44 protein-coding genes, 3 tRNA genes and 2 pseudogenes (1 of these 49 only partly in view) are annotated in these 54,676 nt (G+C 65.8%); 19 read left to right on the top strand and 30 right to left on the bottom strand.

Features of this window, described 5'->3' with window-relative positions; all coding sequences use genetic code 11:
- Positions 1-574, top strand: partial view of an NAD(P)H-hydrate dehydratase gene (locus BFD71_RS30810; protein ID WP_069268128.1) — the 3' end only. 1,019 nt of this gene lie to the left of the window's left edge; only the last 574 of its 1,593 coding nucleotides appear in the window; the start codon falls outside the window, past its left edge; the stop codon is at positions 572-574.
- Between the two features lie 254 nt (positions 575-828).
- Entirely contained in the window at positions 829-2,448 is a 1,620-nt protein-coding gene (gene pgi / locus BFD71_RS30815; protein WP_069268092.1) for a glucose-6-phosphate isomerase, read from the top strand.
- 54 nt (positions 2,449-2,502) lie between these two features.
- On the opposite strand, the gene BFD71_RS30820 is transcribed toward pgi, so the two are convergent.
- Positions 2,503-3,243 carry an ABC transporter ATP-binding protein gene (locus tag BFD71_RS30820; protein WP_069268093.1) on the bottom strand — a complete coding sequence of 247 codons (741 nt, stop codon included), beginning with the start codon at positions 3,241-3,243 and terminating at the stop codon, positions 2,503-2,505.
- 99 nt (positions 3,244-3,342) lie between these two features.
- On the opposite strand from BFD71_RS30820, the gene BFD71_RS30825 reads away from it, so the two are divergent.
- Positions 3,343-4,023 carry an arylesterase gene (locus BFD71_RS30825; protein WP_370684328.1) on the top strand — a complete coding sequence of 227 codons (681 nt, stop codon included), beginning with the start codon at positions 3,343-3,345 and terminating at the stop codon, positions 4,021-4,023.
- 206 nt (positions 4,024-4,229) lie between these two features.
- Positions 4,230-4,577, top strand: coding sequence for a hypothetical protein (locus BFD71_RS30830; protein ID WP_028206982.1), 348 nt, complete (start codon positions 4,230-4,232; stop codon positions 4,575-4,577).
- Between the two features lie 96 nt (positions 4,578-4,673).
- Here the strand turns inward: BFD71_RS30830 and BFD71_RS30835 are convergent, their stop codons facing one another.
- The 8 genes and pseudogenes from BFD71_RS30835 to tig form a co-directional block, all read right to left on the bottom strand.
- Positions 4,674-6,620, bottom strand: a complete 1,947-nt coding sequence (locus BFD71_RS30835; protein WP_069268094.1) for a SurA N-terminal domain-containing protein — start codon at positions 6,618-6,620, stop codon at positions 4,674-4,676.
- A 103-nt stretch (positions 6,621-6,723) separates the two neighbouring features.
- Positions 6,724-6,800 (bottom strand) — tRNA-Asp (locus BFD71_RS30840).
- Between the two features lie 33 nt (positions 6,801-6,833).
- Positions 6,834-6,909: transfer RNA gene (locus tag BFD71_RS30845), tRNA-Val, on the bottom strand.
- A gap of 71 nt (positions 6,910-6,980) precedes the next feature.
- Positions 6,981-7,259 (bottom strand): annotated as a pseudogene (locus tag BFD71_RS30850) (HU family DNA-binding protein); the annotation flags it as partial.
- A gap of 328 nt (positions 7,260-7,587) precedes the next feature.
- Positions 7,588-10,014, bottom strand: a complete 2,427-nt coding sequence (gene lon / locus BFD71_RS30855) for an endopeptidase La (RefSeq protein ID WP_069268095.1) — start codon at positions 10,012-10,014, stop codon at positions 7,588-7,590.
- Positions 10,015-10,205: 191 nt separating this feature from the next.
- The gene (gene clpX, locus BFD71_RS30860) at positions 10,206-11,477 is read right to left on the bottom strand and encodes an ATP-dependent Clp protease ATP-binding subunit ClpX (RefSeq protein ID WP_028216418.1); all 1,272 of its coding nucleotides are present in this window, start codon (positions 11,475-11,477) and stop codon (positions 10,206-10,208) included.
- A 250-nt stretch (positions 11,478-11,727) separates the two neighbouring features.
- On the bottom strand, positions 11,728-12,381 hold the full coding sequence (gene clpP, locus BFD71_RS30865; protein WP_069268096.1) for an ATP-dependent Clp endopeptidase proteolytic subunit ClpP: 654 nt from the start codon (positions 12,379-12,381) through the stop codon (positions 11,728-11,730).
- Positions 12,382-12,540: 159 nt separating this feature from the next.
- The gene (tig, locus tag BFD71_RS30870; protein ID WP_069268097.1) at positions 12,541-13,887 is read right to left on the bottom strand and encodes a trigger factor; all 1,347 of its coding nucleotides are present in this window, start codon (positions 13,885-13,887) and stop codon (positions 12,541-12,543) included.
- A 417-nt stretch (positions 13,888-14,304) separates the two neighbouring features.
- On the opposite strand from tig, the gene BFD71_RS30875 reads away from it, so the two are divergent.
- Both BFD71_RS30875 and BFD71_RS30880 read left to right on the top strand, forming a co-directional pair.
- The gene (locus BFD71_RS30875; protein WP_069268098.1) at positions 14,305-15,462 is read left to right on the top strand and encodes a glycerate kinase; all 1,158 of its coding nucleotides are present in this window, start codon (positions 14,305-14,307) and stop codon (positions 15,460-15,462) included.
- A 248-nt stretch (positions 15,463-15,710) separates the two neighbouring features.
- Complete coding sequence (locus BFD71_RS30880) at positions 15,711-16,157, top strand: MarR family winged helix-turn-helix transcriptional regulator (protein WP_069268099.1); 447 nt, start codon at positions 15,711-15,713, stop codon at positions 16,155-16,157.
- Between the two features lie 143 nt (positions 16,158-16,300).
- On the opposite strand, the gene BFD71_RS30885 is transcribed toward BFD71_RS30880, so the two are convergent.
- A tRNA-Leu gene (locus BFD71_RS30885) sits at positions 16,301-16,387 on the bottom strand.
- Between the two features lie 423 nt (positions 16,388-16,810).
- Between BFD71_RS30885 and BFD71_RS30890 the strand changes: the two genes are divergently transcribed.
- Entirely contained in the window at positions 16,811-17,653 is an 843-nt protein-coding gene (locus BFD71_RS30890; protein ID WP_069268130.1) for a squalene/phytoene synthase family protein, read from the top strand.
- A gap of 8 nt (positions 17,654-17,661) precedes the next feature.
- Here the strand turns inward: BFD71_RS30890 and BFD71_RS30895 are convergent, their stop codons facing one another.
- The 3 genes from BFD71_RS30895 to BFD71_RS30905 all read right to left on the bottom strand — a co-directional run bounded on the left by BFD71_RS30895 (position 17,662) and on the right by BFD71_RS30905 (position 21,049).
- Positions 17,662-18,894, bottom strand: a complete 1,233-nt coding sequence (locus tag BFD71_RS30895) for a DUF1501 domain-containing protein (protein WP_069268100.1) — start codon at positions 18,892-18,894, stop codon at positions 17,662-17,664.
- 69 nt (positions 18,895-18,963) lie between these two features.
- Positions 18,964-20,472 (bottom strand): DUF1800 domain-containing protein, encoded by a 1,509-nt coding sequence (locus tag BFD71_RS30900; RefSeq protein WP_083245561.1) that lies wholly within the window; start codon positions 20,470-20,472, stop codon positions 18,964-18,966.
- A gap of 262 nt (positions 20,473-20,734) precedes the next feature.
- Positions 20,735-21,049 (bottom strand): hypothetical protein, encoded by a 315-nt coding sequence (locus BFD71_RS30905; RefSeq protein ID WP_069268101.1) that lies wholly within the window; start codon positions 21,047-21,049, stop codon positions 20,735-20,737.
- 251 nt (positions 21,050-21,300) lie between these two features.
- Here BFD71_RS30905 and ompR point away from each other — a divergent pair, with 251 nt between their 5' ends.
- From ompR to BFD71_RS30920, 3 genes are all read left to right on the top strand, one after another.
- The gene (gene ompR, locus BFD71_RS30910; RefSeq protein ID WP_027814652.1) at positions 21,301-22,035 is read left to right on the top strand and encodes an osmolarity response regulator transcription factor OmpR; all 735 of its coding nucleotides are present in this window, start codon (positions 21,301-21,303) and stop codon (positions 22,033-22,035) included.
- A 53-nt stretch (positions 22,036-22,088) separates the two neighbouring features.
- Positions 22,089-23,438 carry an ATP-binding protein gene (locus BFD71_RS30915; protein ID WP_069268102.1) on the top strand — a complete coding sequence of 450 codons (1,350 nt, stop codon included), beginning with the start codon at positions 22,089-22,091 and terminating at the stop codon, positions 23,436-23,438.
- A 151-nt stretch (positions 23,439-23,589) separates the two neighbouring features.
- Entirely contained in the window at positions 23,590-24,138 is a 549-nt protein-coding gene (locus BFD71_RS30920) for a peroxiredoxin (RefSeq protein ID WP_069268103.1), read from the top strand.
- Between the two features lie 18 nt (positions 24,139-24,156).
- Here the strand turns inward: BFD71_RS30920 and BFD71_RS30925 are convergent, their stop codons facing one another.
- From BFD71_RS30925 to ispD, 3 genes are all read right to left on the bottom strand, one after another.
- Positions 24,157-25,302, bottom strand: a complete 1,146-nt coding sequence (locus tag BFD71_RS30925) for an acyltransferase family protein (RefSeq protein ID WP_069268104.1) — start codon at positions 25,300-25,302, stop codon at positions 24,157-24,159.
- Positions 25,303-25,473: 171 nt separating this feature from the next.
- Complete coding sequence (gene ispF / locus BFD71_RS30930) at positions 25,474-25,953, bottom strand: 2-C-methyl-D-erythritol 2,4-cyclodiphosphate synthase (protein ID WP_069268105.1); 480 nt, start codon at positions 25,951-25,953, stop codon at positions 25,474-25,476.
- A 34-nt stretch (positions 25,954-25,987) separates the two neighbouring features.
- Positions 25,988-26,707: a 2-C-methyl-D-erythritol 4-phosphate cytidylyltransferase gene (gene ispD, locus BFD71_RS30935; protein ID WP_069268106.1), complete on the bottom strand. Its 720-nt coding sequence runs from the start codon at positions 26,705-26,707 to the stop codon at positions 25,988-25,990.
- A 237-nt stretch (positions 26,708-26,944) separates the two neighbouring features.
- Here ispD and mfd point away from each other — a divergent pair, with 237 nt between their 5' ends.
- The 4 genes from mfd (at position 26,945) to mscL (ending at position 33,488) form a co-directional block, all read left to right on the top strand.
- Positions 26,945-30,424, top strand: coding sequence for a transcription-repair coupling factor (mfd, locus tag BFD71_RS30940; protein WP_069268107.1), 3,480 nt, complete (start codon positions 26,945-26,947; stop codon positions 30,422-30,424).
- A 184-nt stretch (positions 30,425-30,608) separates the two neighbouring features.
- Positions 30,609-31,832, top strand: coding sequence for an acetylornithine deacetylase (gene argE, locus BFD71_RS30945; RefSeq protein ID WP_069268132.1), 1,224 nt, complete (start codon positions 30,609-30,611; stop codon positions 31,830-31,832).
- Between the two features lie 21 nt (positions 31,833-31,853).
- The gene (locus tag BFD71_RS30950; RefSeq protein WP_069268108.1) at positions 31,854-32,864 is read left to right on the top strand and encodes a threonine/serine dehydratase; all 1,011 of its coding nucleotides are present in this window, start codon (positions 31,854-31,856) and stop codon (positions 32,862-32,864) included.
- A 177-nt stretch (positions 32,865-33,041) separates the two neighbouring features.
- Complete coding sequence (mscL, locus tag BFD71_RS30955) at positions 33,042-33,488, top strand: large conductance mechanosensitive channel protein MscL (RefSeq protein WP_069268109.1); 447 nt, start codon at positions 33,042-33,044, stop codon at positions 33,486-33,488.
- Positions 33,489-33,566: 78 nt separating this feature from the next.
- On the opposite strand, the gene BFD71_RS30960 is transcribed toward mscL, so the two are convergent.
- The 3 genes from BFD71_RS30960 to BFD71_RS30970 all read right to left on the bottom strand — a co-directional run bounded on the left by BFD71_RS30960 (position 33,567) and on the right by BFD71_RS30970 (position 37,903).
- Positions 33,567-35,564 carry a hybrid sensor histidine kinase/response regulator gene (locus tag BFD71_RS30960; RefSeq protein ID WP_069268110.1) on the bottom strand — a complete coding sequence of 666 codons (1,998 nt, stop codon included), beginning with the start codon at positions 35,562-35,564 and terminating at the stop codon, positions 33,567-33,569.
- 110 nt (positions 35,565-35,674) lie between these two features.
- Entirely contained in the window at positions 35,675-36,175 is a 501-nt protein-coding gene (locus tag BFD71_RS30965) for a response regulator (RefSeq protein ID WP_069268111.1), read from the bottom strand.
- A gap of 75 nt (positions 36,176-36,250) precedes the next feature.
- Complete coding sequence (locus BFD71_RS30970) at positions 36,251-37,903, bottom strand: sensor histidine kinase (protein ID WP_069268133.1); 1,653 nt, start codon at positions 37,901-37,903, stop codon at positions 36,251-36,253.
- Positions 37,904-38,418: 515 nt separating this feature from the next.
- On the opposite strand from BFD71_RS30970, the gene BFD71_RS30975 reads away from it, so the two are divergent.
- Positions 38,419-38,919, top strand: coding sequence for a hypothetical protein (locus tag BFD71_RS30975; protein WP_028206958.1), 501 nt, complete (start codon positions 38,419-38,421; stop codon positions 38,917-38,919).
- 82 nt (positions 38,920-39,001) lie between these two features.
- Here the strand turns inward: BFD71_RS30975 and BFD71_RS30980 are convergent, their stop codons facing one another.
- A complete protein-coding gene (locus tag BFD71_RS30980) occupies positions 39,002-41,542 on the bottom strand; it encodes an AsmA family protein (protein WP_069268112.1) in 2,541 nt (846 codons plus the stop codon).
- Between the two features lie 130 nt (positions 41,543-41,672).
- On the opposite strand from BFD71_RS30980, the gene BFD71_RS30985 reads away from it, so the two are divergent.
- Positions 41,673-42,419 carry an ABC transporter ATP-binding protein gene (locus BFD71_RS30985; RefSeq protein ID WP_069268134.1) on the top strand — a complete coding sequence of 249 codons (747 nt, stop codon included), beginning with the start codon at positions 41,673-41,675 and terminating at the stop codon, positions 42,417-42,419.
- Complete coding sequence (locus tag BFD71_RS30990; RefSeq protein ID WP_069268113.1) at positions 42,416-43,228, top strand: ABC transporter permease; 813 nt, start codon at positions 42,416-42,418, stop codon at positions 43,226-43,228. The genes BFD71_RS30985 and BFD71_RS30990 overlap by 4 nt, the downstream gene beginning before the upstream one ends.
- A 69-nt stretch (positions 43,229-43,297) precedes the next feature.
- Here BFD71_RS30990 and BFD71_RS30995 read toward each other — a convergent pair whose 3' ends face one another.
- Both BFD71_RS30995 and ligD read right to left on the bottom strand, forming a co-directional pair.
- Positions 43,298-43,867 (bottom strand): DUF6013 family protein, encoded by a 570-nt coding sequence (locus BFD71_RS30995; protein WP_069268114.1) that lies wholly within the window; start codon positions 43,865-43,867, stop codon positions 43,298-43,300.
- A 304-nt stretch (positions 43,868-44,171) separates the two neighbouring features.
- Positions 44,172-45,119 (bottom strand): non-homologous end-joining DNA ligase, encoded by a 948-nt coding sequence (ligD, locus tag BFD71_RS31000; protein WP_256094987.1) that lies wholly within the window; start codon positions 45,117-45,119, stop codon positions 44,172-44,174.
- Positions 45,120-45,589: 470 nt separating this feature from the next.
- Between ligD and serB the strand changes: the two genes are divergently transcribed.
- Positions 45,590-46,429 carry a phosphoserine phosphatase SerB gene (gene serB / locus BFD71_RS31005; protein ID WP_069268116.1) on the top strand — a complete coding sequence of 280 codons (840 nt, stop codon included), beginning with the start codon at positions 45,590-45,592 and terminating at the stop codon, positions 46,427-46,429.
- 81 nt (positions 46,430-46,510) lie between these two features.
- On the opposite strand, the gene BFD71_RS31010 is transcribed toward serB, so the two are convergent.
- The 5 genes from BFD71_RS31010 to rimO form a co-directional block, all read right to left on the bottom strand.
- Positions 46,511-47,716: a cystathionine beta-lyase gene (locus BFD71_RS31010; RefSeq protein ID WP_069268117.1), complete on the bottom strand. Its 1,206-nt coding sequence runs from the start codon at positions 47,714-47,716 to the stop codon at positions 46,511-46,513.
- Between the two features lie 101 nt (positions 47,717-47,817).
- On the bottom strand, positions 47,818-48,423 hold the full coding sequence (locus BFD71_RS31015) for a hypothetical protein (RefSeq protein ID WP_069268118.1): 606 nt from the start codon (positions 48,421-48,423) through the stop codon (positions 47,818-47,820).
- Positions 48,424-48,489: 66 nt separating this feature from the next.
- On the bottom strand, positions 48,490-49,674 hold the full coding sequence (bktB, locus tag BFD71_RS31020) for a beta-ketothiolase BktB (RefSeq protein WP_069268119.1): 1,185 nt from the start codon (positions 49,672-49,674) through the stop codon (positions 48,490-48,492).
- 37 nt (positions 49,675-49,711) lie between these two features.
- On the bottom strand, positions 49,712-50,662 hold the full coding sequence (locus BFD71_RS31025; protein ID WP_069268120.1) for a sugar kinase: 951 nt from the start codon (positions 50,660-50,662) through the stop codon (positions 49,712-49,714).
- 5 nt (positions 50,663-50,667) lie between these two features.
- A complete protein-coding gene (rimO, locus tag BFD71_RS31030; protein ID WP_069268121.1) occupies positions 50,668-52,038 on the bottom strand; it encodes a 30S ribosomal protein S12 methylthiotransferase RimO in 1,371 nt (456 codons plus the stop codon).
- Between the two features lie 283 nt (positions 52,039-52,321).
- Between rimO and BFD71_RS31035 the strand changes: the two genes are divergently transcribed.
- Positions 52,322-52,621: a helix-turn-helix domain-containing protein gene (locus tag BFD71_RS31035; RefSeq protein ID WP_069268122.1), complete on the top strand. Its 300-nt coding sequence runs from the start codon at positions 52,322-52,324 to the stop codon at positions 52,619-52,621.
- Between the two features lie 154 nt (positions 52,622-52,775).
- Here the strand turns inward: BFD71_RS31035 and phaR are convergent, their stop codons facing one another.
- The 3 genes and pseudogenes from phaR to BFD71_RS31050 all read right to left on the bottom strand — a co-directional run.
- The gene (gene phaR / locus BFD71_RS31040; RefSeq protein WP_069268123.1) at positions 52,776-53,381 is read right to left on the bottom strand and encodes a polyhydroxyalkanoate synthesis repressor PhaR; all 606 of its coding nucleotides are present in this window, start codon (positions 53,379-53,381) and stop codon (positions 52,776-52,778) included.
- 149 nt (positions 53,382-53,530) lie between these two features.
- A complete protein-coding gene (locus tag BFD71_RS31045; protein WP_069268124.1) occupies positions 53,531-54,271 on the bottom strand; it encodes a 3-ketoacyl-ACP reductase in 741 nt (246 codons plus the stop codon).
- 108 nt (positions 54,272-54,379) lie between these two features.
- Positions 54,380-54,676, bottom strand: a pseudogene (locus tag BFD71_RS31050) (acetyl-CoA C-acetyltransferase); the annotation flags it as partial.

Genomic DNA, 54,676 nt, shown 5'->3' on the forward strand with positions numbered 1-54,676 from the left:
CGGCAGCGCGTCGGCGCGCCAGCTCGTGGACGCCATCCTGCGCCTTCACGCCCCCGTGCTCCTCGATGCCGATGCGCTCAATCTCGTCGCGCGCGACGAGGCGCTCGCGGCGCACGTCGCGCAGTCGGCGACCGCGCGCGGCGCGCCTTGCGTGCTCACGCCGCATCCGCTGGAAGCGGCGCGCCTGCTCGGCTGCGACACCGCCGCGGTGCAGCGCGACCGCCTCGTCGCTGCGCGAACACTTGCGGCCCGCTACGCGGCGGTTGCCGTGCTCAAGGGCAGCGGCACCGTGGTCGCCGCGCCCGACGGCCGCGTCGCCGTCAATCCCACCGGCAACGCGGGCCTCGCTACGGGCGGCACCGGCGACGTGCTCGGCGGCATGATCGGCGCGCTGCTGGCCCAGCGCGTGCCGCCCTATGAAGCGGCGCTCGCGGGCGTCTACCTGCACGGCCTCGCCGCCGATACGCTGTGCGCACAAGGCGACGGCCCCGCGGGCCTCACGGCAGGCGAACTCGCGCCAGCGGTGCGCAAGCTCATGAACCGGCTCTTTTACGCGCCGTCTTATGCCGCCTGAAGCCGCATGCCGCGCGTCCGGTCGCACGGCACGCGGCTTGCTTCACGGCGACGCTGGCCGTACCTCCCACTCCCGGCACAGCCGCAGGCATCACAACGCTGCGCAGTGTCGCGCGAGGCCGCTATACTGATCCTCCGCACGCCGTCTTCTACCGGAGGCGGCCCGTGCTTGCCCGCGGCGCGCGAAGCGCGCGTTCGGCCAGACCGGCGAACCGCACCTGCCGCCCTCCATTCGTGATCCCTCGCTAGACGAACATGACGAATCCGCTCCCCGCCTGGTCCGCGCTACAGACGCATTACGAACAGATCCGCGACGAAAAGCTGCGCGACTGGTTCGCCCCCGCCAACGACCCTGCGCCGACGCGCGCCGAACGCTTCACGTTCGCAGGCGCCGGTCTCGGCGCCGACTTCTCGAAGAACCGCATCACCGACGCCACGCTCAAGCTGCTCGTGCAGCTCGCTCGCGAGGCCGGCGTAGAAGCGCGCCGCGATGCGATGTTCAAGGGCGAAGCCGTCAACCCGACTGAAGGCCGCGCGGCGCTGCACACCGCCTTGCGCGCCACCGAAGCCGACGCCCCGTACCACGCCCAGATCGCCGCCGAACGCGCGAAGATGGCGAAGTTCGCCGACGCCGTGCGCAGCGGCGCATGGACCGGTTACACAGGCAAGCGCATCCGCCATATCGTGAATATCGGCATCGGCGGCTCGGACCTCGGGCCGAAAATGGTCGTGCACGCGCTCAAGCATCTCGAGCTGCCCGAGATCACCTCGCACTTCGTCTCGAACGTCGACGGCGCGGACCTGTGGCGCACGATTGAAGACATCGATCCGGAAGAAACGCTGGCGATCATCGTCTCGAAGACGTTCACGACGCTCGAAACCATGACCAACGCGCTGTCGATGCGCGACTGGTTCGTCAAGCACGGCTGCCCGCAAGGCGAACTCGCGAAGCACTTCGTGGGCGTCTCGGCCAATCCGGCCGAAGTCGTGAAGTTCGGCATCGCCAAAGAAAACGTGTTCGAGATGTGGGACTGGGTCGGCGGCCGCTATTCGTTGTGGTCGGCCGTGGGCCTCTCGATCATGATCGCCATCGGACCGCAGCAGTTCGACGAACTGCTCGCCGGCGCGCACGACATGGACAAGCACTTCCGCGAAGCGCCGCTGGAGAAGAACCTGCCCGTGCTGCTCGGCATGATCGGCATCTGGTATCGCAACTTCTTCGGTTCGCAGAGCTATCTCGTTGCGCCCTACTCCGAAGCGCTGCACTTCCTGCCTTCGTATCTCCAGCAGCTCGAAATGGAGAGCAACGGCAAGTCGGCGCGCCTCGACGGCAAGTTCGTCGATTACGCGACCTCGGCGATCACCTGGGGCGAGCCCGGCACGAACGGCCAGCACGCGTTCTTCCAGATGCTGCACCAGGGCACGACGATCGTGCCGATCGACTTCATCGCCGTCCTCACGCCCGAGCATCCGCTGGCCGACCATCATCCGAAGCTGCTCGCAAACTGCTTTGCGCAGAGCGAGGCGATGATGCTTGGCCGCACCGAGGAAGAAGCGAAGAAGATTGCCGGCCCGGACAAGCCCGAGCTCGTGCCGCACATCATGTTCCCCGGCAACCGCCCGACCACGACGCTGCTCGTCGATGCGCTCACGGCCCGCTTGCTTGGCGCGCTGATCGCGCTCTATGAGCACAAGGTGCTGGTGCAGGCTTCCGTGTGGGACATCAACCCGTTCGACCAGTGGGGCGTGGAACTCGGCAAGATCCTCGGCAAGGTGGTGGAAGCGGACTTGAACGCGGCAAGCGCCGATGTGAAGCCGCACGATTCGTCCACGGCCGCGCTGATCGCGCGCGCCCGTGCGGCGCTCAAGCGCTAAATCGGGCAGAAGCGGCGTGCGCGTGCACTGCGCACGCCGTTCACCGGACAGACGTTAACGCCCGGCTTCGACATTGCTCGCGTTGCGCGAGGATGCCGCGCCATGCGGCGCGTTGGGCACGCGGTGGCCCGCTTCGATCGTGATGATGGCGTCGCAGCGTTGCGCGAGATCGACGTCGTGGGTGACGAGCACGAGCGTCGCCCCGTTCGAGCGATTGAGTTCGAACATCAGGTCGATGACGGCGTGGCCGGTGGCGGCGTCGAGGCTGCCAGTGGGCTCGTCGGCGAACAGCACCGCGGGGCGCGTCACGAATGCGCGGGCGAGCGCCACGCGCTGCTGCTCGCCGCCCGAGAGCAGCTTCGGATAGTGGCCCGTGCGCTCGGCAAGACCCACGCGCTCGAGCAGCGTGCGCGCGCGGGAGAACGCGTCACGCGTCGACATGCCGCCCTGCAGTTCGAGCGGCAGCGCGACGTTCTCCAGAGCGGTGAGATGCGGCATCAACTGGAACGACTGGAACACGAAGCCCACCGAGCCGTTGCGCAGCGCCGCGCGCTGATCTTCGGCCATGCCGGTAAGCTCATGGCCTAGCAGGCGCACCGAACCCGCGCTCGCGCTGTCGAGGCCGGCCAGCAGGCCGAGCAGCGTCGACTTGCCGGACCCGGAAGCGCCGACGATCGCCACGCTCCCGCCCGCCTGCACGGTGAGGTCGATGCCGTCGAGGATCGTCAGTTCGCCGGTCGCGTCGGTGACCCGCTTGGTCAAACCCCGTACTTCGATGACTGGATCGCTATTCATTCGCACATGATGACGCACAGGTTAGCCGTGAACCAGAAGCGCGCCGCGCGGCGCGCCGCCCTTTCCCGCGCTTGGTCCCGCTTCAGCGCGCTTGCCGCTATCGCCACCTTGACCGCTGCTGCGTTGCTGGGCGCCTTATGCGGCACGACCGGCACCGCGCTCGCTGCCACGCCCGTCTCTACTGCCAACGCGGCGACAAACCCCGCCGCAACGGCGAAGCCGAACATCGTCGTGCTCGGCGACAGCCTTTCGGCCGAATACGGCCTGCCGCGCGATACGGGCTGGGTGGCCCTGCTGCGCCAGCGGCTCGCCAGCGAGCGAATCGATTATAACGTTGCGAATGCGAGCATCAGCGGGGACACGACCAGCGGGGGACTCACGCGCCTGCCGCTCGTCATGCAGCGCATCAAGCCCGCAATCGTGATCGTCGAACTGGGCGCAAACGACGCACTGCGCGGCGTACCGCTCACGACGACCGAGAGCAATCTGCGCGCCACCGTCGCGCAGATCCGCAAGGGCGGTGCGAAACCCGTGCTCATCGGCATGTACGTGCCGCCCAACTACGGGGTCGACTATACGCGTGACTTCCACGCCATCTACGAGCGGCTGGCGAAAGAACTGAACGTGCCGCTCGTGCCCTTTCTGCTCGCCGGTCTCGCCGACAAGCCCGAACTCTTCCAGGCCGATCAGATCCATCCCACGCAGCAGGCACAGCCTTTGCTGCTCGATAACGTGTGGCCAACGCTCAAGCCGCTGCTAGGCAGCGGCGTGCGGCGCTGAGGCGGCAGCGGGACAAACGCGCGGGCGTCCTCACCGGGCGCCCATTCCCAGGGCCCCGCCCTCGGCGCGTTCAAGCCGCTCGAGCCTCTCGGCCAGCGTGGCGGCGGGCAACCGCGTCCCGCCATTGGCCACCGTTTGCGTCAGACACGCGAGCCCGCGAAGTTTCGCTGTCTGAATCCGACCGACCCTGACTGGAGGGAAGAAGCATGAAATATTTACCTCTCATTGTCGTTACGGCAGCCCTTGCTGCCTGCGCCAATCAGCCAATGCCGAGCGGAGCACAGTCCGTCGGCACGAGCCAGCAACCGCCTGCGACGGTTGCCCAATGCATCGCGCAAAAATGGGCCGACAAGTCGCAACAGCAAGTCGTCTCGCAGTCCGTGCTCGCCAACGGCCAGGCTGTCGACGTCTACGTCCCTGGCCAGCAGCCGCCTAACGGCGCAGCCGCAACGGTGCGCCCGGCATGGAGCGCCAGCGCGAAGACGTGGGTCGGCTTCCGCTCAGGCGGCGGCGCCGGTGGAGACGCCACCAGCGACATCAGCGCCTGCCTCTGATTTCGCGCTCGCCAGAACGCAAAAAGCCCCGCGATGTCTCGCGGGGCTTTTTTTACGCCGGCTCTCGACGCCGGCGGGCGGATACGCGGATCGGGCTTACTGGGCGTTGTCGCCGTCGCCCGACTGGCTGGCCGAGCTGAGCGAGCCGTAGAGCTTCACCTTCGCGCGCTCGCGCAGCGCGTCGAGGTACGCCTGCACCTGCGACTGGCCGTCCACCTGGGCCAGCTGCTGCTGCGCGGCGGCCAGACGCGGGCCTTCTGCGGCCGCACCGTTGGTCACGCTGTTCACGCGGTAGATCGCATAGCCGTCGTTGCCGAGGTCCACGCCCACGTAAGCGGGCAGCTTCTGCGCATCGGCCTTGAAGACGGCGGACAGCGCGCTGGGCGGCAGGCCCTGTGCGTCGTTGCGCGACACCTTGAGCGCCGACGAGAAACCGTCGGTGGATTTCGACTTCTGCAGCTCCGCGAGCTTCGCCTCGCCGTCCTTGTGCGCGATGTCGGCGGCCTGCTGCGCGACCACCTTCCGGCGCACCGCGTCCTTGACCGCGGCGAACGCGGGCACGGCGGCCGGCTGGTAGTTCGTCACGTGAGCCGAGATCAGCGTGTTGTTGCCGACATCGATCGCCTGGGTGTTGTTGTGCTGGTTCACCGAGTCGCTCGCGAATACCGCGTCGAGGAACTTCTGGTTGTTCAGCGGGCTGTCCGGCGGCAGCGCTGCATTCGGCTTCGGCGTGACCGTCGCCGTCTGGATCGTCAGCTTGTACTTGTCCGCGGCCGGCTGCAGGCTCTTGGCCTGCTCGTAGACCACCGACGTAAAGCCATCGCTCGCGTCGGCGAGCAGCTTCGCGGCTTGCTGCGTCTTCACGTCGTTCGTGATCTGCGCCTTCACGTCGTCGAACGGCTTCGTGACCGCCGGCTTCAGGTCCGTGACCTTGACGATGTGATAGCCGAAGTCCGACTGGATCACGTCGCTGATCTCGTCCTTCTTGAGCTTGAAGACCGCGGCGTCGAACGCCTGGCCGCCCGCGATCATGCCTGGGCCGAAGTAGCCGAGGTCGCCGCCCTTCGAGGCCGAACCCGGGTCCTGCGATTCCTTCTGCGCGATCTGCGCGAACTGGTCCGGATGCGCCTTCACTTCGGCGAGGATCGATTCGGCCTTCTGCTTCGCGGCGTTGCGCGCGTCGGCGCTCGCGTCCTTCGGCACCGTAATCAGGATGTGGCTCGCGCGCACTTCTTCCTGCGTGCGGTAGTGCGCGATGTTGTCGTCGTAGTACTTCTTGAGATCGGCGTCGCTCGGCTGCACGCCGGCGGCAACCGTCGCCGCCGAGAGCACGAGATACTGGATCTGCGCCGTCGCCGGCGTGGCGAACGCGTTCTTGTTCGCGTCGTAGTACGCCTGCAATTGCGCGTCGGTCGGCTGGACCTTGGGCGCATAGTCGCTCGTGTGGAACGCGAGGCCCTGCACTTCGCGCTGCTGCTCCGAGAGGCCCGTGAGCTGCTGCGCGAGCGCCTTCGGCGTGAACGCGCTGCTGATGATCGACGCCGGCAGTTGCTGCATGGCGAGGCTATAGCGCACGCGCTCGTCGTACTGCTCCGGCGTCATACCCTGCATGGCGAGCAGCTGCTTGTACTGGTCGAGGTTGATCGAACCGTCAGGATTCTTGAGCGACGAGATCACCGGGTCGGAGAGCAGCGCGCGGCGCACGGCGTCGTCCGAGGCGGTCAGGTGCAGGCGCTGCGTTTCGTCCACGAGCACGCGCTGCTGGATCAGACCGTCGAGGATGTCCTTGCGGTGCTGGGGCGTGTCGAACATGCTCGCATCGAATTGCGCGCCAAGGACCTGGCGGGCCTGGTCGAGCTGCTGGCGCGCGGCGTTGTCGTATTCGACACGCGTGATCTTGTGCCCGTTGACGCTCGCGACGTTCGCGCTTTCATCGAAGAAGCCCCGGAAACCTTGAATACCGACGAAGCCCAGCCCTGGCAGGACGACCAGGAGCAGCATGAACATCATCAGGCGTTTGTGATTGCGGAAAAAGTCGAGCATGCGTGACCAGACGTTGAGGGCGCCAAAAAACGGAACGCCCGATATTACAACAGCGGCCAACAAAAAAGGCGAACCGGAGTTCGCCTTCTTGTCGAGATATCCTTGGCGGAGCGGACGGGACTCGAACCCGCGACCCCCGGCGTGACAGGCCGGTATTCTAACCAACTGAACTACCGCTCCGTGCGGGTGCGCTACGTACCGGAACTGAAGCTGTGGTGGGTGCTGAGAGGCTCGAACTCCCGACCTACGCCTTGTAAGGGCGCCGCTCTACCAACTGAGCTAAGCACCCAGCTTCATGCTTTCCTGCGCTGCTTCCTGTAGTGCGACTTCTGCTGCGCTACCCATCAGGTAGCGAGCCCGCTAGTTTAGCGCATCCTTCAACGCTTTGCCAGGCCTAAATTTGGGCACCTTCGCCGCCTTGATCTTGATCGCGTCGCCAGTCCGCGGATTGCGGCCCGTGCGCGCCGTACGCTTGCCGACGGCGAACGTGCCGAAGCCGACGAGCGTGACCGAGCCGCCCTTCTTGAGCGTGCCTTTGACGCCGCCGATCACGGCGTCGAGTGCGCGCCCCGCAGCCGCCTTCGAAATGTCGGCTTGTTGCGCGATATGGTCAATCAGTTCCGTTTTATTCATTCCAGCCCCCGAGAATGTGTTTGGGCAAACGTAAGAAAGAAGGTCAACTTATTGGATAGACGTCCCCGGCATAGCGCGGGGCCCGCTCATTTAACGGGGCCGCAAATGCCGTGTCAAGCGGGGTTGAGCCTGATTTGGCGCGGGATTCGAGGGATTTTTTGAGGGAGTCTTCGAACAAGTGGGAAAAGGCCGAAAAAAGCGCTGGTTGTCATCACAACGTCAAGAATCGCGACGCAAGCAAAAAGCCCGCGGACCATGCCGCGGGCTTTTTGGGGTCCAACGCGCCGCGCAGGAGCGCGGCTTGTCGAAGGCGTACTGAAGGTGCACCGAAGGCTTAGTGCTTGACGACTTCCGTCGCGCCGGCGTCCTTCGATTCAGCCACGGGCGCTTTGGCGTCCTCGGCCTTCACTTCTTCTTCCGGCAGCGGCTGCGGCACACGTTCGAGCGCGAGTTCGAGCACCTTGTCGATCCAGCGGACCGGCACGATTTCGATCGAGTTCTTCACGTTGTCCGGAATCTCGGTGAGATCCTTGACGTTCTCTTCCGGGATCAGCACGAGCTTGATGCCGCCGCGATGCGCCGCGAGCAGCTTCTCCTTCAGCCCGCCGATCGGCAGCACTTCGCCGCGCAGCGTGATTTCGCCCGTCATCGCCACGTCGGCACGCACCGGAATGCCCGTGAGCACCGACACGAGCGCCGTCGTCATCGCACCGCCTGCGGACGGACCGTCCTTCGGCGTCGCGCCTTCCGGCACGTGGATGTGGATGTCCTGCTTCTCGAACGCTTCGTCCTTGATACCGAGACGACGCGATCGCGAACGCACCACCGAGCGTGCCGCTTCGACCGATTCCTTCATGACGTCGCCGAGCGAACCCGTGCGGATCACGTTGCCCTTGCCGGGCATGACCGCCGCTTCGATCGTCAGCAGATCGCCGCCGACTTCCGTCCACGCAAGACCCGTGACCTGACCGATCTGGTTTTCCTTCGCGGCCAGACCGAAGTCGTACTTGCGCACGCCGAGGAAGGTGTCGAGATTGGCGCTGTCCACCGTGACGGCCTTGTCGGCCTTCTTCAGCAGCAGCATCTTCACGACCTTGCGGCAGATCTTCGACACTTCGCGCTCGAGCGAACGCACACCCGCTTCACGCGTGTAGTAGCGAATGATGTCGCGGATCGCGCCTTCGGTCACCTCGATCTCGCCCGGCTTCAGCCCGTTGTTCTTCTTCTGCTTCGGCAGGAGATAACGCTGGGCGATGCTGACCTTCTCGTCTTCCGTGTAACCGGACAGACGGATGACTTCCATCCGGTCGAGCAGCGGCGGCGGGATGTTCAGCGAGTTCGACGTGGCGACGAACATCACATCGGAGAGGTCGAAATCGACTTCGATGTAGTGATCGGCGAACGTGTGGTTCTGTTCCGGATCGAGCACTTCAAGCAACGCCGACGACGGATCGCCGCGGAAATCCATGCCCATCTTGTCGACTTCGTCGAGCAGGAAGAGCGGATTGCGCACGCCGACCTTGGTCAGGCTTTGCAGGATCTTGCCCGGCATCGAACCGATGTACGTACGACGGTGACCGCGAATCTCGGCTTCGTCACGCACGCCGCCCAGCGCCATGCGCACGAACTTGCGGTTCGTTGCGCGCGCAATCGACTGCCCGAGCGAGGTCTTGCCGACGCCCGGAGGCCCGACGAGGCACAGGATCGGCGCCTTGACCTTGTCCACGCGCTGTTGCACCGCGAGATACTCGAGAATGCGTTCCTTCACCTTCTCGAGACCGAAGTGGTCTTCGTCGAGCACGGCTTCTGCATTCGAGAGGTCGTTGTTGACCTTGCTCTTCTTGCGCCACGGCAGGCCGATCAGCGTGTCGATGTAGTTGCGCACGACGGTCGCTTCCGCCGACATCGGCGACATCAGCTTGAGCTTCTTGAGCTCGGCGTCGGCCTTCTTCTTGGCTTCCTTGGGCATGCGCGCAGCCGTGATGCGCTTCTCGAGTTCTTCGAGATCCGCACCCTCTTCGCCTTCGCCCAGTTCCTTCTGGATGGCCTTGACCTGCTCGTTCAGGTAGTACTCGCGCTGGCTCTTTTCCATCTGGCGCTTCACGCGGCCGCGAATGCGCTTCTCCACCTGGAGAATGTCGATTTCGGCTTCGAGTTGCGCGAGCAGGTGTTCCAGACGCTCCACGACCGGGAACATCTCGAGGATGTGCTGCTTCTGGTCGAGCTTGAGCGGCAAATGCGCGGCGATGGTGTCAGCAAGACGACCGGCCTCGTCGATGCCCGACAGCGACGTCAGGATCTCCGGCGGGATCTTCTTGTTGAGCTTCACGTACTGGTCGAACTGCGAGACGATCGCGCGGCGCAGCGCTTCGGTTTCTGCGCTGTCGGCGTGGTCCGGTTCGAGCGGCATCACTTCGCACGAGAACTGCGTTTCCTGCTCTTCGATGGAAAGCGTCTTCGCGCGCTGCAGGCCTTCCACGAGCACCTTCACGGTGCCGTCGGGCAGCTTGAGCATTTGCAGGATGTTGGCGACACACCCTACTTCATACATGTCTTTTTCGGTCGGCTCATCCTTCGCGGCGGTCTTCTGCGCGACGAGCATGATGTGCTTGCCGCCTTCCATAGCCGCTTCGAGGGCCTTGATCGATTTCGGTCGGCCCACGAAAAGGGGAATCACCATATGCGGGAAGACGACGACGTCTCGCAGCGGCAGCAGCGGGAGCGTGGTGCGTTCCGGCGGGAGGAGTTGGGTTCCTGACATTTCATTTCCCCATGAGTGGAATCAATTGTTCGGTAATTGAGGCCTGAGATACCGATTGCAAGCCTCGCGCGTGTGGGAAAAGTTCAGTGACTCCAAAATAGTGCGCCATCGACCACAAGATTAAACGAAAAAGCCGTTCATCCCATTGTATGAACGGCCCTTTTCCGGAACTCTTTAGCCGATCACCACCATCAGTTCGACCCTGCAACCTTCGGAGCGTCTTCGTAGATCAGCAGCGGTTTGCCGTCGCCGTCGATCACGTTGTCGTCGATGATGACCTTGCTCACGCCCTTCATGGCCGGCAGCTCGTACATCACGTCGAGCAATGCCTGTTCCAGGATCGAGCGCAGGCCACGAGCCCCCGTCTTGCGGCGGATCGCCTTGCGGGCGACGGCCTGCAGCGCAGCCGGGCGAATTTCCAGCTCCACGCGCTCCATGTTGAAGAGCTTGTGATACTGCTTGACGAGCGCATTCTTCGGCTCGACCAGAATCTTCATGAGCGCGGCTTCGTCGAGCTTGCCGAGCGTGGCGACCACGGGCAGACGGCCGATCAGTTCGGGAATCAGGCCGAACTTGATCAGGTCTTCCGGTTCCGTTTCGCGCAGCACTTCGCCTGTGTCGCGCTCCTGCTTGCTCTTCACGCTCGCGCCGAAGCCAATGCCGGTCTTTTCCGTACGGTCGGTGATGACCTTTTCCAGACCGTCGAACGCGCCGCCGCAAATGAACAGGATATTGGTCGTGTCGACCTGGATGAAATCCTGGTTCGGATGCTTGCGGCCGCCCTGCGGCGGCACCGAAGCCATCGTGCCCTCGACGAGTTTGAGCAGCGCCTGCTGCACGCCCTCGCCGGACACGTCGCGCGTGATCGACGGGTTGTCCGACTTGCGGCTGATCTTGTCGATTTCGTCGATATAGACGATGCCGCGCTGGGCCTTGTCGACCTCGTAATTGCAGTTCTGCAGCAGCTTCTGAATGATGTTCTCGACGTCTTCGCCCACATAACCGGCTTCGGTCAGCGTGGTGGCGTCGGCGATCACGAACGGGACGTTCAGAAGGCGCGCGAGCGTCTGCGCGAGCAGCGTCTTGCCCGAACCCGTGGGCCCGATCAGCAGGATGTTGCTCTTGGAGAGTTCGACGTCGTCCTTCTTGTCGAGATGCTTCAGACGCTTGTAGTGGTTGTACACCGCCACTGCGAGAATCTTCTTCGCGCGCTCCTGCCCGATCACGTACTGGTCGAGGATGTCGCGGATCTCCTGCGGGCTCGGCAGGTCCGAGCGCGACAGCGCCGCGTCGACGCCGGCACCGGCGGCTTCGTCGCGAATGATCTCGTTGCACAAGTCGATGCATTCATCGCAGATGAATACCGACGGACCAGCGATGAGCTTTTTCACCTCATGCTGGCTCTTGCCGCAGAACGAGCAATACAACAGCTTCTCGCTGTTAGAACCTTTCTTGTCCGCCATGGATAAATGAGCCTCCGGACACTCTGTTACATGATACGCCGTTTCCCCCGGCGAGGCCGGAGGGTGCGTGAACCGCTTGCTGTGACGGCGTTGGGGGCCGCAGGCCGCGAAGCGCGTTTGCCGATTATTTCACAAGGTCTGCGCGGCGTCGGCTATCCCCTTTTGTACGGGGGCCGAGCTGTTCCTTTACGTGCCGTTGTCACGGCTTGCGCGCCCTTCGCAGGGTCGGACGCGCAAAACCGCTCGCAGATCAAGGACGCTTGTGCAGGACCTGATCGACGAGACCGTAGGCCTGGGCGTCGTCACCCGACATGAAGTTGTCGCGATCCGTGTCGCGCGCAATGCGCTCGACCGGCTGACCGGTATGGTGCGCGAGCAACTGGTTCAGGCGCTCCTTCAGGTACAGGATTTCGCGAGCCTGGATTTCGATGTCCGAAGCCTGGCCGCGCGCGCCGCCGAGCGGCTGGTGAATCATCACGCGCGAGTTCGGCAGCGCGAAACGCTTGCCCTTGGCGCCCGACGCCAGCAGGAACGCGCCCATGCTGGCCGCGAGGCCCATGCAAAGGGTCGAAACGTCCGGCTTGACGAACTGCATCGTGTCGTAGATCGCCATGCCGGCCGACACCGAGCCACCCGGGCTGTTGATGTACAGGCTGATGTCCTTGTCCGGATTTTCGCTTTCCAGGAACAGCAGCTGGGCGACCACGAGGTTGGCCGTCTGGTCGTTCACTTCGCCGACCATGAACACCACGCGCTCCTTGAGCAGGCGCGAGTAGATGTCGTAGGAACGTTCGCCGCGGCCGCTCGTTTCGACGACGATCGGCACGAGGCCGAGCGCCTGCGGGTCGAAGTCCCGCGACGAGTGGGAGGTCAACGTATCCAGCGATTGAGCGCGAATGGTCATGCGATGCATCCTTGTCTGGAAAAGTTCTTCTATATACCCGTATGGCGACGGACCCCGGCTAAATCAACCACACGGACAGCATGGCTAAAACCTGCGGATGCAAAAACGGCGTGCTGGCCGTCGGTCGCTCCGACAGCCGGCACGCCGTAGCGGGCAGATTTAAGCCTGCGCCGTCGCGCTTGCCAGTTCTTCGAAGCTAACTTGCTTGTCCGTCACCTTGGCCTTGCCGAGCACGAAGTCGACGACGTTCGATTCGACGACATAGGCTTCCATTTCGGCCAGACGCTGCTGGTTGGAATAATACCAGCGCACGACCTCCTTCGGGTCCTCATAGCTTTTCGCGAATTCGTCGACTTCAGCACGGATCTGCTCCGGCTTCGCCTCGAGGCCGTTGGCCTTCACGAGTTCGGCGAGCACGAGGCCGAGCTTCACGCGGCGCTCGGCTTGTTCCTTGAACATTTCGGCCGGGATCGGTGCGTCCTTGGCGTTGGGCACGCCACGCTGCGCGAGGTCGGCGCGCGCCATTTCGACGAGGCGTTCCTGATCCTGCTCGACGAGCGCGTTCGGCACGTCGAGTTCGGCGATCTTCAGGAGCGCGTCCATCACCTGGTTCTTGACGATCGACTGGGTGCGGCGCTTCGCTTCGCGTTCGAGGTTGTCCTTGATTTCGGCGCGCATCTTCACGAGGTCGCCGTCGGCGATGCCGAGCGACCTGGCGAATTCAGCATCGATTTCCGGCAGGTGCGGCCACTCGATCTGCTGCATCGTGATCGTGAACTTCGCCGTCTTGCCGGCGACGTCCTTACCGTGATAGTCCTCGGGGAACGCGAGGTCGAATTCGCGCGACTCGCCCTTCTTCAGGCCGATTGCCGCCTTTTCGAATTCCGGCAGCATGCGGCCTTCGCCCAGCACGAACGCGAAGCCTTCCGCGGTACCGCCCTGGAACGCGACGTCGTCGATCTTGCCGACGAAGTCGACCGTCACGCGGTCGCCTTCCTTCGCTGCGGTGTCGGCGCCGCCGTCACCGTGCTCGCCAGCTTCGCCGCGAGCGTGGAAGTGCACGCGCTGCTTGCGCAGGATGTCGAGCGTGCGGTCGATTTCCGCTTCGGTGATGGTCGTGGTCGTGCGCTCGATTTCGGCCGTCGCGACGTCGCCGAGCTTCACTTCCGGGTAGACCTCGAAGGTCGCGTCGAACGCGTAGTCGCCTTCAGCGGCTTCCGACTTCGGTGCGAAGCTCGGCTGGCCGGCGACGCGCAGGTTCTCGGCGCGGCTGATGTCGAAGAATTCCTTGCCGACCTTGTCGCTCAGGACTTCGGCTTCGACCTGGCCCGAATACTGCTGCGTGACCATCTTGAGCGGCACCTTGCCCGGGCGGAAACCCGGCATGCGCACGTTTTTCGCGAGTTTACGGATGCGCGAATCGATTTCTTTCTGCACGGCGTCCTTCGGCAGGGAAATCGTCACGCGGCGTTCCAGCTTGCCGAGGTTTTCAACAACGTTAGCCATGGCTTCAATCGTCCTAAAATTGTTCGAGCGAATCAGTAATCTGTGGTCTTTGCGAGCCGCGGTCCGCCTGGATCCGATGTGGTCCAGCAACCCGCTTTGGAGCTGAACGCAGGCGCCTCGTGCGCCGCTCAACAGCGCCGAAACGGGCGGCTTGCGGTGCGGTTGCGTCAAAAGAGCCAAGTATTTTAGCAAACTATTTCCCGGTCCCACTGGAATTGCCGTTTGAGTGTGCTATGTGGCTGTTTTTGACCCGGTTTCGACCTGCTTTTGAGCCGCTGCGAGCCTCAAATGCACTCCGATGCGCGCTATCGCAACGCAGCTATCCAGCCCACCCGGCGAGGCTGTTAAGCTTACGCTCGCGCCGGACGCCCCACCGGCCGCAGCCGCTCCCAACACAATTCTTCCAGCAGAGACACCATGCCGAATTCGTCGACTGACGCTCCCGTTATCGTCATTGCTCCTGATTCTTTCAAAGGCTCGCTCAGCGCGGACGGGGTCGCCGCCGCGATCGCCGAGGGCATCCGCCGCGTGCGCGCCGACGCCGACATCCGCATCCGCCCGATGGCCGACGGCGGCGAAGGCACGCTCGACGCGATGCTGTCGATGGGCGGCGAGCGCCGCGTGCTCACCGTGGAAGGCGCCGCGGGGCCGAAGCGCGACGCCGCGGTGGGCCTGCTGCACGACGGCAGCGCGATCGTCGAAACGGCCGAGATCGTCGGCATCACGGACCCCGTGGGCATGGGCGTGCCGGTCGACGCGCGCAGCACGCGCGGCATGGGCGAGGCGATCCGCACACTGCTCGACGAAGGCGTGCGGCGCTTTTACGTGGCGCTCGGCGGCAGCAGCACCAACGACGCCGGCGCGGGCCTGCTCGCGGGCCTCGGCCTGCAACTCTTCGATGCCGCCGGCAAGCCCCTCGAACCCACGCCGCAAGCGCTTGTGCACGTAGCGCGCGTGGACGTTTCCGGGCTCGACGCGCGGCTTCGCGAGGCATCGTTCGTCGGTATGTCGGACGTGGACAATCCCCTTACGGGCGAGCATGGCGCAACCGCCGTGTTCGGCCCGCAAAAAGGCGTGACGCCCGAGCAGGTCGCACCGATCGACGCGGCGCTCGGCCGTTTCGCCGATCAGCTCGAAGCGGCGCTGGGCCGTCGCGTGCGCGACGAAGCCGGTTCCGGCGCGGCGGGCGGCCTGGGTTTCGCGCTGCGCATGCTCGGCGCGAGCTTCGAGCCCGGCGCCGAAGTCGTTGCGCGCACCATCGGTCTGGACGAAGCACTCGACCGCGCGGACTGGCTCATCACCGGCGAAGGCCGCTCCGACGTGCAAACGCTGCACGGCAAGGCGCCGTTCATCGCCTGCCGCCGCGCCGCGGCCGTGGGCGTGCCGGCCACGCTGCTCTCGGGCGCCGTGGACGCAGCCGCCCTGCCGCGGCTCGCGGAGCATTTCAGCGGCTGCTTCTCGCCCGCGCCGGGCCCCATCACGCTCGAAACCGCGATTCGCGACGCCGCACGCCTGCTCGCCAACGAAGCCGAGCAGCTGGCCCGCCTCAAATACGCTGCGCGTACATCCAACTAAGATCCGGGCAGACCGGCCGGGGCCCGCCGCCCCGGCTTCGTCGCCCGCATCCGCGTGGCCAGGTCGCGGCCAGATTCTTGACCCTCGGCGCGACACGCATTCCACAGTAAGCGATTAATAGATTCGTGCACCGCACCGGATGCGCTGGACAAGGGTTAGGATGCGTTGACCGGCGCGCAAGATGGGGCAACAATCATGGAATCGCGACACGTGTCGCGCCCTTCCCAAGCGACCAGACCAGGACTCCCATGAAGGCAAGCAAAGCCGGACTCGAACAATTCCTCACCTATCGGCTGCATGTCCTGAACAAACTCTCCGAACGTGGCGCGAGCGAACGCTACCAGGCGAAGCTCGGCATCACACTTCCGGAGGCTCGGCTCATTGCAGCTGTGGGGGCGTTCGGCCCGTTTTCCGTGATGGAGCTTGCGCGTCACGCAAATCTCGACAAGAGCCAGGCAAGCCGTGCAGCCGAGGCGCTGATGCGCCGCGGCCTCATGCAGCGCGACACGAGCGAGGAGGATGGACGCCTCGTGCTCGTTTCGCTCACAACCGACGGACGCGCGCTGTATCGCAAGGTCATGCCCATCGCGCGCAAGTGGAATGTCGACCTCTTCGCGAGCCTCGACGACAAGGAACGCGACGCACTCGCACGTGCGCTCGACAAGGTGATCGAAGCCATGCAGACCGAACCGTAAGGCAGTCCGAACAAGCAGAGGCAATAAGTCAAACAGATGGCGGCCAGAGTCAAGCCGCCATCGCGAGTGCTTCGCGTAGAACGCGCCCAAGCCGCGCACAAACAAAAAGGCCATGTACCGGAAGGTACATGGCCTTTTTACTTTGGTGCGTGAGGCCGGACTCGAACCGGCACACCCTTGCGGGCGTCAGGACCTAAACCTGGTGCGTCTACCAATTTCGCCACTCACGCGAATTCTTTGCGCTTGTCTTCTTGCGCCCGGCAGGACCGCTGCCAACAACGCGTGCGATACAACCCTGTGCGACATGCCGACTGATCGAGTCCTCGTGAGACGCCGGGCGCGGTGTTGTCCACCTCGCCCGCAATACAGCCTGCTTTCTGACTGCGCCCGCCGGCAGCGATGCTTCATTATGGGCCGGCTGCGCGATTCCAGCTAAGCGTCAGAAAGCGCAAGCGCGAGATTCTAACCGATTGACTGGCGCTTGTCTGCATCCCGAAAACAGTGCACGACGGGGCACGACAGCGCATCGACCCACGCGCCGGGGCGCCCTCCAGGGCCGGCCGAAAGCCGCGCCGATGCTAGAATCGCGGCTCTACCGTCGCGGCGCGCGCTGGCCGCCGCGCAAGCCGCTTCGCCCCACATCTCCGAACGCCGTGAACTTCGACGACTACTGCCTGCAAAAGGCGGCTCCCCCTGGTTCGAGCACTTACTATGCGCTGCGTCAGGCCCGCGCTGCGCGCCAGCCGCTCCTGACCGCCCTCTTCGCACTGCGCCGCGAACTCGAGGAAACCGCGAAAGAGACGAGCGATCCCACCGTCGGCCGCACGAAGCTCGCCTGGTGGCAAAAGGAACTGGCCGCGCTCGCCGCGGGCAAACCCGCGCATCCGGTCACCCAGGCGCTCGCCGCGCATCTCGGCGATGCGAGCGCCGTCTATCCCGATCTGCAAGCGCTGCTCGCCGGCTTCGAGATGGACTTCGAGCAGGCGCGTTATCTCGATCTGCCGAACCTGCGCCGCTATATGCAGGGCGTGGGTGGCACGTTCGCCTCCCTCGTCGCGCAACTGAGCGCGCGCACCGACGAGGACCGCGAGAACGCCGCACGCTGGGCCGCGCCGCTCGGCAACGCGCTGATGCTCGCGCAGTTCGTGCCGGAAATCGGCAACGACGCGCGCCATGGCCGCATCTACGTGCCCATCGACGAACTGCAGCGCTACAACGTCACCGCCGCCGATCTCATCAACCGGCGCTATAGCGCGGAGTTCACCGAGCTGATGCAGTTCGAGACCTCGCGTGCGCGCGAATCGGTTCAGGCAGCGCTCGACGCGATTCCCGCTTCGGCACGGCGGGACCAGCGCACCTTGCGTGCGCTCGCTGCGCTCGAACTCGCGTTGCTCGACGAAGTCGAGCGCGAAGGCTACCAGGTGCTGCATCAGCAGATCGTGCTCACGCCAGTGCGCAAGCTCTGGATCGCCTGGCGCGCCGCGCGGCGCGGTTGACGCCCGCGCTACGCGCGCAGCAAGGGCAGCGGCTCGAAGCGCTGCTGCAGCGCGGCCTGCGCGTCGAGGCCCCACCACGGGCCTAGCACGGTCGCATAGATCTGCCTGAAATCGACGCCCACCGGCAGATTGCCGTTGCCGTCGAGCCGCGTGAGTTGCGGCGCCTGGCCATAGAGCCCGCCCGCCACCCGCCCGCCCGCGACGAAGTGCGCCGAAGCCGTACCGTGATCGGTGCCGCGGCTTTGATTCTCGCGCACCCGCCGCCCGAATTCCGCATACGTCACGATGAGCGTGCGGTCCCAACGCCCGAGTTCTGCGAGCGCCGAGCGCATCGCCGCCATGCCCGTCGCGAACTGGCGCAGCAAGTCGGCGTGACGCTGCGGCTGGTTCTGATGCGTGTCGAAGCCGTTCAGCGTCAGACGAATCACCGCGACACCGCGCCCCGCCATCGGCGTACCTTGCGGGGTGTCGCTCGAGGCGAGCGCCTGCATGGCCGTTTTGATCGAGGTGCCGAACGCGCCTGGCGGAAACGCAGTCTTCAGCGCGTAATTGCCCGGGCGGGGACGCAGCGCATCGGCGGCATGCACGATGTCGTTCTCGACATCGAGGATATGCGCGAGCGCGGGATTGCGTTCCTTGAGCGAGACCGGCGTCACGAGGCGCGAATCGCGTGCGAACTGCGCCGGATTGACGAGCGCGATGGCGCGCGCGCCGTTCGAGAGCGGCCCCATCTCGGCGCTGCCGAGCACGAGCGCATCGGCGGCGAATCCGGACGGCACCGGCTCGCGTGCAAACGCGCGCGTAAGCCAGCCCTCGCGCAGATATTCGTTGGAGCGCGAAGCCGTGTCCCAGATCTCGATCGATCGAAAATGCGAAAGATTGGGCTGCGGGTAGCTCACGCCCTGCACGATCGCGAGCTCGTGCGAGCGCCACATCGGCATGAGCGGCGCGAGCGCCGGATGCAGCGCCGTGCGCTCGTCCAGTTGAATCGCCTGTGCGCGCGGCACGCCGATCGTTTGCCGGTAGCTGTAGTAGAGCGGATCGGCAAACGGCACGACGGTGTTGAGGCCGTCGTTGCCGCCCTTGAGCTCGACGAGAATCAGCAGGTTCTCGTAGCCGCTCGCCGTGCCCGCATGCATGGACACCGTGCCTTGCGCGCGCGCAGCGCGAGGCAACCATAGCGTAGTACCCGCCACCGCGGCGGCCGTCGCACCGGCTGCAAGAAAGTCGCGTCGCTTCATGGCTTGCCTCGCTCGTCAGTGCGGCGGCGCACATTGCCGCCAGGGATTCGGCTATTCGTATTCATTGCTTCACTTCAACTGATACACCGGATCCATCAGCAGTGCCTGGAGATACGAACCCGCACGGCTGCCAACTGCAATCGCATCGACGGGCGCCAGCGGCAGGACTGCATGCTGCATTTGCAACTGCGCGGACAAGCCTGGCGTGGCATCGGCGGTGAGACCGTAGCGCGAGAGCCAGCCATCCAGATCGAAGCGCATGCCGCCTTGCAACGCGTCACGCCGCATCGCGTTCGGCGCGTTCTGCATGTTTTGCGGCAGGCTTGCGGCGATCCTGGTCGCTGCGGCCGAAGCATGCGGCCGCCCTGCTTCCGTCGCACGAAACAGCTGCTCGACGAACTGCTTGCGCGCGAGCAGCGTCGAGCTATTGATCCACGATGCCCCGCCGGGCCACCCCTTCACGTTCGGCGGATAGAACAGGTTCTCGCCCAACGCGGCCGAGCGGCGCGCGAACGGCAGCGTATCGCCATAGGCCACATCGAAGCGCCGCAGCGTGCCGACGATGAACTCCACAGGCGAACTGACGAGCACACCCCGATTGCGCTCATCCCAGAACGCGGGAGTGACGAAGAGCGCGCGAAGCGCGGCGCCGACGTCATAACCGCTTGCGCGAAAACGATCGGCGACGCTTGCAAGCTGCGCATCGTCGGGCGTCGCGGAGATGAACTCGCGCCAAAGCCTCGCCGACACATACCTGGCAGTTTGCGGCTGCATGAGCAGGATGTCGAGCACCTGGTCGCCGTCGAACGGCCCGCTGCGTCCCAGCACGGTCTTCTCGCCGTCGTCGTGCAAATCGGCGCGCCAGACGAACGCCTGGGTGTCGGGATCGAGACTCCAACCCGTGTAGGCGCGCGCCGCTTCGGCAACGTCGCGCTGCGCGTACTGTCCTTCGCCCAGCGTGAACAGCTCCATCACTTCACGCGCGAAATTCTCGTTGGGCCGGCCCTTGCGATTGCTCGCGCCGTCGAGGTAAAGCAGCATCGCGGGGTCCTTCGCGACCGCATGCAGCATGCTCGCGAAACTGCCCAGCGCATCGCGCCGCAACAGCGCGTTTTGCGCGGCCATCAACTGCGGTTCGCCGACTTTGTCCTGACCCGAGGTGAAGTGGTTGTGCCAGAAGAGCGTCATGCGCTCGGTCAGCGGCGAAGGCGTGACGAGCATCTCGCGCAGCCACCATGCGCGCAATTCGTCATAGCGCGCACTGCGCTGGCGCTGCGCTTGCTGGCGCTCTTCAGGGGTCCACGCGTTGCGCTGCGCCCGACTCGGCGGGACTTCGGCGGTCCACGCGGGCAGCGGCGTGAGCGCCTCGCGGCGCGCGCTGCCGACGAGCCGCGCGACAGCCTGCTCTCGCGAGAGCCCCACGTAAGGCTCGACTTCGCTCTCGCGCGGCGCGAAGCCCGTGCGCACGAGAAGATGGCGGGCGTCATCGGCATCGAGCAGTGCATCCGCGCCGTCGTCGGGCGCCGCTGCGCGGGCGGCGGACTGCGCGCTTGCCTTCGACCGTCTGGAGTCGCTCATGATGAATGGGCGCACGACGAAACCGCCGGCGCAATCATTAAAGGTACCGGCTTAACGGCTGCGACGAAACGGATGTTGACAGTGCAATTGCTACGGTATTTTTCAGCGCGTTTCGGCGGCGCAAGTGCGCGAATGCGCGCTTCGAAGCCGATAAAATCATGAAAGGCGTGAGAAAGGCGTGCATGAGGTGCGAAGAGAAAATCGCGTAAACGTTATTGCGGCACTTTCGCAGCAGAGCGGCATTTACACCGCCTCAGCGGCATTAGCGCTTGTACAGTTCGCGCACGGCGTCTTCGATGTGCTGGCGCAGGAGGCGCCGCTCATCAGGCGTCATATGGCCGTCGCGGCGACGCTGATCGAGATCGGGGGGAACCGCGGGACGCTGGTTGATGTCCGACGCGGGGCGCGGGATCGTGTCGCTGCGTACGCGCCGCATCGACGATTTGCCGAACGGCGAGCGAGCGGAGGACTGCGAGTTCTCGTAGCGGTCTGCGGAGGGCTGGGCCCGGGCCGGCACCGACTCCAGTGCAGCCGCCACGCCACCGGCTAGCGCCAGTGCAAGCATGGTGTGGCGCATTGTCGGCCTGACCCCTCCCATCGTTTTGTTCCCTTCTTGACGCGGCAAACGGCTACCTCGAATACATGTGCGAACCCGGCTCGGCGCGGGCATGAATTTTAAAGTCGAATGAAGTATCTACCGAACTGCCGCTTTCCGTAAAGAAGTCTATCTGTCGGTGCTTGCGGTCGTGGCACAGCACGGGTAAATTTTGTAACTGACTGTAACCTGATAATTGGTGCAAACTCGCACCACTATCCAATCGCGCTAAGATGCCAGGCATGGAAACCAAAAACCCGTCCAAAATTCTCGTTGTCGATGACGATCCCCGACTGCGGGACCTGCTGCGCCGCTACCTCGGCGAGCAAGGCTTCAACGTCTATGTGGCCGAAAACGCCCCCGCCATGAACAAGCTGTGGGTGCGCGAGCGTTTCGACCTGCTGGTGCTCGACCTCATGCTGCCAGGCGAAGACGGCCTGTCGATCTGCCGCCGCCTGCGCGGTAGCAACGACCGCACGCCCATCATCATGCTCACCGCCAAGGGCGAGGACGTGGATCGCATCGTCGGCCTCGAAATGGGTGCCGACGACTATCTGCCCAAGCCTTTCAACCCGCGCGAACTCGTCGCCCGCATTCACGCGGTACTGCGCCGTCAGGCGCCGTCCGAACTGCCGGGCGCGCCCTCGGAAACCACCGAAGTGTTCGAGTTCGGTGAATTCGCGTTGAACCTCGCCACGCGCACGCTCACCAAGGCCGGCCAGGAAATTCCGCTCACCACGGGCGAATTCTCGGTGCTCAAGGTGTTCGCGCGTCATCCGCGCCAGCCGCTCTCGCGCGAAAAGCTCATGGAACTGGCGCGCGGCCGTGAATACGAAGTGTTCGACCGCAGCCTCGACGTGCAGATCTCGCGCCTGCGCAAGCTCATCGAACCCGATCCGGGCAGCCCGCGTTTCATTCAAACGGTCTGGGGCCTCGGGTATGTGTTCATTCCCGACGGCGCCGCGTGATCCTGAATGGTGTCTCGTTGTCTGCACTGCCTCTGTTGAAACGGGAAGGGCCCATGCGGATTGACCGGCGTTTGCTCACGCTCGCGTTCGGCGATCTGTTCTGGCGCACCTTCCTGCTGATCGCCCTTCTCATCGCGGTCAGTCTCGCCGCGTGGTTCCAGAGCTTTCGCGTGATCGAACGGGAGCCGCGCGCGCAGCGCGTGGCGCTCCAGCTCGTCGCGATCGTGAAGCTCACGCGCACCGCACTCCTCTACTCCGATCCCGATCTGCGCCGCGCACTGCTGCAGGATCTCGAGAGTAACGAGGGCGTGCGCGTGTACCCGCGCGAAACCACCGACAAATACAAGCTCCAGCCCGATGAGTCGCTCAATCGCCTGATCGAGCACGACATCCGCGGCCGTCTTGGCGACGACACCGTGATCGCGCAGTCCGTGAACGACATTCCGGGCGTGTGGATCAGCTTCAAGATCGACGAAGACGACTACTGGGTCGCGCTCGACCGCGACCAGCTCGACAACGTCACCGGTTTGCAGTGGGTCGGATGGGGTGTCTCGGCGCTTGCGCTATCGCTTTTCGGGGCGGCCTTCATCACGAGTCTCGTGAACCGGCCATTCGCGCGGCTCGCCATGTCGGCGCGCATGCTGGGCTCGGGACAGCCGCCTGCGCCCTTGCCTGAGAGCGGCATGGGCGTCGCGGCCGAAACGAATCGCTCGTTCAACCAGATGGTGCGCGACCTCGAGCAGTTGGAGGCCGACCGCGCGCTGATGCTCGCGGGCATCTCGCACGATTTGCGCACGCCGCTCGCGCGCCTGCGCCTCGAGACGGAGATGAGTCCGTCCGACCAGGCCACCAAGGACGCGATGATCGACGACATCGAGCAGATGGACATGATCATCGGCCGCTTCCTCGATTACGCTCGGCCCACCCAGCGCATGCCCGAGCGCGTCGACCTCTCGGTCATCGCCGGCGAGATGGCCGCGCGCATGGCAAGCGAAGACGGCGTGCGTCTCATCACGCGACTCGCGCCCTCGGCCATGATCGAAGCCGACGACACCGACATGCGCCGCGTCGTGGGCAACCTGATCGAGAACGCGCGCAAGTACGGCGCGAGCGAAACAGACGGCATTCCGCACATCATGCTCGAAACGCGCGTCTCGCATTCGCGCGTCGAGCTCTCGGTGGTCGACGAAGGCCCGGGCATTCCCGAGGATCAGCTCCCGCTCGTCACGCGGCCGTTTTACCGCGTCGATACGGCCCGCACGCAGGCCAACGGCACGGGACTCGGCATGGCCATCGTGCAGCGCCTCGTGGGCCGCTATCGCGGCGCGCTGCGCCTGCGCAACCGGCTGCCGGGCCCGGGCCTCGAAGTGACGATCGAGTTCCCGCTCGCCAAGGGCGCCTGAGGCTCGTCCCCTCCTGATCGAGACCCGGCGGCGGCGCACCGCCGCACCACGCGCCGCCCGCACCTGCGACAATCGTTTTCCTGGGCACGCCACGCAGCGCGTGGCGTCAAAGCGGGCCGCCCGGCCCGTCTCTCGTCTGAGGACCTCCGCCATGAAAACCGTCGGCGACAAACTCGAAGCCTTTACCGTCACGGCCGCGAAGCCCGGCTTCAACCATCCCGAAGAAAACGGCGAGTCGGCGTTCACCGAGATCACCGAGCAGACCTTCGCCAACAAGTGGAAGGTCATCTACTTCTACCCCAAGGATTTCACGCTCGTTTGCCCCACCGAGATCGTCGCGTTCGCACGGCTCATCAAGGAATTCGATGACCGCGAAACGGTCGTGATGGGCGGCAGCTGCGATAACGAATATGTGAAGCTCGCCTGGCGACGCGAGGACAAGACGCTCGATCGCCTCAATCACTATTCGTTCGGCGACGTGAAGGGCGAACTCATCGATCAGCTCGGCATACGCGACAAGGAAGCGGGCGTGGCGCTGCGCGCGACGTTCATCGTCGATCCCGACAACACGATCCAGCATGTCACGGTGAACAACCTCAACGTCGGGCGCAGCGCCGAAGAAGTGCTGCGCGTGCTCGATGGGTTGCAGACCGGCGAGCTGTGTCCGGACGGGCGCGAAGTCGGCGGCGGAACGCTCTAGGTCTCGCGCCGTGGCGCATCACGTCTGGCTCGCGGCGGTGCGGGTGGGCAGACGGTTGCGTATGGCCGTTTCGAGCGGCCGCTTCCACTCGAGCACGCGCTTTTCCAGCACCTGCCACGACAGATGGGCGAGCAACACGGCCAGCGCGAACTGCAACACGAGCGCGAGGGCCGGCTGTGCAATATCGGGCACATGGAGCCTCGCATAGAGCCCCGGCGCCATGCCAAGGCGCGCCGGCACGAGGTTGTGAAACAGATAGAAGCCGTAGCTGATCGTGCCGAGATATGCGAGCGGCCGCAGTTCCAGCGCTGCGACCAGTACGCTGTCCTGTCGGCGCACGAGCCACAGGAACAGCGCGCCGAGCGAGAGCGCGAGCCCGATGTCGAAGCAGCCCGGCAGCATCGTCACGCTCGTCACGCCTTCGGCGCAGTCAGCACAATCGGCGCGCGCCAGCGCGAAGCCGGCAACCGCCGCACACGCCCCGACGAGCCACAACGCGCTCAACACCCCCGGGCGTAGTGGCACGCGCGCGCCGCCAATCGCCAGTGCGCCACCGAGCGCAAGCATGGCGAAATTCCACGGCGAGAATGCGTAGATGAGCGGCGCGATCGCCCCTGCTTCGTAGAGCGCGAGATGCGCGCACGCCGCCGCCGCGATGACCACCGCGCAGAGCGCGAGATGGCGCGACGCGCGCACGAACAGCAGCGCAAACGGCGCGACGAGATAGAACTGCTGCTCGACCGCGAGGCTCCAGAAATGCGACACGGTGCCGGGCCAACCGTCGTGCACTACGCCGATCCAGTAATTGGAGAGGAATACGAAATGCCAGGCGAGCCCGAGGTCGACATCGCGCTGATAGAAGCTCGCATGCGCGATGGTGAGCGCGACGAGCAGCAGGTAATACACGGGAAAAATGCGCAGCGTGCGCTTCATGAAAAAGACGTACAGCAGCGCGGCCGTGCGCGCGCTGTGCTGCTCGATGCGGACCCGATTGCGATGCAACTCACCGATGATCAGATAGCCGCTGATCAGAAAGAACAGCCAGACGCCGATCTTGCCCGCATCGACCGCGTCGACGTGGGCCTTGTGCGAGAGGAACACGAGCACCACTGCCAGCGCCCGCAGGCCATCGAGGCCTTTCACGCGTCTTTCAACTCCCGCCATCGTCCTCCCCACTTCCGGATACCGCTTCAGTATGGGACGAAAAAAACGGAAATTAATCGGCAAGAAAAGCAACGGCGATGATTGCAGCTGCAATCATCGCCGTCAGGTGCGGAGCAGGCACGGGTCCTGCTCGCGCCGTTCAACCCTTCAAAATGACGGTTGAATAACCGCTCATGCGCGCAGCAGCAGTACCGCCGCCTGCGCTTCGATCCCTTCGCTGCGGCCGAGATAGCCGAGCTTTTCATTCGTCTTCGCTTTCACGTTGACGCGCTCGACCGGCAGGTTCAGGTCTTCGGCGATCGTCTTGCGCATCGATTCGATGTGCGGCGCGAGCTTGGGCGCCTGCGCGATCACCGTGGTATCGACGTTCATGAGCGTGAAGCCCGCCTCCTGCACGCGGCGCAGACATTCGCGCAGCAGCACGCGGCTGTTCGCGCCGTAGAACTGCTTGTCGGTGTCGGGGAAATGGCGGCCGATGTCGCCGAGCGCGGCGGCGCCGAACAGCGCATCGGTGATGGCGTGCAGCAGCACGTCGGCGTCCGAGTGGCCGAGCAGGCCGCGATCGTAGGGGATCGTCACGCCGCCGAGCACGAGCGGGCGGCCCGGCACCAGCGCGTGCACGTCGTAGCCTTGTCCGATTCTGATGTCCATGTTTGGGGTTCCGGGTAAAGGGATTGCGGCGCGCTTACTCCGCGGGCCGGCTGAGGATCGCTTCGGCGAGCGCGAAATCTTCGGGGTACGTCACCTTGAAGTTGCGCAGGCTGCCCTGCACGAGTCGCGGCGCGTGGCCGAGCCACTCGATCGCGCTCGCTTCGTCAGTGAGATCGTGGCCGTCCTGCTGCGCGCGCTCGATGGCCGTGCGCAGCATGCCGATGCGGAACATCTGCGGGGTCTGGGCCTGCCAGAGGCCGTCGCGCGATTCGGTGCGCGCGATATGCGCGCCGGGCGCCGCGGGGTCCTTCGGCGCGACGCGCTTGAGCGTGTCGGCCACCGGCAGCGCCATGATGCCGCCCACGGGGTCGTCCTTGAGCGACTCGACGAGCGCGCGGATCAGCGCCGGCGTGATGCCGGGACGCGCGGCGTCGTGCACGAGCACCCAGTCGTCGTCGGTTGCGCCGAATTCGGCGAGCGCGGCGAGGCCGTTATAGACCGTAGCCTGGCGCGAGGCGCCGCCGCAGCGGCGCACGGCAAAGCGCAGGCCGCCGAAGCGCCGGGCGTCGAAGTGGTTATCGTCGGGAGAAATCACCACGAGCGTCTGCGAGAATTCGTTGCAGGCGTCAAAAGCGGCAAGCGTATAGTGCAGGAGGTCGCGTCCGGCAACGATTCGATATTGTTTCGGCATGGCCGAGCCCGACCGGCTGCCGGTACCGGCGCACGGAATCAGGGCAAAGAGGCGTGAAGTCACGGTGTCGCGAGCCGCATGAGTCAAATTAAAGGACGGATTTTATAATAGGTCCCTTGCCCGCACGCCGGACGCCCGCAAAACGGCCCTGGAATGCCCGCGCAACGTAAGGAAAAGCGCGCCGAATTCACTTGAAGACCGCAAACCGGCCCCCATATCCCGGTGTTGCACCGTGCCCGAACTGAACTGGCCACCATACCGACACAAGCGCCGACACAAACGTCGGCCACCCTGTTGCCCATGTCCGATATCGCCGCTTCCTCGCAATCCCCGTCCCCCGTTGCCGTCGTCAAGCCGGGCCAGCGCTACGCGTTCGATGGCACGCACGGCTCGTCCGACGCGCTCCTGATCGCCCGCTACCGCGAGGCCGCGCGCGCCAGCGCCGCCCGTGCGCCGCTGCTGGCCGTGATCTGCGCGAGCGCCGTGGACGCGCAGCGCCTCGCCCAGGAGATTCCGTTCTTCGCGCCCGAGGCGCGCGTGCGCCTGTTGCCCGACTGGGAAACGCTGCCGTACGACACGTTTTCTCCGCACCAGGACCTCGTTTCCGAACGCCTCGCGACGCTGCACGATCTCGGCGAAGGCCGCTGCGACATTCTCATCGTGCCGGCCACCACGGCGCTCTACCGCATGCCGCCCGCCTCGTTCCTCGCGGCGTATACGTTCTCGTTCTCGCAGGGCGAACGCCTCGACGAAGCGAAGCTCAAGTCGCAGCTCACGCTCGCGGGCTACGAGCACGTGAGCCAGGTGGTGCGCCCGGGCGAATATTGCGTGCGCGGCTCGCTCATCGACCTCTTTCCGATGGGCTCGCCGCTGCCCTACCGCATCGACCTCTTCGACGACCAGGTCGACTCGATCCGCGCGTTCGATCCGGACAGCCAGCGCAGCCTCTATCCCGTCAAGGACGTGCGCCTGCTGCCGGGTCGCGAGTTCCCGTTCGACGAAGCCGCGCGCACGGCGTTTCGCAGCCGCTGGCGCGAGGTGTTCGAGGGCGACCCGAGCCGCGCGACGATCTACAAGGACATGGGCAACGGCGTGCCGTCGGCGGGCATCGAATACTACCTGCCGCTCTTTTTCGAAGAAACGGCCACGCTCTTCCACTATCTGCCGGCAAACGCGCAGCTGGTGTTCTCGGGCGACCTCGACGCCTCGATCCGCCGCTTCACGAACGACACGAAGCAGCGCCACAACTTCCTCTCGCATGACCGCGAGCGGCCGATCCTGGAGCCGCAGCGACTCTTCCTGACCGACGAGGACTTCTTCACGTTCGCGAAGCCGTTCGCACGTCTCGTGCTGCCCGCCACGAGCGCGGGCGGCTGGGCCACGGCGCTGCCGAACCTCGCGATCGACCGCCACGCCGACGACCCGCTCGCGTCGCTGCGCACGTACCTCGAAACGACGAAGAACCGCGTGCTGTTCGCGGTGGAATCGGCGGGCCGGCGCGAAACCATCGCGCAGCTGCTCGCCGACAACCATCTGCGCCCCGCGGGCGCGGACAGCTTCGAGGACTGGCTCACCGGCGACGAGCGTTTCACGATGGGCGTCGCGCCCCTCTCCACGGGCTTCTCGCTGCCGGGCGAGGAACTCGCGGTCATCACCGAGACCGAGCTTTACGGCCCGCTCGCGCGCCGCGCCGGGCGCCGTCGCCAGGAACAGGCGAGCAACGTCGATTCGATGGTGCGCGACCTTTCCGAGCTGAAAGTGGGCGATCCGGTGGTCCATGCGCAGCATGGCATCGGCCGTTATCACGGTCTGGTGACGATGGACCTCGGCGAAGGCGACACCGAGTTCCTGCACCTCGAATATGCGAACGGCAGCAAGCTCTACGTGCCGGTATCGCAACTGCATGTGATTTCGCGCTACAGCGGCGCCGATCCCGATAGCGCGCCGCTGCATGCGCTCGGTTCGGGCCAGTGGGAAAAGGCGCGCCGCAAGGCCGCGCAGCAGATCCGCGACACGGCCGCCGAGCTTTTGAACCTCTACGCACGCCGCGCCGCGCGCGAGGGCCACGCGTTCGCGCTCGAGCCGCGAGACTATGTCAAGTTCGCGGAGAGTTTCGGTTTCGAGGAAACGCCGGACCAGGCCGCCGCGATCGCCGCGGTCATCGGCGACATGACGAGCGGCAAGCCGATGGACCGCCTCGTCTGCGGCGACGTGGGCTTCGGCAAAACGGAAGTGGCATTGCGCGCGGCGTTCATCGCCGTGATGGGCGGCAAGCAGGTGGCAATCCTCTCGCCCACCACGCTGCTCGCCGAGCAGCACACGCAGACCTTCACGGACCGCTTCGCCGACTGGCCCGTGCGCATCGCCGAGCTGTCGCGCTTCAAGTCCGCCAAGGAAGTGAGCGGCTCGATCCAGCAGATCAACGACGGCAGCGTCGATATCGTGATCGGCACGCACAAGCTGCTTTCGTCCGATGTTCAGTTCAAGCGCCTCGGGCTCGTGATCATCGACGAGGAACACCGTTTCGGCGTGCGTCAGAAGGAGGCGCTCAAGGCGCTGCGCGCGGAAGTCGACGTGCTCACGCTCACCGCCACGCCGATTCCGCGTACGCTCGGCATGGCGCTCGAAGGCCTGCGCGACTTCTCCGTGATCGCGACCGCGCCGCAAAAGCGCCTCGCCATCAAGACGTTCGTGCGCCGCGAAGAAGGCAGCGTGATTCGCGAGGCCATGCTGCGCGAACTCAAGCGCGGCGGTCAGGTGTACTTCCTTCACAACGAGGTCGAGACCATCGAGAACCGCCGTGCGATGCTCGAAGCGCTCGTGCCGGAAGCGCGCATCGCCGTGGCGCACGGCCAGATGCACGAGCGTGAACTCGAAGCCGTGATGCGCGATTTCGTGGCGCAACGCGCGAACGTGCTGCTCTGCACGACGATCATCGAGACCGGCATCGACGTGCCGACGGCGAACACGATCCTCATCCACCGTTCCGACAAGTTCGGCCTCGCGCAGCTGCACCAGCTGCGCGGCCGTGTCGGGCGTTCGCACCACCAGGCGTACGCGTATTTGCTCGTGCACGATCCGCAAGGGCTCACGAAGCAGGCGCAACGCCGGCTCGAAGCCATTCAGCAGATGGAGGAACTCGGTTCGGGCTTCTATCTGGCGATGCACGACCTCGAGATTCGCGGCACGGGCGAGGTGCTCGGCGACAAGCAGTCGGGCGAGATCCAGGAGATCGGCTTCCAGCTGTATACGGACATGCTCAACGACGCCGTGAAGGCGCTGAAAGACGGCCGCGAGCCCGATCTCAACGCGCCGCTCGCGGCGACCACCGAGATCAACCTGCACGCGCCCGCCATCCTGCCCGCCGACTATTGCGGCGACGTGCAGGAGCGCCTGTCGCTCTACAAGCGGCTCGCGAACTGCGAGCACGACGATTCGATCGACGGCATTCAGGAAGAGCTGATCGACCGGTTCGGCAAGATGCCCGCGCAAGCGCATGCGCTGATCGAAACGCACCGTCTGCGTCTGGCGGCCAAGCCCCTCGGCATCACGAAGATCGATGCGGGCGAAGCGGTCATCGGCCTGCAGTTCGTGCCGAATCCGCCCGTGGACGCCATGCGCATCATCGAGATGGTGCAGAAGCACAAGCACATCAAGCTCGCGGGGCAGGACAAGCTGCGCATCGAAACGCGCAGCCCCGATCTCGCGGTACGTGTTGCGACCGTGAAGGAAACGTTGCGCGCGCTCGGTGCGCCCAATCGCGCTGGCGCATCGCGCTGAACGCCTTTTCATCATCTTCGGACGCCCGCGCGGATTGCCCTCTGCGCGGGCGTTTTCACGTCATGCTGCAGCGCGCCATGCGCAGCGCAGTCGCCCGCTGCGTGGGACGCGATACGGCTCGCGGCTTTGGCTTGCCGTATTCTTTTTGGGTAAGATGAAGAATACAAGCAAGCTGGAGTCCAACATGTCCCTCGCCGCTGAAGCAGCGCAGTCGTCCACGCCTTCCGCCTCCCTTCCCGCCTCGCTTGCCTGGGTCACCCGTCTGGTTTCGATGGATACGGTCAGCCGCCATCCGAATCTCGGCCTGATCGAGACCGTGCGCGACGATCTGCGCGCGCGCGGCATCGAATCGACGCTCACCTATGGCCGCGACGGCAAATGGGCCAACCTGTTCGCCACGATCCCCGCGCACAACGGCGAAACGAACGGCGGCATCGTGCTCTCCGGGCACACCGACGTGGTGCCCGTGGACGGCCAGAAATGGGACAGCGACCCATTCAAGCCCGAGATTCGCGACGGGCTGCTCTATGGCCGCGGCACCTGCGACATGAAGGGTTTCATCGGCGCGGCGCTCACGCTCCTGCCGGAGATCCAGCAGACGAAGCTTGCCAAGCCCTTGCACCTCGCGCTCTCGTTCGACGAGGAAGTAGGCTGCGTAGGCGCGCCGCTCATGATCGAAGAACTCGTGAAGCGCGGCGTGAAGCCTGAAGGCTGCATCGTGGGCGAGCCCACGAGCATGCGCCCCATCGTCGCGCACAAGGGCATCAACGCGTACCAGTGCTGCGTGCGCGGGCAGGCCGCTCATTCGTCGCTCACGCCGCGCGGCCTGAACGCGATCGAGTACGCGGCGCGCCTCATCTGCTACATCCGCGACATGGCCGACGAGTTCCGCGCGAACGGTCCGTTCGACGAGCTTTACGACGTGCCGTTCACGACCGCGCAGACGAGCACGATCGAAGGCGGCAACGCGATCAACACGGTGCCCGCCGAATGCCGCTTCGCGTTCGAGTTCCGCAATCTGCCGACGCTCGACCCCGACACGATCTTCGCGCGCATCGAGCAGTACGCACGCGAAACGCTGGTGCCGAAGATGCAGCGCGAGCACGCGGTGGGCGCGATCGAGTTCACGAAGATCGCCGCCGCCCCCGGCCTCGACGCCACCGAGCAGGCCGCGATCACGCAGCTCGTGCGCGCGCTCACTGCCGATCAGGCGCGACGCAAGGTGGCCTATGGCACCGAGGCGGGCCTGTTCGCACGCGCGGGCATTCCGAGCGTGGTGTGCGGCCCCGGCGACATCCAGCAGGCGCACAAGCCGAACGAATACGTCTCGCTCGAACAGCTCGCGGCCTGCGAAGGTTTCCTGCGCAAGCTCGTGCACGGCATGTCCGTCGAAGCCCTGGCACAGTAACCACGTCGGACGCGCACCATCATGTCCACCGCCGCGCCGCTGCCCACCAGTCACACGATCGACGGTGAGGCGATCCCCACGCTCGACGAGATCGCCTCGCAGCATTTCGCGCTCGCGCCGTGGGTACTGCGCACGCCGGTGTTCGACCGCCACGATCTGTCCACGCTCGAAGCGACACTCGTGAACTTCAAGTTCGAGCTGCTGCAGTCGAGCGGCACCTTCAAGGTGCGCGGCGCATTCACGCATCTGCTCGCCCTCGACGCAGCGCAACGCAGCGCGGGCGTCACGTGCGTTTCGGGCGGCAATCACGCAATTGCAGTGGCGTACGCGGCGATGCGCCTTGGCATCAGCGCGAAGGTCGTGCTCTTTCGCTCCGCGAGCGCGGCACGCGTCGCGCAGTGCAAGCGCTTTGGCGCAGAAATCGTCGTGGCGGGCAACAGCAGCGAGGCGTTCGAGATCGTGCGCCGTATCGAGACCGACGAGGGACGCTATTTCGTGCATCCCTTCAACGGCTATCGCACGGTGCTCGGCACGGCCACGCTCGGCTACGAATGGGCCACCCAGGCGCCCGATCTCGACGCGGTCGTCGTGCCCATCGGCGGCGGCGGGCTCGCAGCGGGCGTCGCCACCGCGCTGCGGCTCGCGAATCCGCGCGTGCACGTGTATGGCGTCGAGCCCGAGGGCGCGGACGTGATGGCGCGCAGCTTCGCCGCGAACCATACGGTGCGCCTGACCCACATGCACTCGATCGCCGACTCGCTCATGGCGCCGCATGCGGAGCAATACAGCTATACGCTGTGCCGCCGTCATCTCGAGCGCGTCGTTACGGTCTCCGACGACGCCTTGCGCAGCGCGATGCGCGTGCTCTTCGAGCAACTCAAACTCGCCGTCGAGCCTGCTTGCGCCACCGCCACGGCGGGCTTGCTCGGGCCGCTGCGCGACACGCTGCAAGGCAAACGCGTCGGCGTGCTGCTGTGTGGCACCAACACCGATCCAGCGACCTTTCACCAGCAGATCTCGCTTGCGCGCTAACTCAGCGCACGCGCGGTGGGCACGCCGCATGCGTTCGCCGGGACTCCGTCGCCGGTCCCCGTCAAAAGGTCAGGGAATGTCAAATTGCTACCGCGATACGGATGCGTTCGCTATGATTGCGCCAATACGCCGTATTGACCCCAGCCCCGTGCTGCACCATTCAGGGAGAGCCCGCTCATGAGCATCGTCCAGGAGTTCAAGGAATTCGCCGTCAAAGGCAACGTGATGGATCTCGCCGTCGGTGTGATCATCGGCGGTGCGTTCTCGAGCATTGTCAACTCGATCGTGAAAGACCTCATCATGCCGGTCATCGGCGTGATCACGGGCGGCCTCGACTTCTCGAACATGTTCGTTCGGCTCGGCCATATTCCGGCCAGCTACAAAGGCAACCCCGAGTCGTACAAGGATCTGCAGACCGCGGGCGTGGCCGTGTTCGGCTATGGCTCGTTCATTACCGCGGTGATCAACTTCGTCATTCTCGCGTTCATCATCTTTCTGATGGTGAAGTTCATCAACAAGCTGCGCCAGCCGCAAGCCGCCGCGCCCGCCGAGCCGCCGCCCACGCCGGAAGACGTGCTGCTGCTGCGCGAGATCCGCGATTCGTTGCAGAACAATCCGCGCTAAGCCCGCACGAGCGCCCAGACAAAAGCCCGCGCCGCCGCAAGGTCGCGCGGGCTTTTTTGTGCCCGGATCGAGACAGCGTCAGGGACGAGGCGCGGCGGAATCGGACTCGGCCGCCGCGCTGCGCGCCGCTGCGGCCTCTTCAATGAGCCGTTCGAGCTGCTCGAAGTTGACGGGCTTCGTGAGGTGCGCGGTAAAGCCCGCTTCCACGCTGCGTCGAACGTCGTCGTCGGTGCCGAAGCCGGTGAGCGCAACGGCGGGCGCCGTTGATTGCGCACGAAACGCCCGGATGAAGTCGATGCCCGAGCCATCCGGCAGGCCGATATCGCTCACCACGAGGTCAAAGGCCATGCTGGCCGTGAGCGCGAGCGCGCCGGCCACGCTGCCCGCCACCGCCACCTCGTGGCCGCCCGCGCGCATCAGTTGCGACATGACCTCGGCGGTGTCCTCGTGATCTTCGATCAACAGGATGTTCATCGCGCCCACCGGGTGCCGCCCGCGCAGTTCGGCGGTCGCGGCCGCCCCTTCGCCTCGCGCCGCAGTCGGCAGCACGATCGTGAAGGTCGCGCCACAATGCGCGCCGGGGCTCTTCGCGCTCACGTTACCGCCGTGCGCCTCGGTCAGCGCCCGCGTCACGGCAAGGCCTAGACCGAGTCCGCCGAACTGGCGCGTGAGATTGTGGCTGCCCTGCTCGAAGGCATGAAAGAGCTTGCCGATCTGCTCGGGCGCAATGCCGATGCCCGTATCCTCGACCTCAATCTCTACCTGCATGCGCTCGTCGCGCGTGCGCACGTAGATGTGGCCCCCGTCTGGCGTGAACTTCGCGGCGTTGCGCACGAGGTTCCAGAGCATCTGCTGCAGGCGCGCACGGTCGCCGCGCACGTAATGCTGCTGCGCGCGCAGATCGACGTGGACGTCCTGCTGTTTGATCTGGATTTCGCTATGGAAGAGCTCGAGCACGGCCTCGATCACCTCGTGGACATCGACGGTCTCCAGCGCAAGGCTCAGCTTGCCGTTGGCCACGCGCGTGAGATCGAGCAGGTCGTCGATCAGACGCGCCTCGAGCTCGATATTGCGGCGGATCATCAGCACGCCCGCGCGCGCCGCATCGGGCAGGCCCGGGATCTGCTCCAGCAGACGCGTGCCCGCGAGCACCGGCGTGAGCGGCGTGCGCAGCTCGTGCGAAAGCATGGCGAGGAAGCGGTCTTTCGCGCGGTTGGCTTCTTCGGCGGTCTGCCGCGCGGCCTGCTCCGAGGCGAGCAGGCGCTCGCGCTCCTGGGTCGCTTCACGCTGTGCGTCGATGTCGGTGCAACTGCCGAACCATTTGTTCACGCCGCCGCGCGGGTCGCGCATCGGAACGATTCGGACATCGAACCATCGATAAGCGCCATCGTGGCGGCGAATCCGCAATTCGTGGCGATAATCGGCGGCGCCGCTGCTCACGGCCCTGAGCCAGGTGTGGCGAATCTCTTCGCGGTCGTCGGCATGCACGGCGTCGAGCCAAGCGAGACCGTGTGACTGGCCCGCGTCGAGACCCGTGTAGTCGAGCCACTGCTTCGAGACGAAGTCGCAATTGCCGTCCGCGCCGCAGGTGAGCACGAGGTGCGGCAAGGCTTCGGAGAGCGTGCGATAGTGCTCTTCGCGGTCGCGCAGGAGCAGCGCTTCGTCGGAGGCGCGCTGCAGCGCGACCTGCGATAGCACGCGCGCGACGGCTTCAGGCAGATAGTCGAGGTAGTCACCCGATTTCGGCACCACGTCCGAGACGCCCGCGCGCAATGCGGCGATCACGCGGGACTCGTCGGTGAAACCGGTCACGAGAATGGCCGGCACGCGCACGTCGTCGGCACGCAGACGGCGGAAGAAGTCAAGGCCCGTTTCCGCGCCGTCGAGCTGATAGTCGAGCACCAGCACGTCGGGCGTTTGCACGGCGAGCAGCGCGCGCGCCTCCCCGACACCTGTGCAGGTGTCCACGCGCGCCCCGGCGCGCAGCAGCGATTTGCGTGCGAGGCGCAGGATGCCTTCGTCGTCGTCGACGACGAGCACGCGCGCGCCGTCCAGCATCGTGGGTTCCTCAGTCATGCGCGAAGCGTCCCTTCGGGCACGGGTCCGGTTTGCCGCCGTTCTTGCCGCCGTTGTTCCATTCGATTGCCAATGCGTGATGAATCCATGCTTGATGCATGCGTAGTGCGTTATCGGGCGCCGCCCGGCCGGGGCTGAACGAAGCGATGTCCCGGCGGCAGCTTGACGACCTGGAGAAAGAAGCCGAGCCGGCGAACGGCCTCGATGAACGCGTCATATTCGACCGGTTTCGTGATGTACACGTTGCAGCCGAGTTCATAGCAGCGTTCGATTTCGCGCGGGTCGTCGGTGGTCGTGAGCACGATCACCGGCACCGACGCCGTGGCGGGCTCCGCTTTCAGGCGCCGCAGCACCTCGAAGCCGTCCACACGCGGCATACGCAGGTCGAGCAGCACGACAAAATTGCCGAGTGTGTCGCGCGACGGCCAGTTCGCGTGCGCAGCCGGGTGATCGCCAGGGGTGCCGAAAAAATAATCGAGCGCCTCCTGGCCGTCGCGAAAGCGCAGAAAACCGTTCGAGATCCCCGAACGCCGCAGGTTACGCTCGACCAGCGTGGCGTGCCCGTCGTCGTCTTCGATCAGCACGATGCTGACCTGTTCCCCGTTCGTCATCTCGACTCTCCTACGACCTGCATGAATTTTTTAAGGCTTGTTGAAAGCTTGCCGCGCAGCGGGCCAGAATACCCGCTATGTGGTACGCAACGGCTGGTCCGGCAGCGCGACGAAGAACGTCGAGCCCGCGCCCTCAGTCGATTCGACCCAGACGCGCCCGCCATGCCGCTCCGCAATCCGCCTGGCGAGCGCGAGGCCGGTGCCCTGCCCGGGCGATTCTCCGCCGTGCAGCCGCTGAAAGGCGCGGAACAGCTTCGGCAGATACGCCTGCGCGATACCGACGCCATTGTCGCGCACAAAATAAGTCCGCGTACGTTCGCCAGGCGCTCCGCCCGCTGATTTTCCGGGGTCCTTTGCCGCGCTTTTGCCGGGTTCGCCGGCGGATTGCGCGCCGGCCTCCAGCGCGCCGATCTCGACCCGGCCCGGGCGCGCGGTATCGAGATGCTGCAGCGCGTTTTCGATGAGGTTGCCGAAGATCTGCTCGAGCGCGGCGGGATCGCCCCACGCGGGCGGCAACTCGCCCACTTCGATACGCGCGGCCTTCGTGCGTTCCTCGGCGAGGCCACCGAGCACGCGCTCGACGAGCCGCGCGACGTTGACGCGCTGCCAGCGGTATTCGAGGCGTCCGGCGCGCGAGATGCGCAGCAGCGCGTCGATGATGGCCGCCGCGCGCGCCACCGCCTGACGCAGGTACTTCAGCGATTCGTCGACATCGCCGTCGAGCACTTCGGCCATCGCGCGATATTCGTGCTCGGGCAGCCCCGCCGCGTCGACCTGCGTGCGCAAGTCGTCGCACGATACCTGCAGCTCCTTCGAAAAACCCTGCAGGTTCACGAGCGGCGAGCGCAAATCGTGCGACACGCTGTAGATGAACATCTCGTTGTCCTGACTCTCCTGGCGCAAATGCTCGTTGGCGCTCGCGAGATCCGCGGCGCGCGCCTGCAGCTGCGCCTTCAGCGCGGTCTGTTCGCGCTCGGCCACGCGCAGACGCGCGCTGGTCTGATGCAGCACCGCATCGAGCGCCGCGATTTCATCGTCGCCGGAGAGCGGCGGCGCGAGCGGCGCCCCATCGCCCAGACGCTCGGCGTTCGCGCCGAGCGCGGCGAGGCGCGCACCCACGTTGCGCGCAAACGCCATAGCCGTGAACGCCCAGATCAGCATCGAGCCCACCACGGCGAAAATCAGCGCGTCCTGCTGGCGCTCGCGCGTCTCGCGCAGCATTGCGGCGCGGGCCTCGTCGAGCCGCGTCTCCTCGGCGATGAACTCGCCCAGCACCTCGCGCACCGTCTCGATCTCGGGCGGCATGCCGTTGGCCGCCGCGCGCGCAAACGGCGCGCTATGCCCCGTGCGCAGCGCATCGGCGATATCACCCGCTTCCTTGCGCCATGCATAGGCGGCGTCGCGCATGCGCTCGACGCGTGCGAGCTGGGGCGGATTGTCGGCGACCATGCGCGCGAGCAGCGTGATGCGATCGGAGAACTCGGTCCAGACAGCGTGACGATCGATGAAGGAAGGGTCTTCGAGCACGATGCCGGTGCGCACGCGCGCGGCTTCGCGCAGCAACGGGTCGACGAGACTGTTGGCTTGCCAAAGGATTTGCTGCGTGTTCTCGGCGCGTTTGGCCGCGAGCGCGGCCTTTCCCTGCGTGTCGAACACGACGCCGAGCAGCGCCAGTTCGACGATGCTCGGAATCGCGATCAGCAAGAGCCCCTTGGCGAAGAGTTTCATGTCGGTCCGGTTCGGTGGCGGGTCCGGGCGGCGCGCCGTGCTTTTCGCCATGCTTTTTGCAATGCGTTTTGCAGGTACTCGCGCCGAATGCGCCCTCGCGATGCCAGTTGGCTGAGGGCGCCCTGGGGCAACCGCGGGCACCAGAACCGCAACATTATCTGCGCGATTTTTCAGGATGACAATGTATGTGACACCCCACACCTCCCGTCGTGGAAAACCCGCTTTTTTGCGGCAATTCGCCACACCGAGCGCACACACAGGTCTATTATTGAGACGGAGACAAGCGAGAGAGCGCCGGGATATCTACATGAGCGCGACGTGCGATCCGGCATGGCGTTTGCGAACGCGATGAGGGTTTTGAAACAGGGGCAGCAAACCGCGCCGCGCAGGCCGGATCGCTTCAGGCGGTCCGCGCGCCGTCAAAGCGGACCGTCCCCATCTCTATCCTCATGAACACTGCAAATCCGTGTGCTATAAAGGATCGACGTGCGGCGCACCAGTCCGGGAGTGGTCGCATGGGAACGCTGCGTGTACTGCAATCCACCTTTTTCAGGCGAATTTTTATGTCCTTCCCGAAAAAGCGCAAACGCGTCAAGGCAGACGGCGATGAGTCATTTCTCGCCGTGCTGAGTCATTTCAAACCGTTCGGCCAACTCGATACCAAGATCGCGCGTGCGCGCGCGCAGGACGAGCCCGTGCTCTATGCGCATATCCTGCCGGGGCTCGACGTGCTCCTGTGCAGCGTGCGCGGTGCGCAGCCGCCCTATCCGGGCACGAGCGAGTTGCGCAAGCGCTGCATCGAATCGATCGCTCACGCGCTCGAGCAGCCGATCGAAGGCCTCGAAAACGGCGGTTACTGGTACGAGGCGGACGGCTTCGGCTTTCTGGTGTTCGCGAGCCGCGCGCGCGGCCGGGTCCTGCCCGAGTTCGGCGCAGCGCGTCCGACCATGACCACACGGCGCGTGACGCGCCGCCAGGACGCCGCCGGCGACACCGCACCGCGCTCGTTGCGCTAGGGCGCGCTACCAACGAAGTTCACCATGCCACTGCGCCGGTCGATTGACCCGGCGCAGTGGTTTTCCGCCTAAGCCTCCTGAGTCAGCTTCCCTTGTAGAGCGGCTCCTGCCCTTGCGTCGGCTTACCCGCCGAGGCGGGCGACGGCGCGTTGCGCGTGGCCGGCCCCGCTTTCGCGCCCTTGTCACCCTTATCGCCCTTATCAGCAGCGGCGCTCGCGCCCGTGCCGGCGCTGCCGAGGTCGGGCTTCGGCAGCGCGTGCATTTTCTGGCCCGGCGGCGGCGCCACGGGATGCTGATGCATCTGCGCGAACAGCGTGTCGCACGGCAGCGGCTTGTTGTTGCTCGGTGCGATGAGCGGAATCAGTGCAGCGAACGGGTTGATCAGCCCGAGCCCGATCATCGCCCCGCCGCGCAGCGCAAGCGCCGTCGCATCCACGCCCACGTGCGGGTTCTTGAAGGTGCCCTTCACGTAGAGCGGCGAGCGCAGCGTGAAAACGCGAAAGCCCTTGGTATGCGGATGGACCTTCATGTTCATCGACTCGTCGCGCAGATCGATCGGGCCGTCGATATCGATCACGGCGTCGTCGGTGTCGAGAGCGAACACGCGCGGATCGAGCACGCCGTTGGTGGCGACGAAATCGGCCGCGGCGCAGTTGATTTTCACGTCGCGCGAGCCGAACAGCTTTTCGTAGACCACGTTCGCCACGTTCAGGCCCGCCGCCTCCATGAGCAGCATACTGATCGTGCCCTGCGTGACGAGCAGCTTCACCTCGCCGTTCGAGGTCGCAGCGAGCGCCGCCGGCGAGTTGCCGGTAGCCGTGAGCGAAGCGTCGCCGTTGATCTCGCCGAGCGCCGACTGCATCGTCTTGAAGTTCGGGAAAAGCTGCTTGAGCTTCAGGTGGCGCACCTCCAGCGTGCCGCGCGCCTTGAGCGGCGCGCCGCTGCCGTCCAGGTTCAGCCGCGTGCCGAACGTGCCGCCTGCCACGCCGAACTGCAGCGGGTCGAGCACGAGCACGCCGTTCGTCATCATGACGTGCGTGTAGAGATCCTGAACCGGCAGGCTGCCCTGCTTGATGATGCGCCGGCCCGTGAACTTGACGTCGGCGTCGATGGCGTTCCAGCGGTCGGTGCGGAACGGCTCGACCGGAATCACACGATCGGCCGGTTGGGTCACGGTGTCGCCGCGCTTTTCCTTGCTCGCTTTGCTGTCGGCGCCGATGATCGGCGCGAGGTCCGAGAACTGCAGCAGGTTCGACACCAGCTGACCGGACAAAAACGGCCGTGGCGTGCGTTGTTCGTAGACCACCGTGCCGTTCAGATCGCTGCCGCCGACGCGGCCCGTGAAGTTCTCATAGCGGAACACGCTCGCACCGCGCTTGAAATTGCCGACGAAGCGGCCTTCGGTGGCATACGGCGGCGTTTCGGGCAACGTCACGCCGGTGAGGTTGTAGAGATGCGCCAGGCTTTGCCCCTGCAGCCACAGGCGCAGATCGACGGCGGCCAGATGCATCGGGTCGGTGACCGTGCCGACCAGCGCGATGTGCATGTCGCCCACGCGCACGTCGGCCTGGATCGGGAACGGTCGCTTCGCGTCCTGCAGGGCGAGCACGCCGCCGAGTTTGCCATCGCCCGAAAGCGCCGTCTTGCCATACGTGCCCTTGATCGTCCAGCCGATCGCGTAAAACGGCTGTTTCACGGGCGGCTGCGCGGGCGCCGCGCCCGAGCCCGCCACAGCGCCGCTGGCGCCGCTCGCGGCGAGCGACTGCGAGCCGGCTGTGGGCGCGCTTGTTGCGCTCGACGTACCCGTGGTTGCGCCGGCAACACTCGCGGCCGCCGGCACCCCCGAAGCCGCCGAACCGCTAACCGCACCGCTGGCGGCGCTGGCGGCGCTGGCGGCCGCCGCCTCCGAAGCCTGCTCCTTGTTGACCTGCTGGGTCAGCCGGTTCGCGCCCGCACGTCCGATGACCTGCTCGGAGCCCCGGCGCGACGCCGCTGCCTGCTCCTCCATCACCTTGCCGATCGGGATACCGTGGCCGAGCAGGCTCACCCCGATCTTCACGTCGGTTTTCGTCTGCTGGTCGCTCACGGCGATATTGCCGCTCGCGAACGTGATGTCGTGCAGGTCGAGCCGCCACGTCGACGGCCCGCTCGAGGCGGGCAACTTGAAGGTCCAGTTGTTGCGCCCGTCGACGAGGCGCTCGACGTCGATCGACGGATTCACGAGATTGATCGCCGGAATCACGATGTCGTGCGCGAGCAGCGGCAGCACGGCCACCTCGAAGTCGATCTCGTCGATCGTGGCGAACTGCGGGGACCTGGTCCAGTCGGGATTGGCAATCTGGATCTGCGTGGCGGAAAAACGCGGCCAGGGCACCCACGCGCGCCAGCCCGTTTCACCGGGCGGCCGCTGCCAGCCTACCTTGAGGTCGCCTTCGATTGCGAACGGCCGCCCAATGGCCTCGGTGACCTTCTCGTTCACGTAGGGTTTGGCGTGGTTCCAGTCGAATGTCAGGATGAAAACGACGAGCACGACAATCAACACGACGACAACCGCGGCGAGCCATGCGATGATCCTGGCGAGCGTGCGGCCAAGGCGGAAAGGCTTGGGCTGCGATGACGTCATGCGTACTCCACGTTATGCGTTGTTGTATGGCCTGCTATGTTGCAATACCGCAAGAGCAGTCAGCGTGCCCGGTTACATCGGCATGTCTGCCTCGCACGATCTGTATGCCGACCCTGTTTGCAATCTTTCGATGCTCAAGCACAACCCGCTTCCCCCGCCCCAAACTGATGGCGCGCCGCTCGTCGAGGCGCACCGGGTCGCGCGGCGCGATGCGCAACGCGGCCAGTGGCTGCTGCATCCCACCGATTTCGCCCTGCGGGCGGGCGAGCGCGCCGTGCTGACGGGACCGTCCGGCTCCGGCAAGAGTGTGTTCCTGCGCGCGCTCGCGCTGCTCGACCCGCTCGACGGCGGCGACGTGCGCTGGCATGGCGAACCGGTCACGCGCGGGCGCATTGTCCACTATCGGCGGCATATTGCGTACCTGCGGCAGCGGCCCGCGCTGCTGGACGGCAGCGTCGAGGACAATCTGCGCTACCCCTATACGCTAGCGGTATACCGCGACGCGCGATTCGACCCGGCACGCGTCGGCGCGCTCTTCGCCGCCACCGGCCGTTCCAGCGACTTCCTCGCGCGCGACACCTCCGAGCTTTCGGGCGGCGAAGCGCAGATCGTGGCGCTCGTGCGCGTGCTCCAGCTCGACCCCGAAGCGCTGCTGCTCGACGAGCCGACCGCGTCTCTCGACCCCGAATCGGCGCGCGCCGTCGAAGCACTCGTCGCGGGCTGGTTCGACGAAGCGCGCACGGCGCGCGCCACGGTCTGGGTCTCGCACGATCCCGCCCAGGCACAGCGCGTAGGCGCGCGGCATCTGGCGATGCGCGCAGGTGTGCTCGAAGAACCCGCCACGCGCGCGGCATTCACACAGGGAGCCGCACAATGAGCCCGGGCGTGCTGCAGAACCTCGGCATCGGCGACGTCGCCATTGCGGCGCTGCTCGTGTTCGTCAACGGCGCGGTCTCCGTGCTGCTCAAGCTCGATCTCGAACGCAAGCTGGCGTGGGCCGCCGTGCGCACCGTCGTGCAGCTGCTTGCGATCGGCTACGTGCTCGGCTGGGTGTTCGCGTTCAACCGCTGGTACGTCGTGCTGCCGCTCATGGCACTCATGACGCTGATCGCGGGCTTCGCAGGGGCGCAGCGCGGCGCGCGCACCTATGGCGGGCAACGTGCGGACAGCATCGTGTCGATCTGGGTGAGCGCGTGGCTCGTCGCGGCGGTCGGGCTGTTCGTGGTGATCCGCATCCGGCCGTGGTACGAGCCGCAATATGCGATTCCGATCCTCGGCATGATTCTCGGCAACACGCTGACAGGGGTGTCGCTCGGCGTGGAGCGCATGATGCAGGAGCTGACCGCGCGGCGCGATCGTGTGGAGAGCGCGCTCGCACTCGGCGCGACACGCTGGGAAGCCGCGCAGGCGAGCGCCCGCGAGGCCGTGCGCGCCGGCATGATTCCGACGCTCAACCAGATGGCCGTGGTCGGCGTGGTGAGCCTGCCCGGCATGATGACGGGCCAGGTGCTCGCGGGGCAATCGCCGCTACAGGCCGTGCGCTATCAGATCGTGATCATGTTCCTGATCGCGGCTTCGTCGGCGCTCGGCACGGTGGGCGCGGTGCTGCTCGCGTACCGGCGCCTCTTCTCGCCCCAGCATCGCTTTCTCGCTGCGCGGCTCATCGAGCGCAAGGCACGCGCTTAACGCCGGGGCGCCGTGCGCGGCCGGCGCGCGTTGTGCGCCTCGCCGGCCATCCCGCGCTCAAGGCGCGCCCTAGCGCTGCGCCGAGATGGTGATCTGCGTGCCGTCGCCGAGCTTGAGCGTCTTCGCGGTGCCATTGGTCGGCATCGTAAGGTGGGCGACTTCGCTATGCGCGACCACGGCGGGGCACGTGATCGAAGCGCCGTTGCTCGACACCGACTGCGTGCCATGCGGCGCCTGGGCGCGGAAGCTCACCTGCACGGTGGCCGTGCCATTGCTCGCGACGATTGGCGCAAGACGCAACTGGGTCTGCCGGACCATCGCGCCGTTCGCGTCGAGCGGCAACGAAGCGTAGTCCGGGCAGCCTTGCGGCGTCGCGACCGCGCCGCCCGGCGGCGTGGTCCGCCAGGTGAAGTCGTCGGTATCGCCCGAACGCAGCGTGCGGGTCTCCTGGGCGTCGCCGAACGCCTTCGACGCGACCCGAACCGTATAGCGGATCGGCCCGTCGGTTGCGGCCTTCGAGGTGACCGTGATCGGCGTGGCCGCGAGTGCCGGCAGCGCGATCGCGCAGGAAGCGGCGAGGACAAACTGGACGAGCGCCGCGTGGCGGCGGCGAGTATGGCGGGAGCTGCGGCAAGGCATGCGTCACCTCCTGGCGGGAACGGCCGCGCCCGCGAGCGAAAAGCGGCGTACGCAACGAACGCGGCGAGCCGCGAAAACGCGAGGTACGACGCTCCGCTCCCGTGCGGCGGATGGTCTGTTAGCAGTCTAGCGCGCTGCGCGCTGCCTTGCGCCGAGCACATGCATCGAGCGGACCAGGTTTTATCCTGCTTGTCATCGCGAGCGATTTGCTTGCCGTGAGACGACGCGCGGCTGGCTTGGGGCGGCGTCTGCATGGTCGACGCGCCATGCATACACGGCACGCGCCAACCCTCACCTGGTGCCGCTACTTGCCGGCGGTTTCGAGACCCAGCGTCAGTTCCGCCGTCAACGTCTGGCGCACGCGCCCATAGGCGGCCCAGGGGTCGGCTTGCCCGATCTGCGCGAGGCGCGCGTCGATCGTCGCAAGCGTCCATTGCGCGCCGCCCGTCGTCGCCTCCAGTTCGTCCCAGCCGATCGGCACGGACACGCCCAGGCCCGGCCGCGCCCGCACGCCATACGCGAGCGCCGTGCTCGCCCCGCGCGCATTGCGCAGATAGTCGACGAAAATCTTCTTCTTGCGGTGTTCGGGGCCCATGGTGGCCGTGATCTGCGTGGGCCAGACGGAGGCCAGATGCTGCGCAATCGCACGGGCGAACGCCTTTGCGTCGTCCCAGCCCGCCTCCGGCGTGAGCGGCACGACGATATGCAGCCCCTTGCCGCCACTCGTCTTGCAAAACGATTCCAGCCTCAGCTCCGCAAGCAAGGCGCGCGTGGACTGCGCCGCCTCGATCATGCGGTCCCAGCCCAGTGCCGGATCGGGGTCGAGGTCGAACACGACCCGATCCGGCCGCTCGATGTCGTGGACGCAGGCGTTCCACGTGTGCAGCTCGATGACATCCATCTGCGCGGCGCTGATCAGCGCTCGCGCCGTATCGATCGTGAGCAGCGGCGGATGGCCCGGGTCGAGCCCTTCGTGTTCGCTGAGTTCGGGCAGCGGGGCGCGAGCGCGATGGCGCTGAAAGAACATCTCGCCGCTCAAGCCCCGTGGTGCACGCACGAGCGACACGGGGCGATCGCGCAGATGCGGCAGGATCCAGCGCGCGGCGCGCTCGTAGTAGCGGACGAGTTCGAGCTTGTGCGTGCCGCTGTCCGCATCGATGACGCGCCTTGCGCTCGTGATGCGTATGCCGTCGATTTCGCTGTCGGCCGAGTCGTCGCGCCGGCGCCGTGCGCTACGAGGCAAGCGGTGCACGGACGCGCCAGGCGTGGCCGGTGCGGCGGCGTCCAATGTCGGGGCCCGCTCGCCGCGCGGCGTTCGGGCAGATGTCGTGGTTGGGGCCTTGCGAGCGTCCTGCATACCGGTTCCCCTGGCGCCTTGGCGCACATGACGCATCGCGCGACGCGAGTCGCGACACGTTCGGTTGACGGCACGCGGCGGCCGCCCCCGTCGGATCGCCGCATGAACTTTCATTGTGCCTCGAATGGGCGCTTTCGTCGCTGTAAGGTGTTCGCAAACGCACGCCAAAAACAGGGAAGCATCCGCCAGGCGCGCCAACGCGACCGGCGGCGCAGGCGACCGCAGCGGTCGGCGGGACGTTACAATGACGGGCTTTGCCGCGCACTGCAGGGAGCACTGCGAGGTCTTGCACGCACACGCGCGACTGCGCCCTTATTCATCCGATCGATCCGACGACGCCGTGCGTCGGCTTTGCCCGTCCTGCCATGAACCTCGTCATCCAGAGTCCCGCCCCGCTCGACATCGTCCATCACAAGCCGCTCCTCGGCCTCGCCCGCGGCAGCCGCCTCGCGCCGATCGACGCCCACGCGCTGCGCATCGAGAACGCCGAGCCGGCCCAGCGCGCCGACCTCGAGGTCTACTGCGGCACGCATCAGCTCGACTATGCGTTCGTCGACGCCGGCCGCACGCTCGCCGATTTCGGCCTGTTGGCAATGGACATGGACTCGACGCTCATCACGATCGAATGCATCGACGAAATCGCCGACTTCTGCGGTCTGAAGGCCGAGGTCGCGGCGATTACCGAAGCGTCGATGCGCGGCGAGATCAAGGACTTCAACGAAAGCCTCACACGCCGCGTGGCGCTGCTCGAGGGGCTCGACGCGAGCGCGCTGGAGCGCGTGTACGAGGAACGCCTGCAGCTCTCGCCGGGCGCCGAGCCGATGCTCGCGGGCGCGAAGGCCGCGGGGCTGAAGACGCTACTGGTTTCCGGCGGCTTCACGTTCTTCACCGAGCGCCTGAAAGCGCGTCTCGGGCTCGACTACACGCGCGCGAATACGCTAGAGATCGTCGACGGCAAGCTCACGGGCCGCGTGACGGGCGAGATCGTCAACGCCGACGTGAAGGCGCGTACGCTCGTCGAAGCCTGTGCCGAAATCGGCATCGACCCGCGCCGCGCAATCGCGATGGGTGACGGCTCGAACGACCTCAAGATGATGGGCGTGGCCGGTTTGTCGGTCGCGTTCCGCGCCAAGCCCGTGGTACGCGAGGCGGCGAGCGTCGCGTTCAACTTCGTCGGGCTCGACGGCTTGCTGCGTCTGTTCTGATTCGGGTTTCGCGGCAGGCAGATACGCCAACCGCCGCTCGTGTCCTTGTGGACGCGAGCGGCCGTTGTGGCCTTATGCAGGTTATTCAGGCGTGCTTGTTTTTTCCGCGAGCCTGGCCAGCGAGCGCTCGATATCGGCGCGCAGATCGGCTTCGTCTTCGAGGCCGATGTAGAAACGCACCAGCGTGCCGCGATGCGGCCAGCTCTCGGCCGTGCGCATCGAACCGACGTCGTACGGCATTGCCAGGCTATGCGCCCCGCCCCAGCTCCAGCCCAACGCGAAGAGTTCGAGCGACTCACAGAACGTGTCGATCTGCGCCGCGCTATAGCGCTCGTCGAACACCACGGAAAAGAGACCGCCCGCGCCCGTGAAGTCGCGCTTGTAGAACTCATGGCCCGGGCAGTCTTCGAACGCCGGATGCAGCATCACCGCGATTTCGGGGCGCGTCTTGAGCCAGCTCGCGAGTCCGAGCGCGGTGCGATCGTGCGCCTCGAAGCGCGCCTTCATGCTCGGCAGCGCGCGCAGCACGAGCGAGCAGTCGTCGACCGAGACGCCGATGCCAAGCCGCATGCGCGCGGCCTTCAGCTTGAGATAGAGATCGCGGTCGGCCGTGATGGTCGCGCCCATGAGCACGTCGCTGCCACCCGATTGATACTTCGTGAGCGCCTGCACCGAGATGTCGATGCCGTGCTCGAACGGCCTGAAAGCGAGGCCCGCCGACCACGTATTGTCGATGGCCGTCACGACGTTGCGTGCGCGCGCCGCCGCGGTGATCGCGCGCACGTCGGGCACTTCCATCGTCACCGAGCCGGGCGCTTCCAGCCAGATCAGCTTCGTGTTCGGCTGGATCAGCTCAGCGATGCCCGCGCCGATCATCGGATCGTAATAGCGTGCCGTAAGGCCGAAGTCTCGCGCGAGCCAATCGCCGTGGTCGCGGTTCGGCGAATAGACGTTATCGGGAATCAGCACATCGTCGCCCGACTTCAGCAGTCCGAAGTAGACGTTCGAGATGGCCGAGAGGCCCGAGGGTTGCAGCAGCGCATGCTCGCCGCCTTCGATCTCGGCGATGCGCTTTTGCAGCATGGCCGAGGTGGGCGTGGCGTGCAGGCCGTAACGCCATTGCGCATCGTTGCGCCAGTCGAGCGCGCGAACCGAAGCGAGGTCGGGAAACACCACGGTCGACGCCCGCGTGACTGGCGCGGCGAACGACTCGAAGCCGGGCGTGAGGTCGTCTTGCGGATGAACGATGCGCGTCTGCAATGCGCGGCTGGAGTCGGATTTGGTCATGTCGGAGCGTATTCGGTTGAGGCGCGATGACGTTGCGGCGCGCGGCTTGCGCGATGGCGCGCGCAACGCCGCATACCGAAGAGTAACACCCGCAGCGGCGCTTACTGCCCGAGGATGAGATTGCTCACGCCGTTCACGGCATGTGCGCCGTTCGACGTCGACGCGCTCGCGCTCGCCGCGCCGGTCGACACGGCCGGAGCCGCGGCGCCCGCCGCGAGCGGCTTCAGATCGAACGGCACCGGATGGGAATCGTCCGGGTCCATGCGGTCGCCCGAAAGCGAGCCGTCCTCGGCGAACGTGCCCACCCAGTTGCCGGTGATATGCGTGCCGTCGTTCGAGTCCTCGGCTTCGAGCGTCGCGTCGGCGCGATCGCCGGCGATCAGGATCACCTCGCCGGTGTCCGTGAACTGGTATTCGCCATGCACGCCGGTCGGGTCGTCATCGCCGGCCTTGGCGCCGAGACGCATGACGATCTGGCGCTTGCCGAGCGTGCCGACGTATTGCGGCAGCTTCGCGAACTCGGGGTTCGGCTTGAGCGTGGATTTGACCGGCGGCTGCGCGCCTGCGTCCTGCGCGTGCGCCGCGATCGGCAGCGCGAGGACCATGGCCGCTGCGGCCACGGCCACGATCCAGCCGCGCGCCTTGCTGGCGCTGCGCTGTCGGGCGGCCGCGCGCGGCGGCCGCTGTGCTTGCGTCAATCCTTCCATCTGCATCCTTCCTTCACTTGCGCAGCGGCCTTGCGCGAGCCGCGAGCCGCGCGTCACGAGTCGGCGTCAAATCCGTTCGAAGATGGCCGCAATACCCTGGCCGCCGCCGATGCACATCGTCACGAGCGCGTAGCGGCCGCCGATACGCTGCAGTTCATAAAGCGCCTTCACGGTGATGAGGGCACCGGTCGCACCGATCGGATGGCCGAGCGAGATGCCCGAGCCGTTCGGATTGACCTTGGCCGGGTCGAGCCCGAGCTCCTGCGACACCGCACAGGCCTGCGCCGCAAAGGCTTCGTTGGCTTCGATCACGTCGAGGTCGCTGACCTCGAGACCCGCGCGCTCGAGCGCCTTCTGCGTGGCCGGCACGGGGCCGATGCCCATGTACGCCGGATCGACGCCCGCGTGCGCGTACGAGACGAGGCGCGCGAGCGGCTTCACGCCGCGCGCGCGGGCAGCGTCCGCGCTCATCAGCAGCACCGCGGCGGCCGCGTCGTTGATGCCCGACGCGTTGCCCGCCGTCACCGTGCCGCTCTCCTTCGCGAACACGGGCTTGAGCTTCGAGAAGTCCTCGAGCGTCGCGCCATGGCGCACGTGCTCGTCGGCATCGAACAGCACTTCGCCCTTCTTCGACTTGATCGAGATGGGCAGGATCTGATCCTTGAAGCGGCCTTCGACGACCGCACGCTCGGCGCGGCGATGCGATTCGAGCGCGAGCGCGTCCTGCGCCTCGCGCGTGATGCCGAACTTCTTCGCGATGTTTTCCGCCGTCACGCCCATGTGGATCGTCTGGAACGGGTCGTGCAGCGCGCCGGTCATCATGTCGACGAGCTGCGTGTCGCCCATGCGCTGGCCGAAACGGGCGGCCGGCATCGAGTACGGCGCGCGGCTCATGTTTTCCGCGCCGCCGCCGATCGCAATATCGGCGTCGCCGAGCAGAATGGTTTGCGCCGCCGAAACGATCGCCTGCAGGCCGGAGCCGCACAGGCGGTTCACGGTCAAGGCCGGCGCGTGCTGCGCAACGCCGCCGTTGATGGCGGCCACGCGCGCGAGGTACATGTCCTTGGGCTCCGTGTGCACGACATTGCCGAACACCACGTGACCCACCGCGTCGCCTTCCACGTTCGCGCGCGAGAGCGCTTCGCGCACCACGCGCGCGCCGAGATCCGTCGGCGAGAAGTCCTTCAGGCTGCCGCCGAAGTCGCCGATTGCCGTGCGCACGCCACTTGCCACCACTACTTCGCGTTCCATAGTCTTGCTCCTCGTCTTCCTGGATGGATGAATCTTGTTATTCGTGTGCTGCGCTTTCAGGCAGATTTGCCAGCAAACGCTCGACATCCTGGCGATACGGGATTGGCGCAACCGCGCCGAAACCGAGCGTCGAAAGCGCGGCGGCCGCGTTCGCATAGCGCGCCGCCGCGAACGGATCGTCGCCGGCTGCGAGCCGCGCGACAAATGCGCCGCCGAAGCAGTCGCCAGCGCCCGTGGCATCCACAGCCGCGACCACGTGGCCCGGCACGACGCGCCGTTCGTCGGGCGTCGCCACATAGGCGCCGTCCTTGCCCAGCTTCAACGCGACCACTCGGGCGCCGCGCGCGAGCAGGTAATCGAGGATCGCGTCGCGATCGTCGAGGCCTGTGAGCACCGCCACGTCGTCCCAGCTGGGCAGGCAGATATCGGTGAGGCGCAGCACCTCGTTCATCACGGCGCGGGCGCGCGCGAGCGGCCACAGTTTCAGGCGCAGGTTGGTGTCGAAGCTCACGCGCACGCCGTTGGCGCGGGCATGCTCGACGGCGGCGAGTGCCGCGTCGCAGGCGCTATCGCTGATCGCCACGCTGATGCCGGAAAGATGCAGCACACGCGCAGCCGCGATGATGTCGAGCGGCAGGTCGCGCGGCGTGTAACGGCTCGCGGCCGAACCCTTGCGCAGATAGTCGAAGGCATGGCCGGCCGGGCCATGCGAGACGAAGTAGACGCCCGTAGGCGCCGTGGCGTCCACCCGCACCGTCGAGGTGTCGACGCCTTCCCGCGTCCACAGGTCGGTCAGGAGGCGTCCGAAATGATCGTCGCCGACGGCCGAGACGAAACCCGTGCGTGCGCCCTGGCGAGCCGCCGCGATGGCGAAGTTCGACGTGTCGCCGCCAAAGCCCTGCAAATACTCGGGGCGGTCTTTCGACGCCTGGTTGAACTCGACCATGGCCTCGCCATAAGCGAGGACTTGCGGAGCGACGCTCGTCATGCCCCTCAGACCTCGCCCCAGAGATCGTGGCCATCCGCGCCGGTGATCTTCACCGAAACGAAGTCGCCGACCTTGTAGCGCTTCGATGCCTTGGTCGCCGGCGCGACATACACCACGCCGTCGATCTCGGGCGCATCCGCCGCAGTGCGGCCAATGCCGCCGTCGACGTTGATCTCGTCGATCAGCACCTTGAGGGTCTTGCCCACCTTGCGCTGGATGCGCTTGGCCGAGACCTGCTCCGCCACTTCCATGAAGCGCGCGCGGCGTTCCTCGCGCACGTCGTCGGGCAGCGCGCCGTCGAGCTCGTTCGCCGTTGCGCCTTCGACCGGCGAATAGGCGAAGCAGCCCACGCGGTCGAGTTCGGCCTCGCGGATGAAGTCGAGCAGCGTTTCGAACTGCGCTTCGGTCTCGCCGGGGAAGCCGGCGATGAACGTGCTGCGGATCGTGAGATCGGGGCACATTTCGCGCCAGGCCTTCACGCGCTCCATGACCTTCTCCGCGTTCGCGGGACGCTTCATGCGCTTGAGCACCTCGGGATGCGCGTGCTGGAACGGCACATCGAGATACGGCAGCACGTGGCCCTTGAACGGGCCTTCGGCCATCATCGGAATCACTTCGTCCACGCTCGGATACGGGTAGACGTAGTGCAGGCGCACCCAGGCGCCATATTGCGCAGCCAGCTCGCCCAATGCCGCGACGAGGTCGGTCATGCGCGTCTTGATCGGCTTGCCGTTCCAGAAGCCGGTGCGGAACTTCACGTCGACGCCGTAAGCGCTCGTGTCCTGTGAAATGACGAGCAGCTCCTTCACACCGGACTTGAAGAGGTTTTCCGCTTCGAGCATGACCTCGGCGACCGGGCGCGACACGAGGTCGCCGCGCATCGACGGGATGATGCAGAACGTGCAGCGGTGGTTGCAGCCTTCGGAGATCTTCAGGTACGCGTAATGGCGCGGCGTGAGCTTGATGCCCGCCGCCGGCACGAGGTCGACGAACGGATCGTGCGGTTTAGGCAGGTGGCTGTGCACGGCCTGCATGACTTCGCCCACGGCGTGCGGGCCGGTCACGGCAAGCACCTTCGGATGCACTTCCTCGATCAGGTTCGAGCCGCTCGCGCTCGCCTTCTTGCCGAGACACCCGGTGACGATCACTTTGCCGTTCTCGGAAAGCGCTTCGCCGATGGCGTCGAGACTCTCCTGCACCGCTTCGTCGATGAAGCCGCAGGTATTGACGACCACGAGATCCGCGCCGTCGTAAGACCCCGAGATTTCGTACCCCTCGGCGCGCAGCTGGGTAATGATCTGCTCGGAGTCGACAAGCGCCTTCGGGCAGCCGAGGGAAACCATCCCGACGCGCGGAGCAGGATTGCGGGAGGTCATTGATTCAACAGGGTTTTTCACGTGTACGTCCGGATGTGGGGCGCAGGGCGAAGGTAGCGCCGCGCGGGGTCAAGCCAATCCGCCATTTTACCCGTTTGGCGTATCGTGCGGCGCAGCATGGTGGATGCGCGCGTCGTGGCGCCGGGGTCGGATTGAATATGGACGGAATCAAACTTCGTTCAGCTATCGCTCGCCTGTGAACTGCGCATCCGGATAATTTTCGCCGAGTGCGCCTCGAGCACGGACAACGCAACCTGGACCGTTGCGCGGAGAGAACGAAAACATGAACGAGAAAATGGAACTGTTTCAGCCTGAACTGCTAAAGCCGGCGCGCGAGTTGAAAGCATGCCGCCGTGCCTCGAGTGGCGCATTGCGCGTCACCGGCCACAAGCCCACCGCCGCTGCGCTCGCGCGTGCGGGGGCCGGCCTCTCGCAAAGCGCGTTCGCGGCACTGCTGGGCGTTTCCACGCGCACGCTGCAGGACTGGGAGCAAGGCCGCCGCAAGCCGACCGGCGCCGCGCAAACCCTCTTGAGGGTGGCCGTGGCGCACCCTGAAGCGTTGCGCGACCTGCAAAGCGCTTGATGGCAAATGAGGGCGGCGGCATTGCACCCGCGCCAGCCGCCTCGCAAAGCGAAGCACAGCGCTCGCGCGGCAACGCGCCGCCACGGCGCGCCGGGTAAGCGACAGCGCACCGCGACCTGGCGGCGCGCGCCACCCGCCGTGTGCGCCGCGCCGCTTACTTCTTCTCTTCTTCGCCACCTTCAGGCGCGCCCTGTGCCGACGCCGCCGCGCCGCCCGGCGTCACGGGCTTGAACGGGAAGCTGCTGAACATGTTCTTCGCCTGGTTCTGCATCTGCTCCTGCATCTGCACGAACATGTTCTTCGACTGCTCGATGTAGCTCGTCATCATGCCTTGCATCATCGGCGCCTGCATGTTCATGAACTGCGACCAGACTTCGGGATTCATCGCGTTGCCTTCGTAAAGGCTCTTCGACTGGTCCGCGAGCTTGTTCTGGATGTCGATGAACGCCTGGATGTTCTTTTCCAGGTAAGTGCCCATCATGCCCTGCATCGCATGTCCATAGAAACGGATGATCTGCGACAGCATCGATGACGAGAACATCGGCAGACCGCCGCTTTCCTCTTCGAGAATGATCTGCAGCAGGATGCTGCGCGTCAGATCCTCGTTGGTCTTCGCGTCGATGACCTTGAACTCCTCCTGCTCCAGCACGAGTTGCTTCACGTCCGTCAACGTGATGTACGTGCTCGTCTCCGTGTCGTACAGCCGACGATTCGGATATTTCTTGATGAGACGTTCGGCGGTTTTCTTTGTAGTCGTCATGTGTCGCCCTTGTTAGCGCCAACGCGCGGCGGCCATTGCCGTCGCGCGTTGGTCTAGCCCGGAAACGGCCTGCCCCGGTGAGCAAACAGGCCCGCTGCCGTCCTCGATCCCAGCTTCGCGCGTCCCCTGCAGGCGCGCTGCGCTCGGGATCAGCCCATGTGCAACCCGCCATTCAGCGAGAAGTCAGCACCGGTTGCGAAGCCTGACTCGTCGGACGCGAGCCACGCCACGATCGACGCGATTTCCTCCGGCGCGCCGAGACGGCGCACGGGAATCGTCGCGACGATCTTTTCCAGCACGTCGGGACGGATGGACTTCACCATGTCCGTGCCGATATAGCCCGGCGAAACGGTGTTGACCGTCACGCCCTTGGTCGCCACTTCCTGGGCCAGCGCCATCGTGAAGCCGTGAATGCCGGCCTTGGCCGTGGAATAGTTGGTCTGCCCGAACTGGCCCTTCTGACCGTTCACCGACGAGATGTTGATGATGCGGCCCCAGCCGCGTTCGACCATGCCGTCGATCACCTGCTTCGTGACGTTGAAGAGGCTCGTGAGATTGGTGTCGATGACGGCCGTCCAGTCTTCACGCGTCATCTTGCGGAAGACGACGTCGCGCGTAATACCGGCGTTGTTCACGAGCACGTCGATTTCACCGACCTCGGCCTTGACCTTGTCGAACGCCTGGCGCGTCGAATCCCAGTCGCCCACGTTGCCTTCCGAGGCCACGAAGTCGAAACCGAGCGCCTTCTGGTCTTCCAGCCACTTCGCGCGGCGCGGCGAATGCGGGCCGCAGCCTGCGACCACCTTGAAACCCTGCTTGGCGAGGCGCTGGCAAATGCCCGTGCCGATGCCGCCCATCCCGCCCGTTACATACGCAATACGCTCTGACATAAACCACACTCCATTATCGTTTTCCGGCTGCGCCGTTCGCGGTTATTGGTCACCCCGCTGGTCACAAGCGCCGCAGCGGACCACTCGCGGTCCGCTCCGGCTGTGACATCAAGCGCGCTCGAGCGCGAGCGCCACGCCCATGCCGCCGCCGATGCACAGCGAGGCCAGGCCGCGCTTCGCGTCGCGGCGCTGCATTTCGTGCAGCAGCGTCACGAGAATCCGGCAGCCCGACGCGCCGATCGGGTGACCGATTGCAATCGCCCCGCCGTTCACGTTGATCTTCGACGTGTCCCAGCCCATCTGCTTGTTCACGGCCAGCGCCTGCGCCGCGAACGCCTCGTTGATCTCCATGAGATCGAGGTCGTTCACCGACCAGCCCGCGCGCTCCAGCGCCCGCTTCGACGC

This window comes from Paraburkholderia nodosa, assembly GCF_001718195.1.
GTDB lineage: Bacteria > Pseudomonadota > Gammaproteobacteria > Burkholderiales > Burkholderiaceae > Paraburkholderia > Paraburkholderia nodosa_A.

What these genes read in the sequence shown, in the direction of transcription:
- BFD71_RS30875 (WP_069268098.1), top strand. Translation starts at nt 14,305, where the DNA reads ATGCCGAATTCGTCGACTGACGCTCCCGTTATCGTCATTGCTCCTGAT.
- BFD71_RS30925 (WP_069268104.1), bottom strand. Translation starts at nt 25,302, where the DNA reads ATGGCGGGAGTTGAAAGACGCGTGAAAGGCCTCGATGGCCTGCGGGCG.
- lon (WP_069268095.1), bottom strand. Translation starts at nt 10,014, where the DNA reads ATGTCAGGAACCCAACTCCTCCCGCCGGAACGCACCACGCTCCCGCTG.
- BFD71_RS30905 (WP_069268101.1), bottom strand. Translation starts at nt 21,049, where the DNA reads ATGCGCCACACCATGCTTGCACTGGCGCTAGCCGGTGGCGTGGCGGCT.
- BFD71_RS30920 (WP_069268103.1), top strand. Translation starts at nt 23,590, where the DNA reads ATGAAAACCGTCGGCGACAAACTCGAAGCCTTTACCGTCACGGCCGCG.
- BFD71_RS30960 (WP_069268110.1), bottom strand. Translation starts at nt 35,564, where the DNA reads ATGACTGAGGAACCCACGATGCTGGACGGCGCGCGCGTGCTCGTCGTC.
- BFD71_RS30970 (WP_069268133.1), bottom strand. Translation starts at nt 37,903, where the DNA reads ATGAAACTCTTCGCCAAGGGGCTCTTGCTGATCGCGATTCCGAGCATC.
- pgi (WP_069268092.1), top strand. Translation starts at nt 829, where the DNA reads ATGACGAATCCGCTCCCCGCCTGGTCCGCGCTACAGACGCATTACGAA.
- BFD71_RS30975 (WP_028206958.1), top strand. Translation starts at nt 38,419, where the DNA reads ATGGGAACGCTGCGTGTACTGCAATCCACCTTTTTCAGGCGAATTTTT.
- ispF (WP_069268105.1), bottom strand. Translation starts at nt 25,953, where the DNA reads ATGGACATCAGAATCGGACAAGGCTACGACGTGCACGCGCTGGTGCCG.
- BFD71_RS30880 (WP_069268099.1), top strand. Translation starts at nt 15,711, where the DNA reads ATGAAGGCAAGCAAAGCCGGACTCGAACAATTCCTCACCTATCGGCTG.
- serB (WP_069268116.1), top strand. Translation starts at nt 45,590, where the DNA reads ATGAACCTCGTCATCCAGAGTCCCGCCCCGCTCGACATCGTCCATCAC.
- argE (WP_069268132.1), top strand. Translation starts at nt 30,609, where the DNA reads ATGTCCCTCGCCGCTGAAGCAGCGCAGTCGTCCACGCCTTCCGCCTCC.
- mfd (WP_069268107.1), top strand. Translation starts at nt 26,945, where the DNA reads ATGTCCGATATCGCCGCTTCCTCGCAATCCCCGTCCCCCGTTGCCGTC.
- BFD71_RS31015 (WP_069268118.1), bottom strand. Translation starts at nt 48,423, where the DNA reads ATGGAAGGATTGACGCAAGCACAGCGGCCGCCGCGCGCGGCCGCCCGA.
- BFD71_RS30950 (WP_069268108.1), top strand. Translation starts at nt 31,854, where the DNA reads ATGTCCACCGCCGCGCCGCTGCCCACCAGTCACACGATCGACGGTGAG.
- BFD71_RS30820 (WP_069268093.1), bottom strand. Translation starts at nt 3,243, where the DNA reads ATGAATAGCGATCCAGTCATCGAAGTACGGGGTTTGACCAAGCGGGTC.
- BFD71_RS30830 (WP_028206982.1), top strand. Translation starts at nt 4,230, where the DNA reads ATGAAATATTTACCTCTCATTGTCGTTACGGCAGCCCTTGCTGCCTGC.
- BFD71_RS31010 (WP_069268117.1), bottom strand. Translation starts at nt 47,716, where the DNA reads ATGACCAAATCCGACTCCAGCCGCGCATTGCAGACGCGCATCGTTCAT.
- clpX (WP_028216418.1), bottom strand. Translation starts at nt 11,477, where the DNA reads ATGGCGGACAAGAAAGGTTCTAACAGCGAGAAGCTGTTGTATTGCTCG.
- bktB (WP_069268119.1), bottom strand. Translation starts at nt 49,674, where the DNA reads ATGGAACGCGAAGTAGTGGTGGCAAGTGGCGTGCGCACGGCAATCGGC.
- BFD71_RS30985 (WP_069268134.1), top strand. Translation starts at nt 41,673, where the DNA reads ATGCTCAAGCACAACCCGCTTCCCCCGCCCCAAACTGATGGCGCGCCG.
- ompR (WP_027814652.1), top strand. Translation starts at nt 21,301, where the DNA reads ATGCCAGGCATGGAAACCAAAAACCCGTCCAAAATTCTCGTTGTCGAT.
- BFD71_RS30995 (WP_069268114.1), bottom strand. Translation starts at nt 43,867, where the DNA reads ATGCCTTGCCGCAGCTCCCGCCATACTCGCCGCCGCCACGCGGCGCTC.
- BFD71_RS30900 (WP_083245561.1), bottom strand. Translation starts at nt 20,472, where the DNA reads ATGAGCGACTCCAGACGGTCGAAGGCAAGCGCGCAGTCCGCCGCCCGC.
- BFD71_RS30965 (WP_069268111.1), bottom strand. Translation starts at nt 36,175, where the DNA reads ATGACGAACGGGGAACAGGTCAGCATCGTGCTGATCGAAGACGACGAC.
- phaR (WP_069268123.1), bottom strand. Translation starts at nt 53,381, where the DNA reads ATGACGACTACAAAGAAAACCGCCGAACGTCTCATCAAGAAATATCCG.
- BFD71_RS30915 (WP_069268102.1), top strand. Translation starts at nt 22,089, where the DNA reads ATGCGGATTGACCGGCGTTTGCTCACGCTCGCGTTCGGCGATCTGTTC.
- tig (WP_069268097.1), bottom strand. Translation starts at nt 13,887, where the DNA reads ATGGCTAACGTTGTTGAAAACCTCGGCAAGCTGGAACGCCGCGTGACG.
- BFD71_RS30980 (WP_069268112.1), bottom strand. Translation starts at nt 41,542, where the DNA reads ATGACGTCATCGCAGCCCAAGCCTTTCCGCCTTGGCCGCACGCTCGCC.
- clpP (WP_069268096.1), bottom strand. Translation starts at nt 12,381, where the DNA reads ATGACCATTCGCGCTCAATCGCTGGATACGTTGACCTCCCACTCGTCG.
- BFD71_RS30895 (WP_069268100.1), bottom strand. Translation starts at nt 18,894, where the DNA reads ATGAAGCGACGCGACTTTCTTGCAGCCGGTGCGACGGCCGCCGCGGTG.
- mscL (WP_069268109.1), top strand. Translation starts at nt 33,042, where the DNA reads ATGAGCATCGTCCAGGAGTTCAAGGAATTCGCCGTCAAAGGCAACGTG.
- BFD71_RS30835 (WP_069268094.1), bottom strand. Translation starts at nt 6,620, where the DNA reads ATGCTCGACTTTTTCCGCAATCACAAACGCCTGATGATGTTCATGCTG.
- BFD71_RS31025 (WP_069268120.1), bottom strand. Translation starts at nt 50,662, where the DNA reads ATGACGAGCGTCGCTCCGCAAGTCCTCGCTTATGGCGAGGCCATGGTC.
- BFD71_RS30990 (WP_069268113.1), top strand. Translation starts at nt 42,416, where the DNA reads ATGAGCCCGGGCGTGCTGCAGAACCTCGGCATCGGCGACGTCGCCATT.
- BFD71_RS31045 (WP_069268124.1), bottom strand. Translation starts at nt 54,271, where the DNA reads ATGTCAGAGCGTATTGCGTATGTAACGGGCGGGATGGGCGGCATCGGC.
- BFD71_RS31035 (WP_069268122.1), top strand. Translation starts at nt 52,322, where the DNA reads ATGAACGAGAAAATGGAACTGTTTCAGCCTGAACTGCTAAAGCCGGCG.
- rimO (WP_069268121.1), bottom strand. Translation starts at nt 52,038, where the DNA reads ATGACCTCCCGCAATCCTGCTCCGCGCGTCGGGATGGTTTCCCTCGGC.